Origin of the sequence: Hyphomonas sp. UBA3195, assembly GCF_002366485.1 — a bacterium.
Lineage (GTDB): Bacteria > Pseudomonadota > Alphaproteobacteria > Caulobacterales > Hyphomonadaceae > Hyphomonas.
In genome coordinates this window covers 65,287-119,641 of record NZ_DEXB01000003.1, presented here as the reverse complement: position 1 = coordinate 119,641, position 54,355 = coordinate 65,287, and the positions used below count along the sequence as shown (strand labels likewise).

The window sequence follows — 54,355 nt, the reverse complement described above, 5'->3', positions numbered from 1 at the left end:
GCCAAGCAATGTTTCTCCCACCAGCACAGAACGCCGGACATAGCCCGGCGTTGATGCGTTTGCGACGTTCGTGGCGACAATGTCGGCCCGAAGGCCAGATACCTTCAGGCCGGATTGTGCTGCGTTGATGGCGTGGGAAATACTCAAAGCAGAGCTCGCCTGTCAGAGTTGCGGATCAGCGCTTCAGATTGGTTGTCTCTTGTAGCATCTCGTCGACCGTCTGCACGATCTTCGCGCTGGAAGAGTAGGCGCGCTGTGTTTCAATCAGGTCTGTAAGCTCCGCAGCGATATCGGTTGTGGATTCCATCAGGGCGTAGCCCTCGATGCTGCCCACCGGCCCGGTCCCAGCGTCCCAGAGATACAAGTTTCCGCTTTCAGCAGAAACACGAAAGGCCTGACCGTCCAGTGCCTTCAATCCGTTCATGTTCGGAACATCACCAACCGGAATCTGGTAGAGGGTCCGGCGGAAGCCGGTATTGTAGATGGCTTGCAGATAGCCGTTCTCGTCAATCTCAACGGACTGAAGGTCCCCGATGGGGGCCCCGTCCTTGCTAACCGAAGTTGGTGAGAAATTGGCGGAGAGCTGAGTGATACCCGCGCTGTCATTCGGTCGGCCGATGAATACCTCGACGTCACCGTGGGGCAGATTCAGCGTGACGGTGCCGGTCGCATCATCATAGGTCGCACCGTTGGACGCGGTTACACCACCGGTGTCGATACGGCCGCCATTTACAGCGCTGTCGGAGAAGTTGACGGCCAGATCGCCAATCGAAACGGCCGGGTCGCCTGCGCTATCGAATATCTCCACCGACCAGGCATTGCTTGAGCCTGATGCGGGAACGTTCGGGCTGAATTCCAAAGACAATGTTTGGGCGCGGCCCAGATTGTCAAAGTACTCTATCGGCAGTGTGTAGCTCTCACCCGTCCCACCAGCTGTGGTGGCATCGGCCGGAAGGTTGATGCCGAGCTCGATGCGGGATGTTGGGGAGGCAGTGTATTGGGATGCCGCAATGTTGACTGGCTCGAGGTCGGTGCCGCTATTGCGGCTGACATTGCCGATTTCACCGTCGGAATTTGCAGGCCAACCAAGCAGGAAGAGCCCGCTCTGAGTCCGTAAGTTTCCGCTTTCGTCTGCGTAGAATGAGCCCGTTGGAAGCATCATCAGGCTGCGCTCCGACGAGAGCGAATTCACGCCCGTATTGTCCGTAACCGGAACTAAACCGCGGCCCGAGACCGCAAGGTCGGTTGCGTTGCCTGTAGAGATGAGCGATCCCGTTGCGGCAATGTCCTTGAAGGCCGTAACCCGGACGCCGCCTGCGGCGTAAGCAGAGGACTGCTGTTGCAGAACCATGCTTGAAAAATCAACTTGGCTTCGCTTGTAGCCGTATGTTGATGAGTTCGCGATATTGTCAGAAATGGCGGAAAGACGGCTTGAATTTGAGTTCAGCCCCATTACGCCCGCATTCAGGGATGAAGAAATGCTCATGGTCGACTCCTACGACAGATGTACTCTATCACTGGAGCGGATTTGTTAATAAGCAGATAACCCTGATTCATCTTTGGACTGGCCGTCCGTCAGGATGATGATCGATATCCTCCGGTTTTGGGAGGCCGAAGGATTCTCCGGAGCGAGTGGATCAGTATCGGCCCGGCCGGAGACCTCGCGTAACCGTGATGGCATCATACCCTTTTCGAGCAGAAGCTTGCGGATGACGTTGGCCCTGTCGGTGGACAGGTTCCAATTGTCGTAGTTCGCATCCAGACGGTATTGCAAGCTGTCGGTATGGCCAACAATCTTGATGTCATTACGAAATGCGTCAAGCGAACCGGAAATCGACGCCAGCAATTCCTTAAGGAGGGGAGTAGGGTTGCTGTTGCCAACGGCGAACAGGGGGGAACTATCCGAGTCGATCACTTCGAGCACCATGCCCTCCGGAGACATCTTGATCATCAAATGCTCGGAAAGCTGTTTGGACTTCTCGCCCAGTTCTTGTCTGAGGTTATGGAGATTCTCTGCGACTTCTTCCTTGCTGGCGCCGGACTGGGCTTCTTTTCTAGGTGAGTCGACAGTTTGTTGGCGCGTGCCGCCCGTGCCCATCTTGGCGTAAGTGTCTTCGGTGAACATGGAAGAACCGTTCAGTCCATCAGATCCACCGCCTGAGATCCGGCTGATCGGGATAGTCGGGTTGAAATAGTCGGCAATACCTTTTCGCTGATCTTCCGTGGTTGCGTTTAGCAGCCACATTAGCAGAAAGAACGCCATCATCGCGGTGACAAAGTCAGCATAGGCAACCTTCCAGGCGCCACCATGGTGACCGTCACCTTTGACCACCTTCTTGCGCTTGATGATGATAGGTTGCGTATTTGTCGATTTAGGATCGACCATTTGGTGTCCGCCCTGTGTTCAAGAATGTCCGTAGTAACAGGGCGAAATCAAATTACGGATAATCCCGGACGGCCGTTTGATGCGGTCTTGGTAACTATTCAGCAACCAAATTACTGAATTCCTACCAACGGAACTGGTATTCATATTTGCGGGTGTCTTGTGTCTTCTGTGCTGCAGAAAAAGATAGAAGCTGCGGGAGGCTTACCTCCCGCTGTCCGGCTGTGCGACGCGCTCTGGGCAACGTTATCTTCTGCGATCGGCCACTGGGCCAAGGATGTTTACGGCTTAACCATCATTCCATCCATTTCTAGTCAGAAAGTCCTAACGGGTAGCCAACCTGCCCAATCTTTTGAGGGGTCATATGCGTTTGTCTCTGTTTCGGAGGCTGTCGGTCCGGTTGTGGCCGTCGCAATCAACTCTATGGGTGCCCGCAAGTATGCGGCAACGCGGTTGCGTCAGGATGCAAGTACTCTGAAGAGCGCCCCGGACCTGTTTCTGCGGCTTATGTCCGAACATGCTGCGCGCGGATTATGGTCCCGAGTCGTCGCTTCGGCGACGCAGCAAGCGACCGCCAGCCCACCTCATCTCGCCGATTTCTCCGCCTCCGGTGACACATTCAGTCAAGACATCACGTACTTGAGCGTCGTCTATACGCTTGGCGGTGATGGTGGTGAAGACAGCTGGTTGATGGAAGGCGGTGACGATGCGCCAGAGATTCAGCTGGTCTTGAAGATGGATGACGTAAAAAAGCTTGTCCGCACACTTCAGGAACGTGTGGAGCCCAAGACCGCTCCTGATGAGACTGGTCGGGATGTTCTGCGGGAGCGGGTGCGGAGCACGACGGTCGTGCTCGATGCTGTGCTGGAATCCATGCCGATGACGATTGGCGAATGTTCACAACTGGAAGTGGGGCAGGTGATCACGCTACCAAATGCCAAGATGGACAAATTGGTTCTGAGCGCGGACACGGTCAGCGGCTCTTTGCCCATTAGTCAGGGCGAATTAGGTGCTTGGAAAGGTTTCAGAGCGCTCAAGTTGCGTTCGCCGGTTCCGGAAGACGTCATCAGAGAAATTGCGGAAATTTGAATCAGTCCCCGTGTCAGCGGAGGAATCGAAGGAGTTTGTAGGTGAACGCAATAGCAGGTCTGGTTGTCACGGTGGTGATGGTCTTCGGCGGGTATATGCTTGCTGGCGGACATCTGGATATCATCATGCATTCGCTTCCGTTCGAGATGATGATGATCGGTGGAGCAGCCACAGGTGCCTTTCTTGCCGGCAATGACATGACCACGATCAAGCATGCTGGTGGGGACATGGTCGCCGCATTTGCAGGACCCAAATGGAAGAAGTCGGACTATCAGGACCTGCTGTGTCTGATGCACGAACTTCTTAATGTCTTGAAGAAGAATCCAGTGGATATCGAGACGCATATCGAAGCTCCGCAGGACTCTGATATTTTTGCCAAATACCCCAAGATTCTGAAGGATAAGCGCGCGATCGAGATGATCTGCGACACCATCCGTTCCATGATCATGAACTTCGACAATGTACATCAGGTAGAAGAGCTTCTGGAGAAGCAGCTGGACAGCCTGATCGAAGAGAAATTGCACGGATCGCACGCCCTGCAGAACATGGCCGATGCCTTGCCTGCCCTGGGGATTGTTGCGGCAGTTCTCGGCGTTATCAAGACGATGGCATCCATCGACAAGCCACCGGAAGTTCTGGGCGGCATGATTGGCGGCGCGCTTGTTGGTACCTTCTTGGGCGTTTTTCTCGCCTATGGCATCGTCGGACCATTCGCGACACGTGTGAAACATATTCGGCTGGAAGAACATAATTTCTATTCAATGATTGGTGAGGTCCTTGTGTCGAACCTCCACAAAAACCCGGTCAATATCTGTGTCGAAGTGGCCCGTCGCCACGCACCGACGCGGGTACGCCCATCGTTCAATGAAGTGGAAGAAGCGATCCGGGGGTTAAAGCAGGCCGCGTGATGACGAGTCGCCTCTCCTTGCTAGCCGGGCTCGCCTTGATGGCGGGCTTTTCGGCGTTTGCTGAAGCGCCCGAAACAGCGGAAGATGCCGGGCGCGCGACCGAAGCAGATGAGCTTTCCGTGAATTTTCGAGAGTTCGTTGATGAGGCGATAGGGGAGGGATTGTTGACGCCGGCAGATCAGGCGCCGGTCTCCGCGTCCGCGCCCTCGGAGCCTACGCAATTGTTTCGCGGCCGGTTGTCGCCGACCGACGCTGCTGCGCCGGTAGAAGTCGATTCAGCCTGCATCAGCGACGCCGTCCTCGACCTTCAGGCTTTTGAGGAGTTCTCGACCTACGAACATTTCCTGAATTGGCGTGCTGAGCAGGTTGCCACGGGCATTAGCCTGACGCCAGCAGACGTGGCCATGGCGTATGTATCGATAGGTCTTTATGCTGAGGGGCGCCTTCAGGTGTCGGGGATGGAAGACACTGATAGTCGCTACATCCGCAATCTGTCTCGCCTGCTCGAGGACGGTTCGGTGCCTGACATCGAGCTGTTCGAGCAGGTCGCGGCCTGCAACATGTATGGTGACATCTGGTTGTCGCTTGCGCGCCTGTCGCTGCTCGACGAGAAAGGCGTGGATCTTCTGGACCTCAATCTCATGAGCTATCGGCGGTTGCCGTACCGGCTCAAGGTACGCACGGCCTCATTGGCAATCCCTTCTCTTGATCGCATGGGAAAAACCCTCCTTTCAGAGAAACTGATGGCGGATTTTTCGGCAGAAGAAATCAGACGGTCGCAGCGCCTGGCGTTTACCCGAGCGATGATTGACATGAACCAGGGCGGCATCGAGCGAGAGCGCCAGCTTCGAGAATTCCTCAATGTTCCAGAATTGCGCTCCGAGACAGCAGCCGTCCTCATGCGGCATGGCTTGCCGGTTGAGGCGAGCTTGCAGGACGAACTTGTTGGTGATCTCCTGAAGAATGTCCAGCAACTGCCGCGAGGATCAGATGTTCGCGCAAGTCTGGAGACGATGCTGAAAGGTCCTGGAGAAATTTCTGATTACGAAATGATCTCCGAACTTGCTGAGCTTCCTGCCATGCAGGACCCTGAAACACGCAAACTCTTGGGGAATCAGCTGGCCGCCCGTCTCCAGAAGGATTTTGAAGGTGCCGATCGTCTTGCCAGCCTGGCGGCGATGAGCGCCGTGGGGGAGAATGAAGACATACTTTCTGGCAATTCTGGTCACGATCAGATCGTCGAGTCTGCCGCCCGATTCGCAGGAAATATTGGCCTTTTGAGCGTCATGACAGCCTTGTCGGAAGACATTCCTGACAGCGAAGGCCTCACATCGGAACGGGCAGCCCTGGCCTTCCGCATGCAGGATTTCGCGAGTTTGCGAGATCTCACACAAACCCGATCTGACAATCCCGATGTTATGCGTCTTGCTGCCATGGCTGCTGTGCTGACCAACGACCGGGCCTGGCTCGCCAAAGTTGCCTCGAGAGTTGTGTTGGACACGCCAACCGTGGTCGACCTCATTGAAACAGATGCCGCTTCCGGCAATTGGATCCTACCGGCGGCAGTCTATTCAGCTGCAGAGCGGATTACTCAGGAAGACTATCGGCCGCGTATTGATGCCGTTCTCGCTTTGAAGTTTGGCAAGGCCGAACCGAGGCTCCAGCGTATCAAGTTGAGTGAGATTCCGGAACATCTCAGTCAAATCAGCGCGGCGCTAAACTCGAATTTTCAGGAGATGCCCTGATGTCCAATGCGATCTATGCGGCTCTGACCCGACAAGATGGTCTGCTTCGAGAGATGCAGGTAATTGCCAATAATATGGCGAACTCCAGCACAACTGGGTTCAAGTCCAACCATGCCATTTTTGCGGAGCACATTGCTGCCGTAGGCGACCAGTCTGAGAGCCTGTCCATGGGCAGCCTTGCCGGGCATAATTTCGACCTTTCCCAAGGCGGGATGAAGCATACGGGCGGTCAATTCGATCTCGCCATTCATGGAGACGGCTTCTTTGTTCTTGATACGCCGGCCGGCGAACGTCTCACCCGCTCCGGGGCTTTCCAACTGTCAGCAGAGGGCAACCTTGTTGACGCCTTTGGCCACCAGGTCCAGGGGGCCGGCGGCGGAGCGATCGCCATCCCGCAGGAAGTTACCAGAGTTTCAATTGCTCCCGATGGTACCATTTCGTCTGGCGAAGAAATATTGGGGCAGGTTGCGGTCGTCATGCCCGATGGCGAACTCAATCAAGAGGGCGGCACCATGTTTGCAGCTCCGAATGGTCATCAGCCAATCGAAGAGCCCTCAGTGATCCAGGGCACGCTGGAACAATCCAATGTATCCTCAATCCTCGAAGTATCTCGCTTGATTGAGGTGCAGCGCGCTTATGAGGCTGGTCAGACACTGATCGAGAAAGAAGACGATCGGATCAATCAATTGATCAAGACGATACGCCAGCTGTGAAGCTGGCTTAGAACCGTAGGGGAATGAAATGAAGTCATTGCAGATCGCCGCGACAGGAATGGCCGCTCAACAGATGCGCGTCGAAGTCATTTCGAACAATATCGCCAATATGAGTACGGCGGCCTATCGCCCGCGCACCGCCGAGTTCTCGGACCTCATGTACCAGCAACACCTGACGCCAGGCACGATCACCTCGCAGGTAGGTACCGTCGTTCCGGCCGGTATCCAGCTGGGTACCGGCGTAAAACCTTCATCGGTCTCCATGGAAATCACTCAGGGAAGCCTCCGCCAAACGGGCGCAGAGCTTGACCTTGCGATTGACGGAACGGGCTTTCTTGAGATCACGCTGCCGTCCGGAGAGTCTGCCTATACCCGGGACGGCAAGCTGAATCGAAGCGCCGAGGGTGAGATCGTCACAATGGATGGATTCCCGCTGGCAGATGGCTTGGTCATTCCGGAGAATGCGCGAAGCGTTGCCATCAGCCGAGATGGCGAGGTGGTAGCCTATTTCGACGATGGAACTGACGGGCAGGCCATTGGGAACATCTCGCTTGTCCGTTTCATCAACGAAAAAGGCCTCGAGGCCATGGGCGACAACATGTTCCGAGAAACCGAAGCCTCCGGTCCGGCTAACCAACTCGTGCCGGGGACTGAGGGAATGGGGCTTCTTCGCCAAGGCTTTCTCGAGGAATCCAGCGTCGACGTGGTTCAGGAAATTTCGGAATTGATCGAAGCCCAGCGAGGCTATGAGCTTAACTCAAAGGTTATTACCGCAGCTGACGAGATGTTGGCTGCCACAACACGAGTGAGGTAACAGAATGATACCAGCTATTGCTTTGGGATTAGGGCTGGCGGCGCAAATGCTTGGTGGCTCGTCGCTCGTGGTCAAGGAAGTTATTCGCGCCGGCGACACGGTTACGGCCGCCAACATATCGACGGAGACGGGTGCTTTGGTCGACACCGATAACCCTCTGCTCGGCCGAGAAGTTCGCCGCACGGTGTATGTCGGGCAAGAATTGTCGATGGATGATACGCGCCCCGCGCGCCTTGTGCGCCGCAACCAACTCGTGACGGTAAAATTCGTCAGCGGAGCATTGGAAATCACGACGACTGGCCGAGCGATGGGGGAGGCGACTGAAGATGAAGCAGTCGCGATCCTGAATTTGAATTCGAAGAAGATCGTAAACGGTATTGTTCAGAAAGACGGATGGGTGCTTGTGCAATGAAACATTATCTTACATTCACCGCAGCATTCCTTGGTCTCACAGCCTGCGGCTCTGTGCCTTCGGCAGATGCAACATTCGACATGACTGCACCTGCGACCACCATGCCGGCGGTGATGCAGCAGGCCTATGTTGAGCCCGAAGGTACAAGCGATGCGTCGCTTTGGACTACCGCTCCTAATGCTCTGCTCAGCATGCGCCGAGCAAAGGCTATCGGCGACCTGCTGACTGTCGTTGTTGAGATGGACGATCAGGCAAGCCTGCAGAGCTCTCTTTCCCGGAATCGCAATAGCAGTGCTGACGTGAATGTCGATGCGCTGTTCGGTTTGCCGGAGTGGGCAAACGGTGTGCTGCCTGGCGGGGCGTCATTGTCACCTGGCGTCGACTATAATCGTGGCTCGTCAATGGACGGAAGTGGTGCGATGAATCGGGCCGAGAAGATCGCCTTTACGCTTGCGGCACGCGTAGTTGCGATGGAGCCGAATGGCAACCTGGTCATTCAGGGCTACCAGCAAACGCGCGTAAGCAACGAGGTTCGCATGCTGACGGTAAGCGGCGTAATTCGATCACAAGATATCACCCGGACCAATACGGTAACCTATGAGAAGATCGCAGATGCGCAGATTTCATACCTCAATAGCGGTGATGCGACATCGGTTCCGCAACAGCGGATTGGCCAGAAAATTATCGACAAGGTCGTACCGTTCTAGGATCCTGAAATGAAGCAAATCGTTCCTTCTATTGTAGCCTTGCTCGCAATTTCTGCTGGCGGTGGCGGTGCCTATTTTCTGAAGTCCGGTTCCTCGCCTTCGCCGGTGCCAGCGGCTGAGCACGAGAGTGATGGCCAGGAGAGTGATGAACACGCGGCGCCCAAGAAGGAAAAAAAGGCCAAGAAGGAAAAAGACTCCCACGGAAAAAGTGACAAGCACGGCGCTGCTGACAGTGGCGAAGTGACATATTACAAGTTCACGCGGGAGTTCGTCGTCCCCATGATTGAGGATGATCGGGTGCAAAGCCTTGTGATCCTGAACCTCAACCTCGAAGTCGACACAAGTATTTCGCAAGAGTTGTTTTCCAAAGAGCCCGTCCTGCGCGACAACATCATGACCACTTTGGTGAAACTGAGTAGTGGGGGGCGGACGCTTAACTCTATCACCGATGTCGACAATTATGAGACGTTGCGCGCCATGATCCTTACGAACCTCCAGAACGAGATTCCGAACGGCATTCATAACGTGCTGATACTGGATATGGCCCGTCAGGATCTGTGATCTGCCATTTGCCTGACATAGCTAGGATCTGCGGGCTTTTTTAGTTAGCTCATAGCCCCGGAATATTTGTTCACGCTCGTCAGGTCGGCTGATAGATGAGATGAGGTTCCGAAGCGGAGCCCGCCATTCTCGGTTGAGACATCGGTGATGGTGGTAATGACCTGAGGCGCTCCCAATCCGATGTATTCTTCACCTCGGTAATAGTCGATGTTGAACTCGAAAATCTCATCGTTCGTAATGGTGTCACCGGAATTGGTCTGACCATTCCATGTGTGGACTCCGTCTTCCATGTCCAGCTTTTCAGACCAGACAAGCTCTCCCTCCGAGTCCCGCACGGTCAGGTATGCGTCGTCAGCGTCGGTAGGCGTGTTGGCCAGATAGCGGATTTCGGAGCCTGTGTATGGCACCCATGATGACTCAACCGTTACGGTCTCGCCCAGCCATTCACTGGCGAACATTGTGTGGAGTTCTCCGATCAATGACGAAATTCCACCCAGCGCAGAGTTTGTTTGAACCTGCTGTTCAAGCGAGGAAAACGTCGCGAGCTGGTCAACAAACTGTGTCGAATCCATTGGGGAGAGTGGGTCTTGATTCTGAACCTGCGCAGTGAGCAGTTTGATGAAGTTATTAAACTCCTCACCAAATTGTTGGGTAGCTGCCGAAGAGGCAATCGTCTGCGTTTGCGCGGCGGTGGTCGATTCGATCGTGCTCATGAATTCGAACTCCTATACCCGTATATCCAGGCCGTTGGTGACGGTGCTGGAGGGGGTGGCTTGTTGAAGGGTGGATGCAGCGACGGCCAAACTATCTGGGTCGCTGTCCAGGGCGTCGGCGTCAGTGTTCGACCAGCTTTGAGCCGGGTTCTGATCAGAGGGTTGCTCGCGAAAGGTCATATCCTGGCTAGACAAGCCGTGCTCGTCGAGGATCGAGACCAGCTCCGGGTGAAAGGCCCGTATTCGGCGAATCGCTTCGGCTGAATCTGCTGTGACCAGCACGTGCTGTAGGCCTTGCTGGTCAAACTTGAATTCAAGAGAGACCCGTCCGAGTTCTGGCGGATCGAGCTGAATTCGCACGCGGTTCGACTGCGTGTCTGATGACAATTCCCGAGAAATGATGCTCGGAATATCGGCGGGTACAGCAACATAATTCGCTTGAGGTTGCGCGGGGGCGACTACGGCTTGCATCGAGGGGGTGGAGATCGTCGGCGTCGTGCTCGTTACGGCTGACAGGCCCAATGTAGATGGTTGCCCGGTGTCAGATGCCGGGCTGGCAAACTCTGTTGCCATTCCGGTTGCAAATCCTTGGACCGGCTCCATAGACCCTGAGGTATTGAGTGATCCTGGCAGGGGGTCAGGTGATTTCCGGTCTTGCGGCGTGCCGTCCTGAGCGGTTTCGCCAGATGGAGCGGGCTGTGGAGTTCCAGCGGTGTTGAAGGCGGTCTTCTGGGGGGCGGGGGAGGGCTCCAACTCGGATTCGCCAGCCGCGTCAGCTAGCGCACCCATTTCAGTGGCTTTCGGAACAATAGCCGATTCGATCAGAGCATCCGATTCGATCACCGCATCCGGTTCGATCATCGCATCCGGTTCGATTTCAGAGGCCTCTCGAGGCTCGGCTGGGGGTGCCTGAAACTGAAGCGGGTCATCAACGGCGACCGTTGCTGGCAAGTCCTCAATGGACGCATCGGCGCGCTCAGGTTCGGCGTCTGCTAGACCCGGCACAGTAGTGGTTTTGGTGTCTGCAAGATCCGGATCAACCATGGTCTTGGCGTCGGGTGCGCGCGGCTCGGACGAAGCCGACGCCTCAATTATTTCCGCGGCATGCGGGACCGGAATAGTCACGTCAGAATCTGTGCCTTTGACAGTGTCCGGATCGACATTTGAGGTGACCAGTGGCGCCGAAACTTCCGGGGCTTCCTCAAGTTTTGCGAAGTCGGTTGCCTCAAGGTCGGCTGGATCAAGCTCTACATCTATGACGTTTTCAGATTCCAGATTCAGAAAGGCGATCGGCGACGCATTTGCGGTATCAGTGTTTACGCTCGCCATCATGACCTGATCTGGCGCTTCACCTTCAATAGTATCTTGTTCTGCTAAATGCTTCTGAAAAGCCTTGCCTAGTTCTCCATCCGCTAACGGAGATGCATTTGGCGCACCGCCAGATGAATCGACTGCGGACATTCCATCGAAGCTCAGAAAAGGCGTCATAGGTTAATCCAGATTAGGTTTCTCTTAACCCTGTTTGGCCCAACACTGGTAAAATAAGTTTTAAGCAAACGCGGTTCATTTCGCTGCCGCCAGACGTGAGGAGTGAGAGGTATGACAGATATTTCAGGCGCAGGCATGGGAACAGCGCCTCTGTCTGGCACCTCGCCCGCCGGAAACGGCGCAGGCAAGACTGCCATCGAAGAAATCGGTGTGAGGTTCGAACAACTGCTCTGGTCTGAAATGCTGAGTCACACTGGACTCGAAGAGGCCTTCACCCAGTCAGGAGGGGAGGCGGCTTCGGCGTTTTCGCGAATGATCATTGAGGCAATTGCCGAAGATCTCGCCGAAAAGCACCCCTTGGGGCTGAACGCGACCGGCATACCAGCCTCAAGCGAGGGCAACGAACAAATAGGAATTGTTACCGATGACTGACGCCGCGCGCGCCCAACACATCATGTCTCAGGTTGAAAGCGTCCTGTCAGCCGAGAAGCATCTTCTGCTCTCAGGTCAGGTTCACCGTGTCGTGGAATTGTCTGAAGAGAAGGTCCAGGCCATGGCGGCTTTCGAGTCTTTGCTTCAAGAAGCCGGTCAGATGCTGCGAGCGGAAACCCTTCAGGCTCGGCTCAGGGGTATTGTACAGGCAGCTAGTGAGAACTCCACTCACTTCCGCGCAGTTCAGAATGGCCTTCAGAACATGGTAACCAGGCTCGGCCGCGTGTCCCAGGACTCCTATGTGGGAGCCTACCAATCCAATGGATTGCAAACGCCATTTTCAAACGCCACCGGGAATTATCTTAAGAAGGCATGACGGTTAACTGATTGTACACGGGTCCTGTATACTCAGTGACGGCGAACCAAGATGGGTTGCGGGAATTCCCGACGTCAGGACGACGTGAGATCGAACCTAGGCAGCGACATAGCCGCTCGCCTGACGAACATGGGGTACATTCAAAATGTCCAGTATTCTGACTAACAATAGTGCGATGGTTGCGCTGCAGACCCTGCGCAACATCAACAGCAATCTCGAATCTGTCCAGTCGGAGATTTCGACCGGCAAAAAAGTTGCCAATGCGAAAGATAACGCCGCGATTTGGGCGATTTCGACAACCATGTCCACAGATGTTGAAAGCTTCAAGCAGATATCTGACTCTCTGAACCTTGGTTCGTCTACGGTCGGTGTGGCACGTCAGGCTGCCGAGCAGGTCACCAGCCTTGTTCAGGATGTCAAAAGTCTTGTTGTTTCCGCTCAGGAAGAAAACGTTGACCGGACGAAAATCCAGACCGACATTGATGCGAAGGTCGCTCAGATAACTACGATTGTCGGCGCAGCCCAATTCAACGGCCTGAACCTTATTAATGGTTCCAGCACCGCTGACGTGCAGATTCTTGCATCGCTTGACCGCTCGTCCGGCGGCACTGTCAGCGCATCATATATTGACGTTGAACGCCTGGACCTGTCGATTTCCAATACCGCTACGGCCGCAACGTTCGGTTCCACAGCTGTAGCCAACACTACGATCATCAATAACGACAGCGTGAACGCTGGGACGGCTGACACGCTGGCGGATGGGGCCAACCAGGACATCACGATTGCCAGTGTTGCCGATGGGTATTCCTACCGCATTGTGCTTGATGATTCTGCTACAGCCAACAGCATCGGCCAGCGCACCTTTGAATACGTTGCCAACGCCAATGACAGCACGGCATCTGTTGCTGCCAATCTCGCTAATCAGGTCTCTACGTTCCTGGATGCGACTGGCGATAGCAACTATACGGTTTCCCGCGATGGCGCCGTTATCAACCTTGCTAACGGGTCAGGCGGTACTCTGACTGTGACGGCAGCTTCTGCAACGGGCGGTACTGCAGGGACAACGACAGGCGGCCTTGGTAATCTTGCCACGATTGACGTGTCTACTTCTGCTGGCGCTACTTCTGCCTTGACTGCCGTTGAGTCCATGCTGAGCACGGCAATCGATGCCGCAGCTGCTTTCGGTTCGTCCCAGACCCGGATTGCTGACCAATCCGAGTTCGTTGCAACCCTGACCGACACCATGACCTCCGGTATCGGTGGTCTGACGGACTCCGACATCGAAGCTGCTTCGGCGAAACTGCAAGCCCTGCAGGTTCAGCAACAGCTCGGCGTCCAGGCGCTGTCCATCGCGAACTCTGCACCGCAGTCTCTGCTGTCGCTGTTCAGATAATTCTAACCGGCCCGGGCGCCTAGTGGCGCCCGGGTCACCCGTTTTGAATAAGAGTGAGAGCGTATGCAACAACTGGCTTACAAAGCGTATGGTGAAGTAACAAGCCGGACCGCGAACAGCGGACAGATTGAATACGCAATCTTTGAAGAAGTTACACAGGCCTTGAAGGCCGTCGATGCGCAGGAAATACCGCAGCCTACTGTATGGGCGGAGGCTATCGACCGGAACCTGAAGCTTTGGCAGATTTTGTCCATAGACCTGATGAGTGACGCGAACGAGCTCGAGCCCACTCTCAAGAAAAATCTGATCGCGCTTGCCGAATCTGTGCGCCGGATCAGCTATCATGTGTTCTCCCGCGAAGCGGAAATTTCCGAACTGGTCGAGATCAATGAAATCATTATGCAAGGCCTTGCAGGCCATGTTCCAAATCCAGCAATCATGGCAGCCAAATAGTGTCCGGACTAGTCCTCAAACTGGCCGCAGGCGAACGTTTTGTCGTAAACGGAGCAATGCTTGAAAATGGCGACAAACCGTCGACAGTGCGCGTTGTGGATGACAATGCCCGTATTCTCCGGTGCCGCGATGCCCTTAAGCCACAGGATGTCGATACGCCTACAAAGCGTGTCTACTACGCAATTCAGCTCATCATAACCGGCGATCTACAAGAAGATGACGTTCTTCCAGCCATTCTTGACGAGTGTGAGCGCCTGGAGGACGTATTTGAATCCATCGATCGCAAACTGCTGAGCGTTTTGCGCTCCATGCTAGATCGCGGAAACTTCTATTCGGCACTTTGCCACCTGCGCAACATCATTGCGATCGAAGCTGAACTCCTAAAAGTCGCTAGTTTGAAAACACAGTTTACTGAGCAGGCACAGGTCGCCTGACATGGTCTATCAGCCGGTCATCCCGATCACAGGATATGGCGGGTGGAAATTCCTGGAATCCACCTTTGACAAGCAGTTTGAAGGTTTCACAGATTCCGCCAGTGTTCGGAATGATCGTGAATATTTTCAGGAGAAGATGTCGTCTCCGGTCGCGATAGAAGACTTTCTTTCTGATCGGCGCCTGCTGCGTATCTCATTGACATCTTTTGATCTAGGCGGGGAAGAGTGGAAAGTCGGCTTCCTCCGTCACATGATGGAAGAGCAGGCCGATCCTGACAGTAGCTTTCTCAAGCGCCTTAACAGTCCGGCCTATACTGCATTTGCCACCACATTTACGGTCACCGATGGCAAAATCTCCCTGTCACAGGATACAATCGCGTCGCTTGCGGATGACTTTGAGCGCGCAGCCTTTCGTTCGGCTGTCGGCAATGTCGACAATAATATGAAGCTCAGCCTGAACTATGAGGCCAAGGTCGGGGATCTTGTCCGCGAGGGGTCCAGCGATGAGGCAAATCTCTACCGCCTTTTGGGAGACGTTCCGACCCGGACTGTCTTGGAAACGGCGCTGAACTTGCCCACTTCTTGGCAGCAGTTGGACGTCGACCAGCAGGCAGATATTCTGAAAGAGCGCGTATTGAGCGTGTTTTCTATCAGTAAGATTACGGACTTGGCCAATGAGGACGTCATGGACAAGGTACTCCAGCGCTTTCACACGATGGACTCGATCGCCAATGGTCAGTCCTCGCTTTCTTCCGGATCTGTGGCTTTGACGCTGCTCAACAACGCGGCGGGCTTCGGATCGACCGCCAGCCAGAACCTGTTTCTCAGCATCGTGTCGAGCTAGGATTTTTCGGCGGCCTCAACAGGGTCCAACAAGCCCTGAAGGTGCTGGAAGGCTTGTGGAATATGTCCGGTATTCGGCTCTGAAACGAAATTGTCCAGCTGCGGGAAGCGTTCGATGGATCGATCTCCGGCTGCGTCATGTCCTCGCTCATACAGATTGGCGCGCAGCATCGGCGCGATTTCTTCATAGAGTGCAATCGTCCGTCGGTAATCCTTGATGATTCTGTTTTCATCTGGTTTGGCCGCATCTGGTAGACATCTCGAGACACTGCGCAAAACATCAATAGCGGGATACCGTCCGCGTTCGGATATCTCCCGCGACAGGATGATATGACCATCCAGAACCCCACGGACCATGTCTGCTACGGGCTCTTCCATATCCGATCCAGCCACCAGGACGGAAAAGATTGCGGTAATATCGCCTTGGCCTTGCGCACCAGGGCCGGTCCGTTCCGCGACTTCGGCAATGGCGCGTACGGTTGACGGTGGAAAGGCGTTGAGGGCGGGAGTCTCTCCAGCTGAGAGAGATACTTCACGATGTGCTTCGGCAAAACGTGTGATGGAATCAAACAGGAAAAGGACCTGGTGCCCCTCATCCCGAAAATGTTCCGCAGTCGCGATCGCGCAGAGCGCGGCGCGTTTCTTGGCTCCAGGTGGGTCATTGGCAGTCGCAGCTACAATGACCGTTCGAGACAGGACGTCTTTGGGCAGAGTCTTGTGGACGAACTCATTCACTTCCCGGCTGCGTTCGCCGATCAAGGCAATGACGACGCGGTCCGCTTTCACGCCAGCAGCGAGCGAACCAAGGAAGGTAGATTTACCGACACCAGACCCGGCAAACAGGCCCATTCTCTGACCCTGACAGATCGGTAGGATCGTGTCAGTGATCATCCACCCGGTGGAAAGGCGCTGGCCTAGGCTTTTGCGGGTTGTGTTCGCCGGGGGAGATGCTCTCAGCGGGCGGCGAGTGGTGTTGGCGGCTGGTGCTATAGCGCTCTCGCCGGAAATCGTGCCTCGGTAGTCCACGATCTTGCCGAGCCAATGATCACCGGGCTCGACATAGGCTTCCTGTTCCAACACAGCTCGATCGCCAATTAGGATCGCATCAGATTCACCGTAAAGCATTGCTTTCACATGACCGCCGGAGACGGCGAGCACTTCTCCGAACACCTCACCCTGACGCGTGCGAACCCGAATTTCATTTCCCAGACGGGCGAACTGGCTGATCCCGCCAATCAGAATCAGTCCCGGTGATACCTCCGTGACGGTTCCCCAGATTCGGTACAGGCGATCAGGAAAATTGGGGGTCGGATGCAACAAGTAAACAGATCTCGCCTATTCGTTAACTCTTTCTTCAAATTACCCCGGCAATTCTTCCAAAGTATTAACTAGGAGCGATTCTGTGGCGATTCTCAATCTGGATGTCCTGAATGTTTACAGCGCCATGGCGCGCCATGCTGCTGAGAGTCAGAAGGTATCGGCGACAAATATCGCCCATGCCAACGATCCTGATTACAAGGCGCAACACGTCGAAGCCTTTCAGGACTTTCTCGCGCGAGCTGCATCAAGCGGAGCCGTCGATGCCGGCGACCCAGCTTTCAAGACGTTCGAGACGGATTTCGCAAACTCGCCGAACGGGAACTCTGTAAACCTCGAGCTCGAAATGTTCCGCGCAACCGACGCGCAGGGTCAGCACGAAATGGCGGTCTCAGTCTACACAAAGTCGCTTGACCTCCTTCGCACAGCCATTGGTCGGAAAGGGTAATTCATGGACTCACTCAAAGCCACGATGATGCAGGCTGTTTCCGGTATGCAGCTCCAGTCGAAACGAATCGATATCTCGTCCCAGAATGTTTCGAATGCCGACACGCCCGGTTACCGCCGCAAGATTCTGTCCGTCGAGCAGGCACCGACTGCTGCGGACGCCTTCATTGCGACACGCATCGAGCTCGATCAAACCGAAGGCGAGCGCAGTTATGATCCCGCCAGTCCGCTGGCGGATGCAGAAGGATATGTGACAGCGTCCAACGTGTCGCTGGTCACTGAAATGGCTGATATGCGCGAAGCGAATCGCGGATACGAGGCCAACCTGAACTCGTTCCGGCAGGCGCGAAGCATGTACCAGTCACTTCTCGATATTCTCAGGCGTTAAAGGGGGGCAGAATGTCCAATGTAAGCTTCAGTGCATACGCAGCGCTCGGTTCGATCAAGCCGGCCCAGGTTTCTGACAAACCAGCAACAAACCCGGCTGAAAAGTCGGGGGTGGCAGAGGGGTTCTCGACCTTCAAGGCTGCTCTGCAGGAGGCTGAGCAGACAGCCATGCAGACCGCTGTGTCCGGCGCGGATCCCCATGCCATGGTCGAAGCGCTAGCTCAGGCCGAGTTGGTCCTTGATGCCGCCGTGACTGTTCGGGACAAGGTCGTTGAAGCCTATCAGGAATTGCTTCGGATGCCGGTCTGATCAGGGCGGCCACACATGACCGAACTCGCCATCTTTGAAGTGTTGCGCGGTGCGCTCTGGGCGGCGGCCATGATGGCGCTGCCCATTCTTGCTGTCACGCTGGTGCTTGGGTTTGTAATAGGCTTGCTACAGGCGCTCACCTCCATTCAGGAAATGACGCTTACCTTCGTGCCAAAGATTTTGGCCGTCGTCGTCGTGTTCTTCCTGTCGCTTGGGTACATGACGCGCATTTGCCTTGATTTCTTTAATAATACCGTTCTCCCCATGATTTCGAATTAGGGCCGCCATGCCGACCTCACGCTTCTTCGATTTGTCAAAGCCGACCGCCATCCTCGCGATCGGCTTGATGGCGATTATTCTCATCATGGTATTGCCCGTCCCGGCTTGGGTTATGGACATCGGTCTCACGGCGTCCTTCGCGTTTGCCATTCTGATTTTCACGACCAGTATCTTCATCGAAAAGCCCCTGGACTTTTCGTCATTCCCGAGCGTGCTTCTGGCATCGCTGATGCTGCGCTTGGCGCTGAACGTATCCTCGACCAAACTGATCATCAGCCAGGGCCATACGGGTACCGACGCTGCCGGCAACGTCATCGAAGGCTTCGCCATGTTCATCATGGGCGGAAACCTGTTTGTGGGTCTGGTTGTGTTCGCGGTGCTGGTCATTGTGAACTTCATGGTCATCACCAAAGGCGCCGGCCGAATGGCGGAGGTTGGTGCGCGGTTTGCTTTGGACGCGATGCCGGGCAAACAGATGGCCATTGATGCCGATTTGGCTGTCGGCGCTATCAGTCATGAAGAGGCGCGCAACCGTCGTCAGAAGGAGCAGGAAGAAGCTTCCTTCCTGGGTTCCCTGGACGGTGCGTCAAAATTCGTGAAGGGCGATGCGATCGCTGGCTTGCTCATCACCGCCTTGAACCTCGTTGCGGGCGTCGGCTTTGGCCTTGCCGCACACGGGCTCAGCTTCACTCAGGCGCTGAACAATTACTCCATTTTGACCGTAGGGGACGGTCTCGTCTCCCAAATCCCTTCCGTTATCGTATCAGTGTCGGCGGCAATGCTTCTGGCGAAAGGCCGTGAGGACGGTGCAATCGATCTGGCGCTCGGCGCGCAACTGGGCGCGAATGCCACATCCCTGATGATCGTGTCGGGGATTCTCGCAATTTTCGCGCTGTTTCCGGGTCTGCCGTTTCTTCCTTTCATGCTGGCTGCAGCGGCGTTCGCGGCGGCATCTTTCTATATTCGCCGGCGGGAGCGCGACCTAGCCGCGAAAGCGGAAGCTGGCGAAATTGAAGAGCCGAAAACCAGCCTCGTCATTGGTGACTCTATTCACTCCGACGAGATCCACCTGGAGGTTGCCCCAGATCTGGTGGGCATGGTGCTGCAGGGGGCAGGTGGCTTTGAAAGTCGAATCGACAAGATTCGAAGGTATATTGCAGAAGAATATGGCTTCGTTCTGCCGTCCATCAGGATGACGGACAACCCAACGCTCGGGAAGAACGAATACCGCATTCGAATTCAAGGTGTGCGGGTAGATACAGGTCTTGTGCGCCCGGGCTCGCTGTTGGCGTTGATGGAAGATGGGCAACTGCCACACCTACAGGGTGAGAAGGTCAAAGAACCCGTTTACAAGGCAGCCGCCCGCTGGTTGCCAAGTACAAAGAAGCAAGAGCTGTCTGCTGCTGGTATCCCAGCGGTCGAGCCGACGGAAGTTCTCGCGACTCACATGCTTGAAGTCATTCAGGCAAACTTCACACTCGTCTTTACACGCATGGTTATGCTGGACACGCTGGATGCCTTGACTCATATCAGCGACAGCGAACGTGCTGCGTCCAACAGGCGGTTCCTTGATGAATACATTCCCGGGAAGGTTAGTCCTGAACTTCTGCTATCAGTGCTGCGCCTGCTGCTCGAGGAGCGCGTGTCGATTCGTAATCTGTTCCTGATTGTTGAAACAATTGCCGAGGTCAAAGCCCAGTCAAGCGCGCCGTCGCGCATTGTGGAACTCGTTCGCCAGCGGCTCGGATTCCAGATTGTCGATCGCCTTCAGGACGGTCAAGGCCGCCTTCCGCTGCTCCAGCTCTCCACCAATTGGGAACAAAAGTTCAACGAGCACGAAATCTCCCGCGAGGATGGCGGATCGGATATTGCCCTGCCTCCAGAAATGTTTGGAGAACTGACGACAGCGGTGCAGGCCAAGTTGAACGAAATGGCTCAGAAAGGTGTTGTTGCCTCCGTGGCAACCTCGTCCCGTCGGAGACGTTTCCTGCAAACTGTTCTGGCGAGCAAGGGCGTGCGCAACTCCGTTCTGGCGTATGAGGAAATCGGTTCCAAGAGCAAGCCGTACATCGTCGGCGTCGTCTGATGCTGGAAGGACTTCCAATCGGGCCACAACTTTCGGCCTGGATTATCCTTTTCATGCTGATCGTCGCCAGGTTGACCTTTGTCGTATTCCTGATGCCGGGGATTGGCGACCAGACCGTGCCGATGCGTGTGCGCATGTCGCTGTTACTGGGCGTGGCCACCCTGTTTGCCATGTCCGGCATCGTCACGGCACCTGTTGATATCTCAATTGCGAACTTTGTCGGTCTCCTGGGGGCGGAAACCATAATCGGGCTGGGCCTGGGTGTATTGCTGCGCACATCCATCTGGATTCTGAACATGGCCGGATCACTGATCGCCCAAACGATCGGGCTTTCGCAAATGCTCGGCATTGCGCTGGATGCTGAGGCGCAGACGGTGGTCTCGAACATGTTGGCCATGGCGGGTGCCGTCCTACTCTTGTCGGCAGACTACCATGTCAGCGTATTTGTTAGACTCGCTGAAATATACATCGAAATTCCGGTTGGGGGGCTCACGCAGTTCGATCAGTCCTTTGTCATTGAGGGCATGTTCAACGCCATAAAGTTTGCCGTGCTGATCGCTTGGCCCTTTGTGGCGATCAACCTGCTCTACAACATCTCGCTCGGCTTTATTAATAAGGCGCTGCCATCGCTGATGGTGGCATTTGTGGGCGCCCCCTTTATGATCGGAGCGGGGTTTGTGCTTCTGGCCATTTCGGTGTCAACTATTCTGATAGTCTGGATGGATCGGGTCTCCGGTTCGATCGGCTGGTGGTGAGGTAGGCAATGGCCGAGGATCAATCAGGTGGTGGCGAGAAGGAGTTCGAGGCCACCGAACAAAAGCGACGTGAGGCGCGTCGCGAAGGGAATGTCGCCCAGTCCAAGGAAGCCAATACGTTTGCCCTGTTCGCTGGCGTTATCATCGCTGCCATCATGTTCAGTGCCGTTGTGGCGGGGGCCATGTTCAGCGAATTTTCCGCATTGATGTATCACGCTGACAGCTATGCGGCGGACGTTTTCAACGACGGTGGCGGAGCAACGAAAGCTTGGCTGGCGCGCACATTGGTCAAGGTGATACCCTTGTTTGCGATCATGGCGGCCCTTGTACTCGCCACGCTGGTTATCCAGCAATCGATTGCCTTCTCGGCGAAGAAGATCAAACCCGAGTTCAACAAGATTTCGCCAACCGAAAACCTGAAGAAGAAGTACGGTACAAAGGGTCTGCTGGACTTCCTGAAGGATATGGCAAAAATGTTCTTTGCTGGCGGGCTCGCGGCTGTGTTCCTGTATGGGTTTGCACAGCATTACTATGCGAGTAGTGCGGTGGAGCTCAGCGATTTCTTCAATTTCACCTTTGGCCAGGTGCTGACGCTGTTCCTTATCTTCGGTGTGTTTCAGTTCGTCCTCGCTGCGATTGACCTGCCGCTGCAGCGGCAGCTGCATTCCAACAAGCTCAAGATGAGCAGAGAGGACATTAAAAAGGAGCAGAAGCAAAGCGAAGGCGATCCTCAGCTCAAGCAGAAGCGGCGCGAGAAGGCGTCCAGCATGAGTCGGAACCAGATGATGCAGAATGTCAAAACAGCGACCGTCGTCATGGTCAACCCGGAACACTATGCCGTGGCCTTGAAATGGGATCCGGAGGGGGGCCGTGCACCCGTCTGTGTCGCCAAGGGTGTCGACCATCTGGCTGCCAAGATTCGCGAAACTGCCACGGCCAATGATATCCCAATCTACCGGGATCCACCGTCGACTCGGTCCATCTACCGGTTGGTAGATATTGATGAGGAAATCCATCCTGACCATTTCGCAGCCGTTGCAGCTGCAATCAGTTTCGTCGATCGCATTCGCAAGCAGACCGGGGGCGCCCAATGACAGGTTCTCGCCCGAAATTGCTCAAGCTCGTCGCGCTGAAGCGACAGAAAGCGGAGCAATCCCTTGCAATTGTACAAACCGAGCTGCGCGATCTTGGGAAGCAACTGGATGCATTGCAGGAGGAGTTCGCCAGTGCTGACCAGGCGGGCGGAGATGTGCACGCAATGATGCTTTCAAGCCGATACGGTCATTCCAGACGGGTTCTGCATGATATGGATCGCAAGCGGTCGGAGATTGCGGATGCGCAACAAAGGTTCAATGCTGCGCGAGAAGAGCTCAAACGGATACTGAATTCCGAAGACCAGCTTATTCAGATGCGTGCGGGATCATGACGTCGATCATGCTGGCGTGCAAATCAAGCAGCGTTGGAGGCCAGATCGTCTGACTGAACACGATTACGGCCGTTGCTCTTGGCCAGGTACAATCGCTGGTCAGCCTGCTCGATCAGGCCGCTAACGGTCAAACCCGGCTGGTGCTGGGCAATGCCGAACGAGGCCGTGATGGCGCCGATGGGTGTCTTGGTTCCCTTCAGGACGAGCTTCCTTTCAGACATCTGCTCACGGATGCGATCAATCAACCGGGTGGCCTGTTGCAGGCCTGTTGCAGGTAAGATAATTGCGAACTCTTCGCCCCCATAGCGCGCTACGAGATCCTTGCCCTTGATGTTGTTGGTGACGATTGAAGCAAAAATCTTCAGAATTTCGTCTCCTACCCGGTGACCGAAATTGTCGTTCACGCGTTTGAAATGATCAAGGTCTGCCATTGCCAGACAGAGGCTCGAACCCTGTTTGTTTGCCGCCTCAACTTCTGCGGCGAGGCGTAGGTCGAAGGCGCGTCGATTGTAGATGGAGGTGAGCGGGTCGCGCATGCTTTCATTGCGAACCGCCTCGAGCTCATGTTGCAGGCGTTCGATCTGCTTCATTGAGGCCATTAGACCATCGCTGAGGCGACGACTCTGATCGGTCATCCGACGACTTTCCGACATCAGGCGCGCAACGGCAGAGGAGAGAGCAGCTGACGAGCTTGAATCAGACAGGCCGCGTTCAATCTGCGTCAACGCAACTTCGAACTGGTCGCTGTTTTCCATACTGGTACCCACAAGGTCCAGGATGCTTGAGAGTTGCTGTTCAACTTCCCGTCCGATGTTCTCGCGTTTGGCGTGATCGTCGGTAGGGCGCAAATGCATGTTGTAGACTTCGTCGATTTCATATTGGCAAAGCGCGCCCCGCTCCAGCATTTCGTCGACCGCAACCACAACCTTGTTGTCGGACTTTGCTGCATACGCATACATCAGCGCGAATGTGTTGGGGAATGGCGGCGTGCCATGTTCTGCAATCAACTGGCTGGCAGTATCAGCATGCTCATACACCTTGGCAAAGGCTTGCTGGTCCTCAGGACACACAAATACTGGCGTCTTGGATTCGCTCATCTGAACCCGTCCCCATCGGCAATTCATTTAACGTCGAGGTTTACCTTGCGTATGCGATCTTCAAATATCGTTAAATGTGAGCTTTTTATTCGCGTTTTTGCGCGGTCCATGCACCAGATTTATCTCCAGCTTTCGGCCGTTGTGTTGAGCTTGCAGTAGAAGTCGGATGCTTATTCACTTGAAAGCATGCTGGCATTGTTGCGACGGACTTCACCATCTTCTGAGATGGTACTTTGCGATGTTTCCGATCACATACCAAACTCCGTTTGGCGATCCCGGCGCGATTCGAACGCGCGACCTACAGATTAGGAATCTGTTGCTCTATCCTGCTGAGCTACGGGACCGCTTGAGTAGGGTCGGCTATACGGGAATAACCGGAAGGATTGAAGTCGCCAATTGTCGGTTCTGCGCTGCGACGCTGAGGATGGGCGATTGGTATGGCGCGATTGAAGATGGGCTGCATGACCCTTGTTGCGTGCGGTGCGCCGGGTCCGCTGGACAGTCTGGAGCCGGGAGAGCGCGGCCGGGTTGTGCGCGTTGTTGATGGCGACACGATCATTCTCGATACCGGGCAAAGCGTGCGGCTAGTCGGGATCGAGGCGCCTTCGGGAGGTTACCGGGATCACGCGCCGCAACCTTATCCTACCGAGTCCAAGCGCATGATGGAAGACATAGTGCTCGGCCGGGACGTCCAGCTCCACTATGGAGGCCTGACGCGTGACCGCTACGACCGGGCACTGTGGCCCATGCCCAGATTGTTGACGCGCTTGGGCCGACGCTCTGGCTTAACGCCGAGATGGTGAAGAGGGGCGGGGCCCGCGTGCGTGTTTACCCGGACACTGCGGCGGCAAATGCGCCCTTGCTGAAGTTTGAGCGTGATGCGCGTCGCGAGGAGATCGGCCTGTGGCGTGCTGTGGAATACCGCATTCCCTATGCCAGCGATTTACCGAAGGCCTATGAAGGCTTCCAGCTCGTGCGCGGACAGGTATCCGGTATGCGGGGAGCTGAAGGGTTTGGTGCAGTCTGTGACTTGTCGCTGCAGAACTCGGCACTCCGGCTGCAGATCCAGACGGCCGCGGCATCTTTGTGTCAGGAGGCGCTGGGGCTGGGTGTATTGGCGCGCGGCTATGTGCGAGGGGACGAGATGGAAATATCCCACCCGCTCAATTTTGAATTGGTGGAAGCTCCAACCAATTAGGTGCCGGGCAGCAGGCCGGATTCGTCCGGGTCTCCCACAATACGTTCGAGCGCGCGACGCAGTTTGCCGAGCGCCTGATGTTCGATCTGCCGTACACGTTCTTTGGAGATTCCAAGTTCGTGGCCTAGCGTTTCCAGCGTGACGGAGTCTTCGCACAGGCGTCGCTGCATGATGATGTGCGTCTCACGGGGGTTAAGTGCTTTCAGCGCATTGGCGATCCACTCCTTCCGGCGTGTCGAGTCGCGCGATTCCATCACCTGTTGCTCCGGAATGGGCGCGGCATCAGGCAGCAAGTCTTGCCATTCACCGTCGCCATCAACGGCCATGGGTGCGTTCAGGGATCGGTCAGACGCAGATAGGCGCGCCGCCATGTTTTCGACATCCCGTTCCGGCACGCCGAGATGTTCGGCGATCCAGGTCCGGTTTTCCTTGGTCATCACACCGTCGCCAGTATCATCGATTCGGGCGCGCAGGCGACGCAAATTGAAGAAAAGAGATTTCTGTGAAGAGGTCGTACCTGTTCGTACGATAGACCAGTTGCGAAGCACAAAATCCTGAATGGAAGAACGAATCCACCAGCTCGCATAGGTTGAGAAGCGCACCTTGCGATCGGGCTCAAAGCGGGCCGCGGCCATCATCAGGCCGACATTCCCTTCGGAGACGAGGTCCGGCATGGGAAGGCCGTAATGGCGGAATTTCGAGGCCATTGCGATGACAAGGCGGAGATAGGCGCGAGTTAACTCATGAAGTGCGCGTTCATCTTCTTCCTCGCGCCAGCGCCGGGCCAGTTCCAGTTCATGCTCGGCTTCCAGCATGGGGGTCTTCATGGCCTTCTTGACGTATGATCGATCCGCCGGGCCATTGGAGCTATAGGCGTTTGCCATGACGGGTCATCTCCTTCTGCGAGGTGGCTTGTTGCCAAACTAACACAGTCTCTACGGGCAAGAGCGCGCGCTGGATCAGATTCGTTCCCGATTTTAATCACTTTATGGAGAGCGCGATCACCGACGCAGCGTGGGCTTGACCTGTAGGTGGCATCGACCTTACGGTTTTCGGAACATTGGGCGAACAAAATTGAAGGACTCATGACGGATCTGGCAGATCTTGGTGTTCCGAACACGCGGGCGGGCGAAATCGTCCGAGGAACCCGGCGCTTGCTCGGCGGGCTCGGCTTTTTTGGCGTGACGGAAATGAGCCTAGCCAACAATCGCCGAGCGGACATCGCGGTGATTGGCCTGTCCGGTGAGATATGGATCGTAGAGGTGAAATCCTCAATTGCCGATTTCCGCGCGGATTCTAAATGGCCGGAATATTTGCCTTATTGCGACCAACTCTATTTCGCGGTCGCCAACGATTTTCCGCACGATCTGATCCCGGATGAAACCGGCTTGATCGTGGCCGACGCATTTGGCGGGGCGGTAGTTCGGGCGGCGCCAGAAGACAAATTGTCGGCAGCTCGGCGCAAGGCCGTCACCCTGCGACTGGCACGTCTGGCGGCCATGCGATTGACCCAGTCGGCAGATACTGGCTGGACGGCGGCACCGGGCTTGCTTACCTGACCCTCATGAGTCATGCCTTTCCCATTGCGACACGTGTAGAAGACGCCCTGAAGCCGGGCGTGAAAGTGGCGCGTACACGCGCAGAGGCCGAAGCCTTGGTGCCAGAGCACGAGATCGACTCGCTCGCGACCGATTGGATAGATGTCACCGAAGAAGAGGCCGAGGCCTACTTGTCATCGCATGCAGGTGAAAATGGCCCACACGGGCATCTCCAAAAATACGAAGACAATGAGGGCAACCCTGTCCTGGCTGTGACCTGGTGGAAGCTGGTCGATCAGGCGGGGATCATGCCTTTGCCGAAGGCACCCAAGAAAAAACCGGCGGCTGAACAGCCGCCGGTGGAAGATCATACCGATGATCTCTATTTCCGGTCTGGCCGGACCAAACCACGCCGTAAACGCTACATTGATCCTCGCCAGATGGACCTATTCAAGACCAGTTAGATCAGATTCTTTACTGCCTCGGCCACCTTGTCTGCGGTAATGCCGAAGTGTTCATACAGTTTCTGGTAAGGCGCGCTCGCTCCAAAACCGTCCATCCCGACAAAGGCACCTTTAGGTCCAAGCCAACGATCCCAGCCAAAGCGCACGCCGGCTTCGACCGCCACTTTTGGCAGGTCACCGCCGAGTGTGTCACGCTGGTACTTCTCGTCCTGCTCAGCGAACAATTCCATGCATGGCATCGACACAACGCGTACATGGATCTTCTCTTTGGCAAGGTCGGCCTGGGCCTGAAGGGCGATCTCCACTTCCGAACCGGTCGCGATCAACACGGCAGCTTCGCGCGACTTCACACCTGATGGAGAGATCACATAGCCACCGAGTGCGCTGAGGTTTTCGTCCGTATGCTCCTTGCGCGACGGGGCCAGTCCTTGGCGGGTCAGTGCCATCGTGGCGGGGCCTTCGGCATTGCTGAGCGCCACTTCCCAACACTCGGCCGTTTCAACGCCATCTGCAGGGCGAAAGACCCGCATATTCGGCATGGCGCGGAGCGAGGCAACTTGCTCAACCGGCTGGTGGGTCGGGCCGTCTTCGCCAAGACCAATGGAATCATGGGTCATGACATGTACCACGCGAGCGCCCATCAGGGCGCCAAGTCGGATTGCGGCGCGGCTATAGTCTGCAAAGACCAGGAATGTGCCGGAGTAGGGGATGATGCCGCCATGCAACGCCATACCGTTCATCGCCGCAGCCATGCCATGTTCGCGAACACCATAATGTACATAACGACCGGCCCAGTCAGACGGTGTCATTGCCGTGGTTGAAGAGGTTCGAGTATTATTGGACCCCGTCAGGTCAGCTGAACCACCAACCGTTTCGGGCACGAGATTGGTGATGACTTCCAGTGCCGCGCCGCTCCATTGACGGGTGGCTTTCTTCTCGCCGCCTTCAACCACAGCCTTCTTGTGTTTGATGATCGCCTTTGAGAGATTTTTCGGCAGGCGACCGGCCATGGCCGCATTGAACTCACCCTTGTGCGGGGAGGCCATCTGACGCTCTTTCCAGGCCTTGCGAGCCTCAACGCCACGCTCGCCGACTTTCTTCCAGGCTTTTTCGATGGCGTCTGGAATTTCGAATGGCGCGTGAGGCCAGCCGATGTTCTTACGGATACCGGCGATCTCGTCGGGGCCGTAAGGACCGCCATGAGCCTTGCCGGTACCGGCCAGCTTCGGCGCGCCATACCCGATGATGGTCTTGATCGCGAGGAAAACAGGCTGCTTCTGTTTCTGGGCCCATTTCAGGGCCGCCTCGACGTCTTTCTCGTCATGGCCGTCCACTTTGCGGGTGATCCAGCCGGAGGCTTCAAGCCGTGCGCACTGGTCGGTGGAATCTGCGACATCGATGTTGCCGTCGATGGTGACCGAATTGTCGTCCCAGAGGACGATCAGGCGGTCGAGCTTCATGTGGCCCGCGAGCGTGATCGCTTCCTGGCTGACGCCTTCCATCAGGCAGCCATCGCCAACAATCACATACGTCTTGTGGTCAACGAGGTCGTCGCCGAAGCGCGCATTCAGATGGCGCTCTGCCATCGCCATGCCGACGGCGGTGGCGATGCCCTGGCCAAGCGGGCCTGTGGTCGTCTCAACGCCTTTGGTGACGAAGTTTTCCGGGTGGCCCGGCGTATTGGCGCCCAGCTGACGGAAATTGCGGATGTCGTCCCGGCTGACAGATTTGTACCCAGTGAGGTGCAACAGCGAATAGATCAACATCGAGCCGTGGCCCGCCGACAGAATGAACCGGTCTCGGTCCGGCCAGTCAGGCTGGGTAGGGTCAAATTTCAGGAATTTCCGGAACAGTACGGTTGCAGCATCTGCCATGCCGAGCGGCAGGCCAACATGACCTGATTTGGCCGCCTCGACGGCGTCCATGGATAGGGCGCGGACGGCATTAGCCATGTCGCGGTTCGTGACAGCCATTCTGCTGGTCTCCTTTGGTTTGCGGAAGTCGTAGGCCAGACTAAGGCCGTTGCGTCAAGTCGCTTGGCGGATTGGGATAATACCGTTACTTCATTGTGTATATGAGTGAAATCGATCCTGCCATCCGCCAGCTCGACGAGGCGTTGTCACGACTGGAAGGCGCGCTCGACAGTCTGATGGCCCGCGCCGGCAATCCGGACGTGATCAAAGCTGAGCTTGCCGCTCTCGTTTCTGACCGTTCTGACCTTGCCCAGCAGCTTGATGCGTCGCTGGCGCGTGAGCAGCAATTGCAGGCGCTTGCCGACGAGGCGAGCGAAGCACTTGGCTCAGCCATTGAAGAAGTCCGCGCGGCGATCGGCCGGGAAGGGCAGCAGGATGGCTAAAGCGGATATCCAGTTGCGCGGCCGGTCCTATTCCATTGCCTGCGCGCCCGGACAGGAAAGCCGTATCGAGGCCCTGTCGAAACAACTCGACGCGCGAGTTACCCAGATCGCAGGCGCGGTGGGTGATATTGGCGATGAGCGCCTTCTGCTGATCACGGCGCTGGCCTTGCTGGACGAACTGGATTCAGCGCGCCGCTCAGCGCCCGGCAGCGCCACCAGCGAAGCCAGGGCCGCCGAAGCCCTGGTCAAGGCGGCAAGCCGGATTACGTCTCTGGCGGAACGCATGGAAAGCGGCAGCTGATCCCCGCGACGCTTTGCGCGTGGCAAACCGTCTGTCGCGCTCTATGCTCTCACCTTCATGCTGATTGAAAGGCTGCCTCATGCAAACCATTCTGATGACAGGCTTCTACATCGCGCTTGCGGCGCTGGTAATCGTGCTGGGGCTCGGCATCGCCAATCTGGCGCGGACCGATGACAATCAGGCAAGCCGTTCCAACAAGCTTATGCGCCTGCGGGTTCTGGTACAGGCTATCGTGATCGCGCTGCTCGTCGGTCTAGGCATGGTGGTTGGTGCCATCAAGATAGGATTCTGAGGGCAGCAACATGGTCAAGCTCGACAAGATTTACACGCGCTCCGGAGACAAGGGAAAGACACGCCTCTCGACGGGTGAGCCTGTTGATAAATGGCACCCGCGTGTTGTGGCCTATGGCACGGTGGACGAGACCAATGCCGCCCTCGGTGTGGCCGCGCTCAAGGCCGAGGGTGATATGCTTGCCGCCATCCGCCGTATCCAGAATGACCTCTTTGATCTCGGCGCCGACCTTGCCACGCCAGAGCGGGGCAAGCCGCTGGAATGGACTCCGTTGCGCATCATTGAAAGTCAGGTGCAACGGCTTGAAACCGAAATCGACGCGATGAACGAGCATCTCGCCCCATTGGACAGCTTCATCCTGCCGGGCGGCAGTGATCTCGCCGCGCACTTCCATGTCGCGCGGACGCTGTGCCGCAGGGCCGAGCGGGAAGTGGCGGAAGTATTTGCGATGGAAGACGAAATCGTCAGCCCTGAGGCGCTTGCCTATATCAATCGCTTGTCAGACTGGATTTTCGTCGCAGGCCGTGTCGCAAACAATAATGGCGCAGATGATGTGAAATGGGTGCCGGGCGCCAACCGCTAGGCGCGCTGTGTCTCTTGCACTTCAGCCATCAGGCCGAACAATTCGATCACGGGTGTAACCACGCCGTCCCCGCGATACTCCCGGTAGAGCGTATCGACATTGACGGCGATGCGTTCGGCGTCGCCCCAGCTTGAATAGTCCCCGAGGGCAATATCCAGCGCAGCGTCGCGCGCACTTAGACCAGCTTCAAATCGCTTGCGCGCTTCTGTGTCGACGAATTTCAGATATTCGGCAACGCGTCGCACACCCGCCTTGTCCGTCACCGGACCATGCCCAGGAACGATAACATCGACATCCATCTCGCAAATTCGGTTGCAAGCGCCGATCCAGTTGGAGACCGGGCCAGCCCACATCAGTGGAGTGCCTTCAATGAACAGGATGTCGCCGGTGAAGACCGTCTTGTCATCCGGCACATGCACCAGCACATCGCCAGCTGTATGAGCCGGGCCGACTTCAATCAACTCAATCGCCTTGTCACCGACTTTCAAGTCCATTTGGCCTGTAAATGTCTGAGTCGGCGCGCGCTCTTCCACACTATCGAAATCGAACGGCGCAAAGATGTCGGCAAAATAGCTGCCGGCAGGCCCGAGCTGTCCGCCGAGCTTTTTGAACTGGGCAAGCATGGCAGGCGGGACTTCGATCATTTCCCTGGCGCTGGCCTCTGACGTAATTATCTCCGCCTGCGGACAGCAGCCATTCCCATGGCAATGATCGCCATTTGCGTGCGTATTGACGATGACACCAATGTCCTCTGCCGCAAGACCGGTCGCATCCTGCATCGCACCCAGCATGGTGCGGGTAAGCGGCATGTCGAACAGCGTGTCCACGAGCAGAGACTGGTCACCGTCCCGGATCAGGCCAGCATTGGACCAACCCCATCCGCCATCCGGCTGCAGCCAGGCATAGAGCCCGTTTCCCAGATCCTTCAGGCCATGTGTGTAGGTCCAGCGTTCAGCCATCATGTTCTCCCGTCCTCGCCCGCATCAAGGCAGGGAATGGACGGGAGGGCAAGGTCAGAACCGGTCGAGCAGGCGGCGAAGGTATTCGCGCTCTTCCTCATCATCGGATTCATTGTAGCGTTGGCGCAATTCTTCCAGGATGTCCTTGGCGCGCTGGCGTTCGGTGGCGTCCGGAATATTGACCTCTTCACCGCTGTTTCCCGGCCCGCCCGATGGGCGCCCAAATGGGTCGCTTTGCTGGGCGTCCTGTCCGTTGCGTTCTCGCTCCAGCGTGTCGAGCCGTTCGGCAAGGTCACGCGAAATTTCAGACAAGGCATTTGTTGCCATTTCCTGATTACGTGCCGCCCTGCGCTCATTGCCACGCTCAAGCGCATCTTCAGCCTGTCTCTGGGCGCGCCGAATATCTTCCAACGCGTCCGGATCGACCCGGCCTTCCAGGGCGTTCTCGCCCTCGATTCCGGCGCCCAGACCCTGTTCGCGGGCGAACTCCTCAACCAGCCGTCCCAGCCGGGCTTGTCGCTCGGCAAGTGACTCCGATTGTCCCGGCCCTGTACCTTCGCCCTCATTGCCTTCGGCAAATTCGCCGCCGCCGCTACCGGGGCGTTCGCCGTTCTCCTCTCCGCCGCCTTGTGGGGCTTCAGTCTGACCGCTACCGGCTTCTCCGCCACCGGGTTGACCGGAATCCTGTCCCTGCTGCGTGCCAGACTGTTGCCCGGACTGCTGGCCTGGCTGTTGGCCGCCCTGTTCCTGTCCAGACTGGCCGGGACGCTCGCCACGTTCCTGGGCCAGCGTGTCATCATTCAGCTGGCGCTGTTCCCGCAGGATTTCCGACAGACGCCGCATGGCATCGGTCAGTTCCTGTTCTTCGGGCGGCAGGTCTTCCTGTTCGCCATCGGCTTGCTGACCGGGCATGCCCGGCATGCCACCCGAGCCGGACTGACCCTGCTGGAATTCGAGATTCTGCAGCATGTTCGTGATGTCGGAAAGCAGCTGCCGGGCCTGATCCGTTGCGCCGGTCTCCGTGAGGTCCTGCAGCGCATTCAGCATGTCTTCGAAATCCTGCCCGCCGAGATCGGGCCCACCGGACATCGCTTCCTGATCCATCTGCATTTGCGGCTGCTCGCCGCCATTCGCGATAGCCTCGGCCATCTTGGCAGCGAGGTATTCATTGGCCGCATCACGGAAGGCTTCCATCCGCTGCTTGATCTCGTCTTCAGAGGCCCCGTCCCGCAAGGCCTGCTCCAGTGCACGCCGCGCCGCTTCCAGCCGTCTCAGGGCATCTGCGGCGCTGCCATACTCCGCGCGCAGAGCTAGTGCCCAGAGCAGGGGATCAACCTGTTCGGCCTCATCCTTCGTGGCCGCTGCATCCAGAATACCCTTGGCTGTCCGGAAAGTGAGGTACACGCCCTGATCGCGAATGTAACGCTCGCCTTTATAGGTCATGGCATCGAGCATCAGGGCGGCCTTCTGGATATCAGGCGGCGCGGTCCCGAGGCGGTTTGACGCCGTGACATTCAGTGCATCCTGGCGCAATGCGTCTTCATTCTTTGCCAGCTCTGCATAGTCGCGAGGTTCGCGCAGCACAGTCAGACGCACTTCCTGAGCAACGCGCGCGATTGGATCGAGAAACAGTTTTTCCGGCAGCTTGAAGTCGACCGGTTCGCTCAGGCCGGTCTGTCCCGCCCCATCTGTGGCGACCAGGCGCAGCGTCACCGGCATACCAGCCCAGCGATGACGGGTCAGGTCCAGTTGGGTTATGTCCTCGGCCGATGTCGGCGCCGCACCAGATAACGGCACGGCGACATGGTCTGCGTCATCTGGCGCGGCTGGATTTGGGGTTTGCAGAGTGATCCGCAATTCCAGGGCCGAGACGCCATAGTCATCAGAAACCGACCAGGAAATTTCGGTCCGGTCTTGCCGGCCCATTTCAGGCGCTTTCACGAAGCGGGCCTCAGGGGCATCATCGGGCGAGGTCAGTAGGCGCCAGCTTGCGCGCTCGCCCCACCAGTTTACCGACAGGCGCGTGTCTTCCATGATCCGGGCGCGGGCTTCAAAGGCGCCATCGGGGGTCGGTTCGAATTTTTGCTTACGTGTCGCTTCGCCCTTCAGAACCAATTTCGGCGCGCTATGCGCTTCGGTGCGCAAGGTGACTTCCGAGCCCTCCGGTACGCGGACATTTAGCAGTTCTGGAGTGAGGAAAATGGGTGCGCGGCCCGTGTGTTCAGGGGGCGTGATCCACGCTTCGACCACCATGCGGTCTGCACCAACCAGGGCGCCATAATCTGGAAACAGGGCGCGATGCAGGCGCGCGCTCGCATCCGTACCCGCAAAAACGCCCATCAGGACCAGAAGTGCCGGAAGGACCGCGCGCATCCAGTATGGATCAAGGCGGCTCCACTCGCGCGACAGGGACGGCAGTTTCAGGCGCTGGGCTTCTTTCAACAGGCGCAGGCGATGCTTCTGCCACAGCTTCTGCGATCCTCGGCTCACGCTCGCCGGGCGGTCGGTTAGCGACGAGACAGGCCGCAGGTCTGACTGTCGGTCGAGCAGGCGAGCTGCATCCTCGCGGCTGACAGGCGTATAGCGCCGTCCGCCTTGCAGGATGAAGAGGATAGACCCGCCGAGAAACAGGATCGTCGCCACAGCGGCCATGGCCGAGCCCATGCGATCAATGACGCCCGCCAAGGCGATGGCGAGAAAGATCGCAACAAAGGTCAGGAAGGGCCAGAACGCCTTGAAGAAGGCGTAGACCATCAGCTTCCGCCGCGTGGCGGAAACCTTGGCGTTGAGCGCCTTCATGCCGTCTTTGTGAGCCAATCAGGAACCTTTTCGAGGGCGATCATTTCTTCAAAGTCCGGGCGGCGACGGATGATGTCAAATGACGACCCGTTTACCAGCACTTCCGGAACCAGCGGTCTTGCATTGTAAGAGGATGACAGCACAGCGCCATAGGCACCTGCAGACATGAACGCGATCCGCTGACCGGGGCGGACAGCAGTCATTTCGCGGCCCTTGGCAAACTTGTCGGTCGACTCGCAGATCGGGCCAACCACATCGTAGGTCTTGCGCTCTGCGCCTGCACCAGCCTGATTAAGCGGCAGAATGTCGTGGTGCGCATCATAAAGCGCCGGACGCATGAGGTCGTTCATGCCTGCATCAATGATCAGGAAATCCGTCTCCGGCGCGGCTTTCTCATAAAGAACCGTGCTGAGCATGACTCCTGCATTACCCGTGATCACGCGGCCGGGCTCTAGAATGACCTGAACGCCGAGATCCTGTGTCACCTCAGCGATCATCGACGCGTAATCAGATGGCGGGGCTGGCGCGTCGCTGTCCTTGTAGGGGATGCCCAACCCACCGCCGAGATCGATCCGGCCGATATCATGACCGGCCTCACGCAGGCGTTTGGTGAGGCCCACGACCTTTTCGAACGCGGCGCGCATCGGGACAAGATCGCCGATTTGGCTGCCGATATGTACATCAACGCCCACAATCCGGATGCCGGGCAGGGTGGCGGCTTCAGCATAGAGGTCTTCCGCATCGCTCCACGGCACGCCGAACTTGTCGCCTTTTTTGCCGGTAGAGATATTCGGATGACCGCCGGCCGCGACATCCGGATTGACCCGGATGGCCACAGGCGATTCTGCGCCGGTCATGCTGGCAACCTCTGACAAGCGCCGAAGCTCTGCGGCGCTTTCGACATTGAACTGGTGAATGCCTGCACGCAGGGCCAGCTGCATTTCCTCGGCGGTCTTGCCCACACCTGAGAACACTATCCGCTCGGCGGGGATGCCTGCCCTGAGGGCGCGCTGCAACTCGCCGCCGCTGACCACGTCTGCGCCGCAGCCTTCGCGGGCAAGTGTCGACAGGACGCCAATATTGCCATTCGACTTTACCGAAAAGGCGATCAGGCAATCCTGCCCCTCGAACGCCGCCGCGATGACGCGGGCATGTCGCACCAGGGTTGCGGATGAATACACATAACAGGGCGTGCCCACTTCATCTGCAATCTTGTTGAGATTCACACCTTCGCAATGAAGGCAGCCATCCTGATAAGTAAAGTGGTGCATGAATTACTCGATTTCGCCGAGCGCGCCATTGTCTATGGGCGTCGTCGGTTTGGCGTCTGGGATGACGCCGCCCCATTGATTGGTGATCGGGCCGTCTGGTTCGGTCGTGTCGAGTTCCGTCGCCACTGCGACCGGTTCAACCGTTTCGACGGGTGCAACCGCCTCGACAACCAGAGCCGTTGGCTGGCTTTGGCATGCGGCGCCGAGGCACAAGGCCGTAATGCCGGCGATCCATCGCGCGGCGGAGACTGGCTTGGGTGATTTCATGGAATGCTTCCTAAGCGCCGCCGAGCAATTCATCATCGGCTCCGGTATCGCTGCCTTCGTCTTCACGGTCCGGTAGGCTTGGCAGGTTGTTCTGATTCTGGTCCGGCAATTCAGCGGGTTCCAGACCATCGGTTGGCTCACCCCAAAGCGGGTCAGGGCGTTTCAAATCCCCGGTCAGGCCACACGCGGCCAGATTGGTAGATGCGAGCAGCGCCGCAGCGAGAAGAAGAGGGCGTTTCATCAATGACTACTCCAGTCGAAGTCTCTGTTTCCACTGTGCCACTTGTTCGGCAACGCGAACAGGGCTTGTAGCGCCATAAGATGTCCGAGATGAGGCAGACGCCTCAACTGTCAGCACATCGAATACCGCATCGGTAATTTCGGAGTTCACGCTCTGCATGTCGGCCAATGTCAGATCTGACAAATCGCAGGCCTTCTCCTCAGCCTTCGCGACCAGTTGGCCCGTGACATGGTGGGCATCCCGGAACGGAAGACCCAGCTCACGAACCAGCCAATCAGCAAGGTCGGTGGCGGTCGAAAATCCCTTCGCGGCTGCCGCGCGCATATTCTCGGGCTTGAAACGGATCGTTTCGATCATGCCGGTCATGGCGCGAACACAAAGATTATAGGTGTCGAAGGCTTCAAAGGTCAGGCGCTTGTCGTCCTGAAGGTCCTTGGCATAGGCCAGCGGTAGCGCTTTGACCGCGCCCTGCAGGGAGCTGTAGAGGCCTGTAATCAGGCTGGCCTTGGCACGGATCAGTTCGGCAGCATCCGGATTGCGCTTTTGCGGCATGATGGACGAGCCTGTCGACCAGGCGTCGGTGAGCTGCGCAAATCCGAACTGTGCACTGGTCCAGAGCACGATCTCTTCGGCAAGGCGAGACAAATGCGTCGCAGCGATGGACAGGGCCGCCAGTGCCTCCAGTGCAAAATCGCGCGCCGACACCGCATCCAGCGAATTGGCCATGGGGCGGGCAAAGCCCAAGGCTTCCGCGGTCATGTCTCGGTCGATGGGGAATCCGGTGCCAGCCAGCGCCGCAGAGCCCAGCGGGCACTCATTCAAACGCTCGGCACAATCGAGCAGGCGCGAGCGGTCGCGTTCCAGCATTTCGGCATAGGCCAGCAAATGATGGCCCAGTGTGACGGGCTGTGCGGTCTGGAGGTGCGTGAATCCCGGCATCACGGTTTCTGTATTCTCGCCGGCGCGACTGACCAGAGCGCTCTGCAGGCCAGCGACCAATTGCATGGCCTCGTCGAGTGCGCCGCGGGTCCAGAGGCGAAAATCGGTGACGACCTGGTCATTGCGCGATCGCGCCGTGTGCAGTCGGCCTGCGGGTTCGCCAATCAGCTCCTTCAGGCGCGCTTCGACATTCATATGAATGTCTTCGAGCTCCCGGCGGAAAGGGAACGATCCGTTCCTTAATTCCTCGGCAACCGTATCAAGGCCGCCCTGGATGGCTTCATTGTCGACCGTGGAAATGATGCCCATTTCAGCCAGCATGTCAGCATGAGCGCGGCTTCCAGCAATGTCTTCAGCGGCCATCCGGCGGTCAATATCGAGGGATGCGTTGATTTCTTCCATGATGTCTGTCGGGGTCGCGGCAAAGCGTCCGCCCCACATTGTCTGGCCTTTGCCTGTCGTCACTGCCATATCCCTTCAAACTCGTGTTGGAGACCGCGCCCCATGACCCGTCTGGCCTATATCGCCCTCTTCTTGATCGGCCTGATCGCAATTGTCTATGCGCTGATGAGCGCAGGGGGTGGAAAACCTTCAGAAAACAGGTTGGAAGCCTATGCGAGAGGCGAAATCGAGAAACTTGATTTCTCTCAGGCTGGAACATCCGCCTCAAACGCGCCCTTCTATCTGGAAGACGGCTCAGCCGTTTCGCTGGATGCGTTCATGGGGAAAGTCGTCCTGGTGAATTTCTGGGCCACATGGTGTGCGCCCTGTGAAAAGGAAATGCCGTCGCTCGGAGCGCTTCAGACAGCGCGGGGCGGGGACCGGTTTGAAGTGGTTGCGATCAGTGTTGATGCCCAAGAAGACCTTTCCTATGCCGCGCAGCGCCTCGGTGAACTGGGTGCGAGCAACATCACGTTCCACAGCGCAACGCCGGAACAGTATGAGATCGTCTACGATAGTGGCGTTCAGGGCTTTCCCACGACGATCCTGTACGATGCGAGTGGCGTGGAGATTGCGCGCCTGGCCGGGGATGCCGACTGGAGTTCTATCGAAGCGGTCGGATTTATCGACGCACTGCTAAAGAATTGAGGCTGCCAGTCGGGCCCGGGCGATCTGGGTTCCCATGGCCGGTTCAGGCGCAACCGCATCGACCATGACCGGACCGTCGCCGGGCCACATGCGGACCAGCAATTCCAGTTCCAGCACCAGGTCATCCGCGCCTTCCATATTACGGGCCACGTCGCGCGCGGTCGCCGCATAGCCATATGACGCTTGATAGGCCGGGGCGCGGTCGATCGCGGCATCAATAACGCCGACCCCATATTCGTCGCCGCAAAGTTCCAGCAGGAATAGAACAAGATCCAGCTGTTCGAGGCCTGTCGCCTCCAGCGTCTCGGCAAGGTTGGCCTTGGCGGCAATGAGCGCGTCTTCAACGTCCTCTGCGGGTGTTCCGGCTGTTGCGGCGGCGTGAACAGTCTCATAGACGCCGGTGTCGAAGCCAAATTCGCCAAATCCGTTGCGTTCCGATTGGGTTTCAAGCGACACCGCGTGATTGAGTTGCGCCGCTGCGAGGTCTGGCGCGCCCGCGCGGTAGAGTGCCAAGCCTGCCTCAATATGACCGGCGAGTACAGCGACGCGCTTGTCTGCCGTCAGGATGCGTACGCCGGCCGACGTGCTGACCTCATTGCCTGTCAGGGCGGGGTCCGTTTCGATTTGCAGTGAATTTTCTGGTGGCGCGGTTTCCGGTGCCGCCGTGCGGGCCGGGGACGGGTCATTGCACGCGGACAGGACTGCGTTACCAAGCAGGACTGATGCGGCAGCGGCCGTCTTCCGGGAAATCATTTTTGGCGTGGCTCCTGTCGTACGATCTGGGCAGAACCTAGAGACAAGAACGCTACGGGGCAATGCAGCGGCCTGGTTTGCAGAACTACGGGCTGACTTGGCCAGATGTTGTCAATCTACGGTGCGGGCTGCACCAGTCTGGCTTTGGAGCACCGCCATCATAGTCCCAGACTTGGTGGTTGCCTTCGGCCACAAGGCGCGTGGCGAGATCTTCACCATCGATGCTGATATCAACGACGAGCCGCTTGTATCGGTCGAGACCATAATCGCGTGTCACAGCTATTTCCTTGCCACGAGTCAGTTCGATCACCCTTTCCTTGGCGATATAACCTTGTTCGCGTTCGGCTTCGCAGTCGGCCCCGCCACGCTGTTTCAGACTGCGCGTCTCAGGCGCGTCGACACCATGCAGGCGGAATTTGGTGCCGCCTGGCAGGCGCCCGGAATCGCCGTCGGACCAATAGACGAGGCCGTCCTGTTCGATTGCGGCCTGAGCTGCCAGCGCGGCTGCGCCGCCGAGGCCGGCAAGAATCGCCACGGAATACAGGGCAGATTTGACTTGAATGCCGCGCAACATGTTCGTGCGTCCTGAAAGTGTGAGGCGCACGCTGGCGATGGCGGGTTAAGCGAGGGTAAACCGGTCAGATGTGGGGTCAATTTTGGAAATAGGGACCAAACGGAAAAACCCCGGCCAAAAGGCCGGGGCTTTCCACTATACGCATCATGCGAAGCGAAGAACGCTTACATGAAGCCTTTGAACTTGTCTTTGAAGCGCGAGACGCGGCCGCCACGGTCGAGCATCTTGCCGTCGCCGCCGGTCCAGGCCGGGTGCGATTTGGAATCGATGTCCAGAACAAGGCGGTCGCCTTCGCTGCCATAGGTGGAGCGCGTCTGATATTCGGTTCCGTCTGTCATCACTACGGTGACGAAGTGATAGTCGGGATGACCTTCTTTTTTCATGGCCTTCGCCTCTCTTGAACTCTAAGGACAACCGCGCTGCCATCGCTTGGGTGCGCGGGCTTGTCTCAGCCTGTTTTCGAAGTGGCGCGTGTAACTGAAAGACGCGACCTCTGCAAGAGGCTGCTGGCAGGGAATCTGAAAGGACTTATAGACGGGCATGACCGATACAGACAGCTCCTTCACAGAAGACCGCCGTGCAACAGAACCAGCAGGCGGCGAAGCGATCAACCGGCCCAAGGCAAAGTCGTTGAAACCACTGGCCTTGCTGATGCCCTATGTCGCCCGTCATTGGGTGACCGTGTCCATCGCACTCGTATTCCTGGTGGCGGCGGCGGCCGTTAGTCTCGCGATACCTTTGCTGCTCGGCAGCGCCGCGGATGCGGGCCAGGCCGCGCAGGGCAGCGCCGAGGAATTGTTGGCGCTGGTCGACCGCGCATTTCTCTGGGTTGCGCTGGCGGCCATTCTGTCAGGCGTGCTTGGCGCGATCCGGTTCTATTTCGTGTCACGCTTTGGCGAACGGATTGCGGCCGACCTGCGCAAGGATCTTTATGCGCACCTGCTGAAACTGTCGCCCCGCTATCATTCGCAGATGCGGTCTGGCGAGGCGGTGTCGCGCCTGACAGCAGACATCACGCTGATCGAAACCTTTCTTGGCTCGTCGGCGTCATTGGCTGCACGGACGCTGCTGACCACTACGGGCGCGCTGACCATGATGCTGGTCGTGAACTGGAAGCTCGGCCTCACCTTGCTGGCCATGTTGCCGGTGGCCGTTCTGCCCGTCATGGCGATTGGCCGGGTGATCCGGAAGATGTCGAACCGGGCGCAGTCACGATTGGCGGATGCGGGCGCGGAAGCTGCCGAGGCGCTAGACGCAATCGAACTGGTTCAGGCCTATAATCGGGAACAAAGCCGGCTGGGAGCATTTACCGAGGCGGTCGAGGCGACGTTTGATGCGGCGATGCGCCGGATCGGGGCGCGGTCGCTGATGATCGTTTTGGTCTCTGTGCTGCTGTTTGGCGGCTTTGTGGGTGTGCTCTGGATGGGCGCGCGGGCCGTCGCAACTGGGTCCATGAGCTTTGGCGATCTCGCCTCCATGGTGCTCTACGCGCTTTATGCAGGATCGGGCTTTGGCATGCTGGCGGAAGTCTATGGCGAAGTCATGCGTGCGGCCGGCGCGGCCGACCGTGCCGCTGAAGTGCTCAACGCTGAACCCGAAATCACCGCACCAGAAAACCCTGTCGCACTGCCGGGCAAGGTGACCGGCGCGCTTGCCTTTGAGGATGTTACTTTCCGCTATGGCGATGAAGCTGTCTCGGCGCTTGATCATTTCTCCCTGTCGGTAAAGCCGGGCGAGTTTGTGGCGCTTGTCGGGCCGAGCGGCGCAGGCAAGACGACGGTCTTTCGCCTGGCCTTGCGCCTGTTCGATGTGCCATCAGGCGCGGTCACACTTGACGGAGTTTCAGCCATGCAGGCTGATCCGCGTGACTGGCGTCAGCAATTTGCCTATGCGCCACAGGAATCGGCGTTGTTCACAGGCACTGCAGCGCAGAATATCGGCTTTGGTACCGACACGCCTGACGAGGCCTTGCTTGAGCAGGCTGCTCGCATGGCTGAAGCGTTCGACTTCCTTGCTGAAAAAGACGGGCTTGCGACGGATCTTGGCCAGAAGGGGAGGAGTCTGTCAGGCGGCCAGCGTCAGCGTATTGCGCTCGCCAGGGCGCTTGTGCGCGATGCGCCGGTGCTCTTGCTGGATGAAGCCACCTCAGCGCTCGATTCCGAAAGCGAAGCGGCTGTGCGCCGGGCCATTTCCAACGCCGCCGAGGGCCGCACCACACTGGTGATCGCACACAGGCTCTCCACGGTGCGTCGGGCTGACCGGATCATCGTGATGGAAAATGGACGCATCGTCGAGGAAGGCAGTCACGAGGAACTCGTGGCCAGGGGCGGCCTGTATGCCCGCCTCGCTGAATTGCAGTTTGCAGAAGGTTGACCCACCTATTTCTTGCGGAGTTTCTTGACCTTGCCATCAATCGTGAAGGCGAAGGCAAGTGACAGAACCAGCGGCACCCAGATGGGCAGTTCTCCCAACCCCGGCGCATCCAGCGCCGCTGCGAGATGATCGTCTACGCACCACCATAACAGCCATAGCCACATATCTTTGTTCCCTTCATCAAGACCCTGTATTTTCAATATAGGGAGCCCGAGAAAAGAAATATAGCAAAACGCTATTCTGCGGCTTGCAAGACGCGCGGCTTGCTGACGGCCTCTTCGGCCTTTGTGAAATCCATCACGCCATCGGCGATTGGCCCTCGGCGCAGGTTCTTGACGTCAGCGCTGTAGTTCTGGTGCAGCTTCCACGGTTTTTCCGTGTGCTGGCGGGGAAACTGGTCCATGACGCGTTGGAAATACCCAGATGAAAAGTCCACGAACGGTTCGGTCTGGTTTGGATATTGCTCAAGTTTCGGCATGGCCGACGTGTAACCATGCTGGTCCATGTAATTCAGAAGGCGACAGACATATTCAGATGTCAGGTCGGCCTTCAGGGTCCATGAGGCGTTGGTGTAGCCGAAGGTGACCGCCAGATTTGGCATGTTGGACAGCATCACGCCCTTATAGTTCAAGAGCCGTCCAGCATCTGTGCGGGTGCCATCAACGGACACGTCCACGCCATTCATGAACTGCAATTGCAGGCCGGTCGCGGTGACGACGATGTCGGCCCCGATCTCCTTGCCGGATTTCAGCTTTATCCCGTTGTGGGTGAACGTCTCGATGTGATCGGTCTCCACGCTCGCCTTGCCAGACTTCAGCGCATTGAAAAGATCGGAATCCGGCACGAGGCATAACCGCTGTTCCCACGGGTTATAGGACGGATTGAAATGGGTCTCGACTGGATAGTCCGGGCCGAGTTCTTCTTTCACCATGCCGATCAGCCGCTCGCGGGCCTTGTCGGGATTTGAACGGGTCTGTTTGAAGAAAAATTGCTGCAGCAGGACATTCCGCCAGCGGATGAAGGAGTAGGCCCAGCTGTCAGGCAGTATCTTGCGCAGGAAATTGGCGAACTTGTCTACCGCCGGGCGCGAAACAACATAGGTTGGCGAGCGCTGGAGCATGGTGACGTGCGCAGCCTTGTCGGTCATGGCAGGCACCAGTGTCATGGCGGTCGCGCCAGATCCGATGATGACGACTTTCTTGCCGGAATAGTCGAGGTCTTCCGGCCAATGCTGCGGATGAATGAATTGGCCCTTGAAGGCGTCTTCGCCCGGGAAGTCCGGCCGATAGCCCTCGTCATAGCGGTAGTAGCCGCCGCACATGAACAGGAAACGACACGTCGTGATTGAACGCGCACCAAATTCATCCTCGTGCGTCACATGCCAGGCTTGGTCGGGCGTGGACCAGTTGGCGGCGACGATGGCCGTGTTGAATTTGATGTGGGGTGTGACGCCATATTCGTTGGCGGTGTCCGCGACATATTTCCGGATCGAAGGCCCATCGGCAATGGCCTTCGCTTCGGTCCACGGTTTGAAGTTGTAACCGAGCGTATGCATGTCGCTGTCAGATCGAATGCCCGGATAGCGAAACAGGTCCCAAGTGCCGCCAATTGCGCCACGCTGCTCGAATATCTGATAGCCGAGGCCTGGACACTTCTTTTCGAGATGAACCGCGGCGCCGATGCCGGAAAGGCCCGCTCCGATGATGAGAACGTCGGTATCGGTATGTATCATGACTGCTTCCTGCCCATTTTTTCAGCCTATAAGGCCAAAAAATGACGCGGGTGTCACGATCTTTCTGGTGTCAGGAGGCCTTGCCGCTACGGAAGGGTTTAGTCCGCTTTCCGCGCGAAGGCCGCAGCATGGCGCAGCTGCTGTTCGATCAACGGATGGAGCTCTTCATTGGCAGCCAGAACCGAGCCGGTCTTCATGAAGTCGCCGCCATCGATTTCGGCAACGGTTCCGCCCGCTTCGCGCACCAGCACGATGCCTGCAGCAATGTCCCAGGGTTTCAGGTCGCGTTCCCAGAATCCGTCAAACCGTCCCGCGGCGACGTAAGCGAGATCCAGAGCTGCGGAGCCATAGCGGCGGATGCCAGCGCATGCCGGCGTCATCGCAAGCATTTCGCGGGCAAAATTCGCGTGCATTTCTTCGGCTTTGCCGTGCCAGGGCGTTCCGGTGGCCACCACAGCCTCATTGAGGCGGGTGCGAGCGGCAACACGCAGCTTGCGGTTCTCCAGCCATGCGCCGCGTCCGGTCTCAGCCCAGAAGATCTCGTTCTTCGCGACATCATAGACCACTCCGGTCAATAGCTTGCCTTCGCGCTCGAGCGCAATGGAGACTGCATAGTGCGGCTGGCCGTGCAGGAAGTTCAGCGTACCGTCGAGAGGATCCACGATGAATCTGTTCGACTTGTCTGTGCCTTCGACAATGCCCCGTTCTTCCATGACAAAGCCATAGCCGGGCCGCGCCTTCGCGAGCGCTGAGTAGATGATTTCTTCGGCGCGATGATCGGCGTTGGAGACAAAGTCTGCCGGGCCCTTCTTGGACACTTGCAGATTTTCGACTTCGCCGAAATCACGGGCAAGCGAACGGCCAGCTGCACGTGCAGCGGCGATCATGACGGTGCCAACGGGGGAGGGTTTGGACATGGGAGTTCCTAGTCGGAGCGACGGAGATAAGTGGAATCGGCTGTCTGGACGACAATGCGTTCGCCGGTGCCGACAAAGGGCGGAACCATGACCCGGACGCCGCCGTCACAGATTGCGGGTTTGAAGCTGTTGGCAGCCGTCTGGCCTTTCACAACCGGCTCGGTTTCCTGAACTTCGAGGATCACCTGTTCCGGCAGATCAACACCAATCGGCGTCTCGCCATAAAACTCAATGGAGACGGTCATGCCGTCCTGCAAGAAAGCGCCCTGGTCGCCGATAAAGTCTCGCTGGATCGCGATCTGTTCAAAGCTTTCCTGGTCCATGAAGGTGAAAGCGTCATCGTCCGCAAACAGGAATTGATGGTCTTTCTGCTCCAGACGGACCTTCTCAACGGTCTCGGAAGAACGGAAGCGCACGTTCGATTTCGATCCATTTAGCAGGTTGCGCAATTCGACCTGATTGAACGCGCCGCCCTTGCCGGGCTTGACCGACGCCGTCTTCAGGGCGCGCCAGACCGTGCCGTCATGCTCGATGACGTTGCCGGGCTTGATTTCATTACCATTGATCTTGACCATTGGGGCGTGTCCTTTTGAAGGTTTGGCGGGGGCGTAAGCCTTTGGCCCGAAACGGTCAAGCGGGCGGAGTGTTAATGCGGGACCGGTTCATGCAGGGTTTTACAGCGAGCTTGCAGCGTCAGGCCTTCGATGCATCGAGCCGGTCAAGAAGCGCATTGAAGTGGGCAATCGCTACCGGCGCGCCTTCAGGATGATCCCAGACCCCGGATGAGACCGCGAGAAAATCAGCGCCAGCTACAGCGAGCGGCTCGGCGTTTTCGACTGTGATGCCACCAATCGCGACACAGGGCACTTCCATGCTTTCCTGCCATATTTCCAGAAGGTCCGGATTCGCCTCGACCGTACCGGTCTTGGTGCGGGTCGGGAAGAACGCACCAAAGGCGACATAATCTGCGCCAGCCTCGCATGCCTGCATGGCAGCATGACGTGAGTTCTTGGCGGTTGCGCCGATAATCATGTCCGGGCCGACGATCTCCCGGGCTTTCTTGACCGGCATGTCATCCATCCCGACATGAACGCCATCTGCACCTATCTCGACGGCAAGTTCGGCGCTGTCATTGACCAGCACGGCAACGCCGTAGGCCTGGGCCATTTCTGTAACGGCTGCGCCAACGGCGCGGGTGGCGTCGACGTCGATCTCGCCGGTATCAGCCTTCAGGCGCAGTTGGAGACAGGCGACATCGCCCGCTGACAATGCCGTTTCCAATAGGGCTGCAAAGCTCTCCACATCTTCGATGCGGGGCGGAGTTATCAGGTAAAGCCGCGTGCGCGGGCGGACATAGTCTTCGGTCTTGCTCATGGCGCGCGCTATAGCGCAGGGCGTGCCTAGCCGGAAGTCTTCAAAACCCGCTGCGTGCTGGCGGGGTAGGCGTCGAGTGGCTTGCTGCGCCGCATCGGCCGGGGCTCGAGGTCGCCGCCGCAGTTCGGGCAGCGACCATCGAGAGGACCGTCCATGCAATCAGAGCAGAACGTGCATTCGAACGAGCAGATAAACGCTCCGGCTTCATCCGGCGGCAAATCGGTATCGCAGCGTTCACAGTTCGGACGCATCTCCAACATCACTGCTAGTCCTTTTCAGCTTCCACACTGGGTGCGGACGCCGCGGCGTCGATCAAGTGCTGCTCATACGCTCTAGGCGACCAATCGCGCCCAAGGAAATCATGCACGAGTTCGGCGGCCGGTTTTGATGATCCGGCGCTTAGGACCAGTTCCCGATAGCGTTCAGCGGTGACTTCGTCGCGCAAGCCGTTTGCTTCGAACTGCTTGAACATGTCTGTCGCGATCGCGAGTGACCATTGATAAGTGTAGTAGATCGCAGAATAGCCATCGAGGTGCCCAAAGCTGGCATACCGATGGAGGTCCGGCAGGGTCTCGAACGGGCTGAGGCCAGCTTCCTGTTCAAGCCAGATCTTCTCGAAATCGACCTCAGAGGGTGGGCGATTATAGTAATTCATCGAGACGCCGGCATAGGTCAGCTGACGGAGCGTGCCGAGGCCGGTGCCGAAGTCACGCGCGGCGTTCATCTTCTCGACCAGTTCGACGGGAATGATTTCGCCGTCGGAGTTTACGGCGAACTTTGCCAGCGTATCATAATCCCACACCCAGTTTTCCAGCATCTGTGACGGGGCTTCAATGAAATCCCATTCAAGGCTGCTCATGCTGAGATCGGCGTAGTCTGGTTGGCCAGAGAACATCGCATGGATGAGGTGGCCGAATTCATGGAGGAAGGTTTCGACCTGTCTATGCTCCATCAGACCGGTCGTATGATCGCCCGCAGGGAAGTTGCACATCAGTGAGGCAACTGGCACGCCTTCAGATGTTGGGCCGAACCGAATGGGGAAGGCGGCCGCGTGTTTGAACTTGCCCTCGCGGGGATGCATGTCGAGGAAGAAACGGCCGACCAGTTCGCCATCCTTGTAGATTTCGTGAGCGGTTACGGTTTCCTGCCAAATCGGAGCATCGGTCCAGTCACGTATCTCGACTTCGAACAGGTCCTGTACCAACGAAAATATGCCTGACCGAACGTCATTGTAGGCGAAGTACTGGCGCACTTCCTGGGCGTCGAGCGCATAGTCGGTTTGGCGAATCTGTTCTGAAAGATAGCCGCTGTGCCACTGGCTGACCTGCGTCGCGTCGGGATTACTGTTTTGTTGAAAAGCTAGCAGGCGTTCGTATTCGATTTCAGCGGCGTTTCGGGCGGCGGCTTCGACACCGTCGAGGAAGTCGATGGCTACCTCTGGCGAGCCCGTCATCTTGTCTTCGGTGATATAGGCTGCGTAATTTTCATAGCCCAGCAATTGTGCAAGTTCGTAGCGCTTCTCGAGCAGTTTCCGGAGTGGCTCTACATTCTCCGGATACGCACGGTTGGCCGAGGCAATGAAGAGGGATTTCTTCAAGTCTTCGTTCGGGGAGTAGTTGAAGACAGGCATCAAGTCCGGATAGTTGGTCGTGATGACGATCTTGCCATCCTCATTGGGCGTGTGGGCGTCGATATAATCCTGTGGCAGTCCCTCCAGCGCGTCGACTGAATCGACTTCGACCTGTCCGACAATTTCGCGGAGGTTTTTGCTGAACTCAGTGCTGATCTCCGCCAGTTCGGCGTTCAGTTCCTCTACGCGCGTTCGCGTCGCTTCGTCCTTGTCGACACCGCTGCGCCGATAGTCTCTCAGAATGCGGGACAACATGAGGGCGGAGCGATCATCGAGGGCGTCGGCATCAATCGCGACCATGCGTTCGTAGATGGGGCCGGACAGGGAGAGCGTCGAGATAATGCTGGCTGTGTCTTCCTGACATGCGCTGCCGACTTCCCTCAACGCTTCGTCCGGGTTTGCTTCGGCCACGATAGCCGCTTCTCCGTAGCCAACCGAAAAGGCGACATTTGTCAGCAAGTCAAAATCCTGAATGTCCTGAACACCGGGCGGCGTGTCGCGGGTTTCAAGATCGGTGATGAACTTTCCGGCGAGCAGCATCGCATTCTCGCAACGGGATTCGAACACTTCCGCAGAGGCCGGATTGACGACGAGCTCGGCCAGCATCGCGCTGGCTTCGTCCTGCAGACTTGGCGTGTTTGCCTCTGCCTGTTCCAACGCTGTCGGCTCGACGGTTGCCATGCAAGAAGCAGCCGCCAGGAGCGACAGCGCGGATACCGCGCCTGTTACGGTGTGTTTGATCATGCCTTTAAGTCCCCAATCGATTGGCGAACAAAAAATGCCGCCTCATGTTTAACATGGGCGGCACTTTGCTTTCGCGTCGGGCGCGAGTCTAGGACAAACCCGGCCTATCCGGCGCTGGATGCCGCACAAATGCAATCAATCGTGGCGGCAAGCGTGGAATTGAACTCTTCGTCGCTTTGCTGGGCCGAGAGGCCTTCGGTCAGGGCGCGGGAGAAGCTGGCAATCATGCCGGAATTATTGGCAAGCTTGGCGCAGGCATCTTCGCGAGAATATCCACCGGAAAGCGCGACAACGCGCATCACGCGCGGATGATCGACCAGCGACTTGTACTGGTTTGCTTTGGTCGGCAGGGACAGTTTCAGCATTACCTGCTTGTCCTCGCCCAGCGCGTCGAGCTGCTTGGCGATCTCGGCCAGGAGAATATCCTCGGCCTCGGCCTTGTCGGCAATCGTGATCGTGACCTCAGGCTCGATGATCGGCATCAGGCCGTGGCCCAAGATCTGGCGGCCAACGTCAAACTGCTGTGCAACGATGGCAGCAATGCCTTCCTGATTGGCGGCATTGATAACCGAGCGCATCTTGGTACCGAAGATACCCTTGCCGACCGCGCGTTCGAGCAGGTGATCGAGGTCCGGCATCGGCTTCATCATCTGGACGCCATTGGCTTCGTCTGCGAGGCCTTTGTCGACTTTCAGGAAGGGAACGACCTTATGGGCGTTCCAGAGGTATTCGGCGGTTGGCGTGCCATCGACTTCGCCATCCATGGTGCGTTCAAACAGGATCGCGCCAATGACCTTTTCGCCATTGAAGGCTGGTGCCTTGATGATGCGGGCACGCATCTCATGGATCAGGCCGAACATTTCTTCGTCATTGGAATAGGCGTCTTCGTTCACGCCGTAGAGGCGCAGAGCCTTGGGGGTGGAGCCACCCGACTGATCAAGCGCTGCGATGAAGCCATTCTTGTCGGCAATCTGCCGGGCCATTTGAGGATTGGTCATGATTTTAACGGGGCGTCCCTTGCATGCGTGGAATTTGCAAACTTTGCATTCAAGTACCGTGCCTGTCTTCTGGGTCAACAGGCTGACAGGGATTGATGTGAGCGCGCTCGCACCCGCCCGAATCTCAGGCAGTACGGGCAGTTTCGGGGGAAAGGACTGCCAGAGACGTGTGGGATTCAGGGCCTGAAATCGATTTCATCTGGAACATCAATTTTTTCTGACGCCGCGCAGCAAACCGATGAGAACGTTGTCATTTGCAGCCGCCTGCGCGATTTGCCGCAGGCTGTCTCAAAAGGGATCAGGCTTTGAGGGCTTCCACACCGGGCAGGGGCTTGCCTTCCATCCATTCAAGGAAGGCGCCGCCTGCGGTTGAGACGAAGGTGAACTCGTCGGCGGCCTCGGCATGATTGAGCGCGGCAACGGTATCGCCGCCTCCGGCGACGGCGATTAGCTTGCCGTCACTTGCGCGGATACCCGCGGCTTGCGCTGCTGCGACGGTGGCCTTGTCAAAAGGGGTCAGTTCGAACGCGCCGAGCGGCCCGTTCCAGACCAGTGTCTTTGAGTTGCCCATCGCGGCAACCAACTGTGCGACCGTCCTGACGCCAGCGTCGAGGATCATCTCATCGTCTGCGACCTCGTCCGTTGCGCAGGTGCGATTCTCGGCGTGAGCCTTGAAGTCCTTCGCGACAACAACATCGACCGGAAGCAGGATATTGCAATTGTTTTCTTTAGCGACCTGCATGATCTCGCGGGCGGTCTCAGCGAGATCATGCTCGCAGAGGGACTTGCCGACACTGATCCCCTGCGCGGCCAGGAATGTGTTGGCCATGCCGCCGCCAATCGCCAGCGAGTCGACCTGGGTGACAAGGTTTTTCAGAAGGTCGATCTTGGAAGAGACTTTCGCGCCGCCGACCACAGCCAGCACGGGACGTTCCGGCGTGCCGAGCGCCTTGTCGAGCGCGTCGAGTTCAGCTTCCATGTTCACGCCTGCATAGGCGGGCAGGAGGGTCGCGAGGACAGCCGTAGAGACATGCTTGCGGTGCGCGGCCGAGAAGGCATCATTGACGTAGATGTCGCCGAGCGCGGCGATTTCTTTCGCCAGTTCCGGGTCGCCTTTTTCCTCGCCTGCATAGAAGCGGGTGTTCTCCAGAAGGATCACGCCGGCAGGGTCGAGATCAGCAATGGCCTGCTTCACATGCTCGCCCTTGCAGTCGGCGATAAAGCTGACATTCGAGCCGAGCACTTTGGCGAAGGCGCCTGCAATCGGCGCAAGGCTCATGTCTGCAACGCGCTCACCCTTGGGGCGACCGAAATGTGCGAGCAGGGCGACCTTGGCGCCCTGGGTGCGCAGGGTCTGCACCGTATCAATGGCGGCCCGCAGGCGCGTGTCATCGGTGACGAGGCCATTTTCCATGGGCACATTGAAGTCGACTCGGACAAGCGCGGTCTTGCCGGTCAGATCGCCGGCATCGGCAAGGCGTTTGAAGCTGGACATGGTATTTCCTCCAGAATGCCCGGCCAACCGGGTGCGATGCGGCATGGAAAAAGAGCGCCTCCCGGTTGGGAAGCGCTCTGGAGAAGGGTTTTAGATGAGTTTGGACATGGCGAGGGCAGTATCGCTCATGCGGGTCGCGAAGCCCCACTCATTGTCGTACCAGGACAGTACCCGAACCATGGTGCCTTCGATGACCTGCGTTTGGTCGAGCGCAAAGGTGGACGAGTGCGGATCGTGGTTGAAGTCTGCGGAGACGAGCGGCTTGTCAGTATAGTCGAGCACGCCTTTCATTGAACCGTCAGCGGCGGCCTTGATGGCCGTGTTCACTTCTTCGACCGTGGTTGGCTTGCCGGCATCGAAGACGAGATCAATCATCGAGACGTTTGGCGTTGGGACGCGGATGGCGGAACCGTCGAGCTTGCCCTTCAGTTCCGGCAGGACCAGGCCAACGGCTTTTGCTGCGCCGGTCGAGGTCGGGATCATGGACATCGCAGCCGCGCGGCCGCGATAGAGGTCCTTGTGCATCCGGTCGAGGGTTGGCTGGTCACCCGTATAGGAGTGGACCGTCGTCATGTAGCCGCGCTTGATACCGACCGTGTCGTTCAGCACTTTGGCGACGGGCGACAGGCAGTTGGTGGTGCAGGATGCGTTGGAGACGACGAGATCATCTTTGGTAAGCGTGTCGTGGTTCACACCGAAGACGATGGTCTTGTCAGCATTTGTCGCCGGAGCAGAGACCAGCACGCGTTTGGCGCCCGCCTTGAGGTGAGCAGACGCTTTTTCCTTGTCGGCGAAGATGCCGGTACATTCCATTGCGATGTCGATATCCAGCTCGGCATGCGGCAGGTCAGCGGGGTCGCGTACGGCGGTGCAGAGGAATTTGCGGTCGCCGACGATGATCGTGTCACCGTCCACTTCGACCGTCTGGTTCAACCGGCCATGAACGGAATCATACTGGAGCAGGTGGGCATTGGTGGCCACCGGACCGAGGTCGTTGATCGAGACGACTTCGATGTCCTTGCGGTCATGCTCGATGATCGAACGAAGGACGAGACGGCCAATGCGGCCAAAACCATTGATTGCAACGCGAGCGGCCATGAAAAATCTCCTTTGGAGCGGCAGGCTATAAATCTGCTGGCCCTTTACGACGCCCGCGCAATTTCGTCCACCCGCTGCCCATGCGGCCTCGCGCCGCTTACTGCCTGTTTTCGCTAACAGAGATCAGTCGTGGACTTGGCTTCAGCGGCCTCTTATGGCCTGAAGTCACGAGGAGGCGGTTTCATGCGTCAGGTAGGGATCGGAACGAGCGGACTGCGCGCGGGTGCTTTGGGCTTCGGTTGCTGGCGCTTTTTGGGACATGAATTGTCCCATGCGGAGAATCTTGTTGAGACCGCGCTCGATCTGGGCATGACTCTTATCGACACGGCTGACATCTACGGATTTGGCGGGGATGGATTTGGCGCGGCCGAGGTCTTGCTGGGCAAGGTGTTGAAAGCCGATCCTGCGCGGCGCACGAGAATGGTATTGGCGACCAAGGGCGGAATTATTCCCCCCGCGCCCTACAATTCGAGTCGTAAATACCTGATCGAGGCCTGCGAAGCGTCGCTTGCGCGGCTTGGCGTTGAGCAGATCGACCTTTACCAAATTCACCGGCCGGACCTGTTGACCCCTTGGGAGGAAGTTGCCGATGCGCTGGAAACGCTTCTGGCAGACGGCAAGATCGGGGCAGCAGGAGTCTCCAATTTCTCCGTGGCGCAAACCCGCGCATTGCAGGCACATCTGGGGCCGAAGCTTGTCAGCACGCAGCCGGAATTTTCCGCCCTGCATCTGGCGCCCCTGGAAGACGGCACACTGGACTGGTGCCAGGAAGTCGGTGCGGCGGCGCTGGTTTGGTCGCCGCTGGCGGGCGGTCGGCTGGCCGATGGATATAGACCGCAGCCTGATGATCCTGAAAGGTTGGTGGATGTGCATCAGGCGCTCGACAGGATCGCGGCCGGGCATGGCGTGAGCCGCAGCGAAGTGGCGCTGGCTTTCGTTCTGATGCATCCGGCGCAGCCCATTGTTTTGCTGGGCACGCAGACTCCGGCGCGCCTGAAGGCGGCGACGCGCGCGCTGGAAATCCAGCTCAGCCGTGCGGACTGGTACAGTATGATCGAGGCGTCGCGCGGCGCGGCGATGCCATGAATGGGCCCCAGCTTCAAAGTCGCTCTGCCGCTGATTGGGGGCTGTTTGCTCTGTTGACCCTGTTCTGGGCCGGGGCCTATGCGCTGACCCGGGTGGCGGTGGACAAGGGCAATCCGGATATGGGCCTGCCGGTGGCCTGGGTGCTGCCGGGGCGGTTGACGATTGGCGCGGCGGTACTGTGGGTGCTGATGTTGGCACGGGGGCAGAAATTGCCGCCATTGAGAGACCGCAAGCGCTGGGTGGCGATCATCGGGATGGGGCTCGCAGGCTCCGTCTTTCCCTTCTTCCTGATCACGACCGCTCAGGAGACGGTCAATTCCAGCCTTGCCGCACTTTATACCGCCGCTGTACCGATCTTCGTGGTGAGTGGGGCAACCTTTCTGTTTGCGGATGAACGGATGAATCGCGGAACCGCGATTGGCGTGCTGACCGGTTTTGCGGGTGTGGCTGTGTTGTTCGGGCCGGATGCGATGAAGGGGCTTGGCGATGCGAGTGTTGTGGCGCAGCTGCTGCTGATCCTCGCGACGATGAATTACGCCCTTGCAAGCCTGATGGCGCGCGGCGCGCCCCGGATCGAGGCCATTCCGTTCGCGACCGGTTTCGTCACGCTGGCGGCGGTGGTTTCGTGGCCGCTGGCCTTCACGGTGCACCCGTCCGAGGTCAATGCCGACTGGACGCATTGGGCCGCCGTGGTGGGGCTTGGCGTGATCCCGACGGCAATTGCACAGGCGCTGTACATGTACCTGATCGCGCGGACGAGCGCGACATTCTTGTCCCTGACGGGCTATGCGATTCCAGTGGTCAGCGCCGTGCTGGGCTGGGTCTTCTTCCGAGAGACACAGAGCTGGCAGGCGCTGATCGCGTTCGCCCTGATCCTGGGTGGTGTCTGGCTCGCCCGGCGCGGTGGGGGCGTGAAGGAAGGTTAGACCGCCTGTTCCTGCGCATGCGACGCCCGTGAAGGCGCTTGGAAGACAGTTGGGTTTTCATCGGGACACTTCGCGTCAGGTGTCGGGACGCGGCAGGCGGGTGCCGATCGCACAGGGCCGACGTGGCATTGTGACGGCAGGGGCTGACTGAAGCCGCTCGCCCCTTGGCACAGCCAAATCCAACTCCCCCATCGCCAGGCGGAAGCCCTTCGATAGCTCAAAGGCCAGCGGATCAGGTTTGATCGTTTCCGGCCCGTCCCCGACAGCGACAATATCGACCTCTCCGCGGGGTGATATGCGCACCATCATGGCGCGCATATCCCGCTGGATATGGCGCACGTGAAAGGTGAGGATCACGACCTGTAGCCAGATCCAGAACCGGTACGGCCGCAGGTGCGGCGGCAGGTTTCGCAAAGTGGCGAAGGCGTCATCCATGCTCTGATTATACCTCCGCCTGCGGAGGGGGAGGACAAGTCTTTTTGTTAACCCTGTTTTTATTGCATTTTTGTGACGAAAATAGGGGGTAAACTGTCATAAAACTCATACCGAACGCACTTAAGGGCGGGCATCATGACCCGTGCCAATCCTCGCCCTGATTATCGTTCGATCTTCATCTCCGATGTGCATCTCGGCAGTGCCGGATGCCAGGCCGATGCGCTGTGCGCCTTCATGAAGACGCATACATCCGAGCAGCTCTATCTGGTGGGCGACATCATTGATGGCTGGCGGATGCGCAAGAAATGGTACTGGCCGCAATCACACACGAACGTCATCCGCCGTATCCTGACGGC

The 54,355-nt window shown here is 57.7% G+C and carries 63 protein-coding genes, 1 tRNA gene and 1 pseudogene (1 of these 65 cut by a window edge); 35 read left to right on the top strand and 30 right to left on the bottom strand.

Translation table 11 applies throughout. The features are described from left to right. The 3 genes in view from flgK to B2344_RS01730 are tightly spaced (at most 45 nt apart) and all read right to left on the bottom strand, a layout consistent with a single transcriptional unit that may run on beyond the window. On the bottom strand, positions 1-147 hold the start of the coding sequence (gene flgK, locus B2344_RS01740) for a flagellar hook-associated protein FlgK (protein WP_290484544.1). It extends 1,302 nt beyond the left edge of the window; the window shows 147 of its 1,449 coding nt (coding positions 1-147); it begins with the start codon at positions 145-147; the stop codon falls past the left edge of the window. Between the two features lie 28 nt (positions 148-175). Continuing rightward, positions 176-1,486, bottom strand: coding sequence for a flagellar hook protein FlgE (locus B2344_RS01735; RefSeq protein ID WP_290483216.1), 1,311 nt, complete (start codon positions 1,484-1,486; stop codon positions 176-178). Between the two features lie 45 nt (positions 1,487-1,531). After that, positions 1,532-2,386 (bottom strand): flagellar motor protein MotB, encoded by an 855-nt coding sequence (locus B2344_RS01730; protein WP_290484543.1) that lies wholly within the window; start codon positions 2,384-2,386, stop codon positions 1,532-1,534. Between the two features lie 168 nt (positions 2,387-2,554). On the opposite strand from B2344_RS01730, the gene B2344_RS01725 reads away from it, so the two are divergent. From B2344_RS01725 to B2344_RS01690, 8 genes are read left to right on the top strand one after another with little or no spacing between them, the layout of a single operon-like run. Next, complete coding sequence (locus B2344_RS01725) at positions 2,555-3,472, top strand: FliM/FliN family flagellar motor switch protein (RefSeq protein ID WP_290480182.1); 918 nt, start codon at positions 2,555-2,557, stop codon at positions 3,470-3,472. A 41-nt stretch (positions 3,473-3,513) separates the two neighbouring features. Next, complete coding sequence (gene motA, locus B2344_RS01720; RefSeq protein WP_206991607.1) at positions 3,514-4,380, top strand: flagellar motor stator protein MotA; 867 nt, start codon at positions 3,514-3,516, stop codon at positions 4,378-4,380. After that, positions 4,380-6,125 (top strand): hypothetical protein, encoded by a 1,746-nt coding sequence (locus B2344_RS01715; protein WP_290483214.1) that lies wholly within the window; start codon positions 4,380-4,382, stop codon positions 6,123-6,125. The genes motA and B2344_RS01715 overlap by 1 nt, the downstream gene beginning before the upstream one ends. Beyond that, entirely contained in the window at positions 6,125-6,838 is a 714-nt protein-coding gene (locus B2344_RS01710; protein WP_290480181.1) for a flagellar hook-basal body complex protein, read from the top strand. Before B2344_RS01715 ends, B2344_RS01710 begins: the two co-directional genes overlap by 1 nt. 28 nt (positions 6,839-6,866) lie before the next feature. Next, positions 6,867-7,652, top strand: coding sequence for a flagellar basal-body rod protein FlgG (gene flgG / locus B2344_RS01705; protein ID WP_290484542.1), 786 nt, complete (start codon positions 6,867-6,869; stop codon positions 7,650-7,652). A 4-nt stretch (positions 7,653-7,656) separates the two neighbouring features. Beyond that, positions 7,657-8,064, top strand: a complete 408-nt coding sequence (gene flgA, locus B2344_RS01700) for a flagellar basal body P-ring formation chaperone FlgA (protein WP_051607784.1) — start codon at positions 7,657-7,659, stop codon at positions 8,062-8,064. Further along, on the top strand, positions 8,061-8,771 hold the full coding sequence (locus tag B2344_RS01695) for a flagellar basal body L-ring protein FlgH (RefSeq protein WP_034814660.1): 711 nt from the start codon (positions 8,061-8,063) through the stop codon (positions 8,769-8,771). The genes flgA and B2344_RS01695 overlap by 4 nt, the downstream gene beginning before the upstream one ends. 9 nt (positions 8,772-8,780) lie before the next feature. After that, positions 8,781-9,332, top strand: coding sequence for a flagellar basal body-associated FliL family protein (locus tag B2344_RS01690; protein ID WP_290480180.1), 552 nt, complete (start codon positions 8,781-8,783; stop codon positions 9,330-9,332). Between the two features lie 44 nt (positions 9,333-9,376). Here B2344_RS01690 and B2344_RS01685 read toward each other — a convergent pair whose 3' ends face one another. Beyond that, positions 9,377-10,045, bottom strand: a complete 669-nt coding sequence (locus B2344_RS01685) for a flagellar hook assembly protein FlgD (RefSeq protein WP_290484541.1) — start codon at positions 10,043-10,045, stop codon at positions 9,377-9,379. A 12-nt stretch (positions 10,046-10,057) separates the two neighbouring features. Next, positions 10,058-11,377: a flagellar hook-length control protein FliK gene (locus B2344_RS01680; RefSeq protein ID WP_290484540.1), complete on the bottom strand. Its 1,320-nt coding sequence runs from the start codon at positions 11,375-11,377 to the stop codon at positions 10,058-10,060. A 267-nt stretch (positions 11,378-11,644) separates the two neighbouring features. On the opposite strand from B2344_RS01680, the gene B2344_RS01675 reads away from it, so the two are divergent. From B2344_RS01675 to B2344_RS01650, 6 genes are all read left to right on the top strand, one after another. Continuing rightward, positions 11,645-11,965: a hypothetical protein gene (locus B2344_RS01675; protein ID WP_290484539.1), complete on the top strand. Its 321-nt coding sequence runs from the start codon at positions 11,645-11,647 to the stop codon at positions 11,963-11,965. Then, a complete protein-coding gene (locus B2344_RS01670; protein WP_290484538.1) occupies positions 11,958-12,341 on the top strand; it encodes a hypothetical protein in 384 nt (127 codons plus the stop codon). The genes B2344_RS01675 and B2344_RS01670 overlap by 8 nt, the downstream gene beginning before the upstream one ends. A 145-nt stretch (positions 12,342-12,486) precedes the next feature. After that, on the top strand, positions 12,487-13,734 hold the full coding sequence (locus B2344_RS01665; RefSeq protein WP_290480175.1) for a flagellin: 1,248 nt from the start codon (positions 12,487-12,489) through the stop codon (positions 13,732-13,734). A gap of 63 nt (positions 13,735-13,797) precedes the next feature. Further along, positions 13,798-14,187 (top strand): flagellar biosynthesis regulator FlaF, encoded by a 390-nt coding sequence (locus B2344_RS01660; RefSeq protein WP_290480174.1) that lies wholly within the window; start codon positions 13,798-13,800, stop codon positions 14,185-14,187. Next, complete coding sequence (locus B2344_RS01655; RefSeq protein WP_290480173.1) at positions 14,187-14,621, top strand: flagellar biosynthesis repressor FlbT; 435 nt, start codon at positions 14,187-14,189, stop codon at positions 14,619-14,621. Before B2344_RS01660 ends, B2344_RS01655 begins: the two co-directional genes overlap by 1 nt. Position 14,622: 1 nt before the next feature. Next, the gene (locus B2344_RS01650) at positions 14,623-15,465 is read left to right on the top strand and encodes a DUF1217 domain-containing protein (protein ID WP_290480172.1); all 843 of its coding nucleotides are present in this window, start codon (positions 14,623-14,625) and stop codon (positions 15,463-15,465) included. Here the strand turns inward: B2344_RS01650 and B2344_RS01645 are convergent. After that, on the bottom strand, positions 15,462-16,784 hold the full coding sequence (locus B2344_RS01645; protein ID WP_290480171.1) for a FliI/YscN family ATPase: 1,323 nt from the start codon (positions 16,782-16,784) through the stop codon (positions 15,462-15,464). The two genes, B2344_RS01650 and B2344_RS01645, sit on opposite strands and share 4 nt — an antisense overlap. An 82-nt stretch (positions 16,785-16,866) precedes the next feature. On the opposite strand from B2344_RS01645, the gene B2344_RS01640 reads away from it, so the two are divergent. The 8 genes from B2344_RS01640 to B2344_RS01605 are packed head-to-tail and all read left to right on the top strand — an operon-like array spanning position 16,867 to position 22,470. Then, positions 16,867-17,229, top strand: a complete 363-nt coding sequence (locus B2344_RS01640) for a flagellar biosynthesis protein FlgB (RefSeq protein WP_242517420.1) — start codon at positions 16,867-16,869, stop codon at positions 17,227-17,229. A gap of 3 nt (positions 17,230-17,232) precedes the next feature. Further along, positions 17,233-17,616, top strand: a complete 384-nt coding sequence (locus B2344_RS01635; protein WP_206991596.1) for a flagellar basal body rod C-terminal domain-containing protein — start codon at positions 17,233-17,235, stop codon at positions 17,614-17,616. 11 nt (positions 17,617-17,627) lie between these two features. Then, a complete protein-coding gene (locus tag B2344_RS01630; RefSeq protein ID WP_206991595.1) occupies positions 17,628-17,924 on the top strand; it encodes a flagellar hook-basal body complex protein FliE in 297 nt (98 codons plus the stop codon). Positions 17,925-17,939: 15 nt separating this feature from the next. Continuing rightward, complete coding sequence (locus B2344_RS01625; protein WP_034814684.1) at positions 17,940-18,203, top strand: flagellar biosynthetic protein FliQ; 264 nt, start codon at positions 17,940-17,942, stop codon at positions 18,201-18,203. 7 nt (positions 18,204-18,210) lie between these two features. Then, positions 18,211-20,289 carry a flagellar biosynthesis protein FlhA gene (locus tag B2344_RS01620; RefSeq protein WP_290480170.1) on the top strand — a complete coding sequence of 693 codons (2,079 nt, stop codon included), beginning with the start codon at positions 18,211-18,213 and terminating at the stop codon, positions 20,287-20,289. Further along, positions 20,289-21,044 carry a flagellar biosynthetic protein FliR gene (locus B2344_RS01615; RefSeq protein WP_051607787.1) on the top strand — a complete coding sequence of 252 codons (756 nt, stop codon included), beginning with the start codon at positions 20,289-20,291 and terminating at the stop codon, positions 21,042-21,044. The genes B2344_RS01620 and B2344_RS01615 overlap by 1 nt, the downstream gene beginning before the upstream one ends. A gap of 8 nt (positions 21,045-21,052) precedes the next feature. Then, on the top strand, positions 21,053-22,138 hold the full coding sequence (locus B2344_RS01610) for an EscU/YscU/HrcU family type III secretion system export apparatus switch protein (protein ID WP_206991593.1): 1,086 nt from the start codon (positions 21,053-21,055) through the stop codon (positions 22,136-22,138). Next, positions 22,135-22,470: a hypothetical protein gene (locus tag B2344_RS01605; protein WP_290484537.1), complete on the top strand. Its 336-nt coding sequence runs from the start codon at positions 22,135-22,137 to the stop codon at positions 22,468-22,470. Before B2344_RS01610 ends, B2344_RS01605 begins: the two co-directional genes overlap by 4 nt. A gap of 23 nt (positions 22,471-22,493) precedes the next feature. On the opposite strand, the gene B2344_RS01600 is transcribed toward B2344_RS01605, so the two are convergent. Continuing rightward, entirely contained in the window at positions 22,494-23,567 is a 1,074-nt protein-coding gene (locus B2344_RS01600) for a GGDEF domain-containing protein (protein ID WP_206991591.1), read from the bottom strand. Between the two features lie 267 nt (positions 23,568-23,834). Beyond that, a tRNA-Arg gene (locus B2344_RS01595) sits at positions 23,835-23,911 on the bottom strand. A gap of 93 nt (positions 23,912-24,004) precedes the next feature. Here B2344_RS01595 and B2344_RS01590 point away from each other — a divergent pair. Further along, the gene (locus B2344_RS01590; protein ID WP_290484536.1) at positions 24,005-24,370 is read left to right on the top strand and encodes a thermonuclease family protein; all 366 of its coding nucleotides are present in this window, start codon (positions 24,005-24,007) and stop codon (positions 24,368-24,370) included. Next, entirely contained in the window at positions 24,364-24,765 is a 402-nt protein-coding gene (locus B2344_RS01585; protein ID WP_290484535.1) for a hypothetical protein, read from the top strand. Before B2344_RS01590 ends, B2344_RS01585 begins: the two co-directional genes overlap by 7 nt. On the opposite strand, the gene B2344_RS01580 is transcribed toward B2344_RS01585, so the two are convergent. Next, entirely contained in the window at positions 24,762-25,649 is an 888-nt protein-coding gene (locus tag B2344_RS01580; protein WP_290483086.1) for an RNA polymerase factor sigma-32, read from the bottom strand. The two genes, B2344_RS01585 and B2344_RS01580, sit on opposite strands and share 4 nt — an antisense overlap. Positions 25,650-25,850: 201 nt before the next feature. On the opposite strand from B2344_RS01580, the gene B2344_RS01575 reads away from it, so the two are divergent. Both B2344_RS01575 and B2344_RS01570 read left to right on the top strand, forming a co-directional pair. After that, the gene (locus B2344_RS01575; RefSeq protein WP_290480167.1) at positions 25,851-26,324 is read left to right on the top strand and encodes an MmcB family DNA repair protein; all 474 of its coding nucleotides are present in this window, start codon (positions 25,851-25,853) and stop codon (positions 26,322-26,324) included. A gap of 5 nt (positions 26,325-26,329) precedes the next feature. Continuing rightward, positions 26,330-26,767: a hypothetical protein gene (locus B2344_RS01570; protein WP_290483085.1), complete on the top strand. Its 438-nt coding sequence runs from the start codon at positions 26,330-26,332 to the stop codon at positions 26,765-26,767. Here the strand turns inward: B2344_RS01570 and tkt are convergent. Beyond that, on the bottom strand, positions 26,764-28,740 hold the full coding sequence (gene tkt / locus B2344_RS01565; RefSeq protein ID WP_290484534.1) for a transketolase: 1,977 nt from the start codon (positions 28,738-28,740) through the stop codon (positions 26,764-26,766). The two genes, B2344_RS01570 and tkt, sit on opposite strands and share 4 nt — an antisense overlap. 101 nt (positions 28,741-28,841) lie before the next feature. Here tkt and B2344_RS01560 point away from each other — a divergent pair, with 101 nt between their 5' ends. From B2344_RS01560 to B2344_RS01545, 4 genes are all read left to right on the top strand, one after another. Further along, entirely contained in the window at positions 28,842-29,123 is a 282-nt protein-coding gene (locus B2344_RS01560; protein ID WP_034814705.1) for a DUF4164 family protein, read from the top strand. Then, the gene (locus tag B2344_RS01555) at positions 29,116-29,424 is read left to right on the top strand and encodes a cell division protein ZapA (protein ID WP_034814708.1); all 309 of its coding nucleotides are present in this window, start codon (positions 29,116-29,118) and stop codon (positions 29,422-29,424) included. The genes B2344_RS01560 and B2344_RS01555 overlap by 8 nt, the downstream gene beginning before the upstream one ends. A 79-nt stretch (positions 29,425-29,503) precedes the next feature. Next, entirely contained in the window at positions 29,504-29,716 is a 213-nt protein-coding gene (locus tag B2344_RS01550; protein ID WP_034814710.1) for a twin transmembrane helix small protein, read from the top strand. Between the two features lie 10 nt (positions 29,717-29,726). After that, on the top strand, positions 29,727-30,299 hold the full coding sequence (locus B2344_RS01545; RefSeq protein ID WP_206991574.1) for a cob(I)yrinic acid a,c-diamide adenosyltransferase: 573 nt from the start codon (positions 29,727-29,729) through the stop codon (positions 30,297-30,299). Here B2344_RS01545 and B2344_RS01540 read toward each other — a convergent pair. From B2344_RS01540 to argH, 6 genes are read right to left on the bottom strand one after another with little or no spacing between them, the layout of a single operon-like run. Further along, positions 30,296-31,258, bottom strand: a complete 963-nt coding sequence (locus B2344_RS01540) for an MBL fold metallo-hydrolase (protein ID WP_290481401.1) — start codon at positions 31,256-31,258, stop codon at positions 30,296-30,298. The two genes, B2344_RS01545 and B2344_RS01540, sit on opposite strands and share 4 nt — an antisense overlap. 54 nt (positions 31,259-31,312) lie before the next feature. Further along, entirely contained in the window at positions 31,313-34,075 is a 2,763-nt protein-coding gene (locus B2344_RS01535; RefSeq protein WP_290484533.1) for a DUF4175 domain-containing protein, read from the bottom strand. Further along, the gene (gene lysA, locus B2344_RS01530) at positions 34,054-35,328 is read right to left on the bottom strand and encodes a diaminopimelate decarboxylase (RefSeq protein WP_290484532.1); all 1,275 of its coding nucleotides are present in this window, start codon (positions 35,326-35,328) and stop codon (positions 34,054-34,056) included. The genes B2344_RS01535 and lysA overlap by 22 nt, the downstream gene beginning before the upstream one ends. A gap of 3 nt (positions 35,329-35,331) precedes the next feature. Continuing rightward, positions 35,332-35,595 carry a hypothetical protein gene (locus tag B2344_RS01525; RefSeq protein WP_290484531.1) on the bottom strand — a complete coding sequence of 88 codons (264 nt, stop codon included), beginning with the start codon at positions 35,593-35,595 and terminating at the stop codon, positions 35,332-35,334. 10 nt (positions 35,596-35,605) lie between these two features. Next, a complete protein-coding gene (lptM, locus tag B2344_RS01520) occupies positions 35,606-35,836 on the bottom strand; it encodes an LPS translocon maturation chaperone LptM (RefSeq protein ID WP_290484530.1) in 231 nt (76 codons plus the stop codon). Positions 35,837-35,842: 6 nt separating this feature from the next. Continuing rightward, entirely contained in the window at positions 35,843-37,246 is a 1,404-nt protein-coding gene (gene argH, locus B2344_RS01515; protein WP_290484529.1) for an argininosuccinate lyase, read from the bottom strand. A 33-nt stretch (positions 37,247-37,279) separates the two neighbouring features. Between argH and B2344_RS01510 the strand changes: the two genes are divergently transcribed. Continuing rightward, positions 37,280-37,864 (top strand): TlpA family protein disulfide reductase, encoded by a 585-nt coding sequence (locus B2344_RS01510; RefSeq protein ID WP_206991570.1) that lies wholly within the window; start codon positions 37,280-37,282, stop codon positions 37,862-37,864. Here the strand turns inward: B2344_RS01510 and B2344_RS01505 are convergent. The 3 genes from B2344_RS01505 to rpmE all read right to left on the bottom strand — a co-directional run bounded on the left by B2344_RS01505 (position 37,853) and on the right by rpmE (position 39,574). After that, on the bottom strand, positions 37,853-38,617 hold the full coding sequence (locus tag B2344_RS01505) for a hypothetical protein (RefSeq protein ID WP_290484528.1): 765 nt from the start codon (positions 38,615-38,617) through the stop codon (positions 37,853-37,855). The two genes, B2344_RS01510 and B2344_RS01505, sit on opposite strands and share 12 nt — an antisense overlap. 85 nt (positions 38,618-38,702) lie before the next feature. Beyond that, a complete protein-coding gene (locus B2344_RS01500; RefSeq protein ID WP_290484527.1) occupies positions 38,703-39,191 on the bottom strand; it encodes a thermonuclease family protein in 489 nt (162 codons plus the stop codon). Between the two features lie 164 nt (positions 39,192-39,355). After that, entirely contained in the window at positions 39,356-39,574 is a 219-nt protein-coding gene (gene rpmE, locus B2344_RS01495) for a 50S ribosomal protein L31 (RefSeq protein WP_034814727.1), read from the bottom strand. A gap of 157 nt (positions 39,575-39,731) precedes the next feature. Between rpmE and B2344_RS01490 the strand changes: the two genes are divergently transcribed. Next, a complete protein-coding gene (locus B2344_RS01490) occupies positions 39,732-41,564 on the top strand; it encodes an ABC transporter transmembrane domain-containing protein (RefSeq protein ID WP_290484526.1) in 1,833 nt (610 codons plus the stop codon). 5 nt (positions 41,565-41,569) lie between these two features. Here B2344_RS01490 and B2344_RS01485 read toward each other — a convergent pair whose 3' ends face one another. The 10 genes from B2344_RS01485 to gap form a co-directional block, all read right to left on the bottom strand. Continuing rightward, complete coding sequence (locus B2344_RS01485) at positions 41,570-41,728, bottom strand: hypothetical protein (RefSeq protein ID WP_198019785.1); 159 nt, start codon at positions 41,726-41,728, stop codon at positions 41,570-41,572. A gap of 71 nt (positions 41,729-41,799) precedes the next feature. Next, positions 41,800-43,296: a flavin-containing monooxygenase gene (locus B2344_RS01480; RefSeq protein WP_290484525.1), complete on the bottom strand. Its 1,497-nt coding sequence runs from the start codon at positions 43,294-43,296 to the stop codon at positions 41,800-41,802. A gap of 98 nt (positions 43,297-43,394) precedes the next feature. Further along, positions 43,395-44,213, bottom strand: a complete 819-nt coding sequence (locus B2344_RS01475) for an inositol monophosphatase family protein (protein WP_034814734.1) — start codon at positions 44,211-44,213, stop codon at positions 43,395-43,397. Positions 44,214-44,221: 8 nt separating this feature from the next. Beyond that, positions 44,222-44,788 (bottom strand): elongation factor P, encoded by a 567-nt coding sequence (gene efp / locus B2344_RS01470; RefSeq protein WP_034814737.1) that lies wholly within the window; start codon positions 44,786-44,788, stop codon positions 44,222-44,224. A 118-nt stretch (positions 44,789-44,906) separates the two neighbouring features. Then, positions 44,907-45,587, bottom strand: coding sequence for a thiamine phosphate synthase (gene thiE / locus B2344_RS01465; RefSeq protein WP_290484524.1), 681 nt, complete (start codon positions 45,585-45,587; stop codon positions 44,907-44,909). Positions 45,588-45,613: 26 nt separating this feature from the next. Then, entirely contained in the window at positions 45,614-45,847 is a 234-nt protein-coding gene (locus tag B2344_RS01460) for a DUF1272 domain-containing protein (protein ID WP_290484523.1), read from the bottom strand. Positions 45,848-45,852: 5 nt separating this feature from the next. Then, positions 45,853-47,961, bottom strand: a complete 2,109-nt coding sequence (locus tag B2344_RS01455) for a M3 family metallopeptidase (protein ID WP_290484522.1) — start codon at positions 47,959-47,961, stop codon at positions 45,853-45,855. A gap of 104 nt (positions 47,962-48,065) precedes the next feature. Then, complete coding sequence (locus B2344_RS01450) at positions 48,066-48,959, bottom strand: fructose bisphosphate aldolase (RefSeq protein WP_290483071.1); 894 nt, start codon at positions 48,957-48,959, stop codon at positions 48,066-48,068. Positions 48,960-49,257: 298 nt separating this feature from the next. Continuing rightward, complete coding sequence (locus tag B2344_RS01445; RefSeq protein WP_290484521.1) at positions 49,258-50,454, bottom strand: phosphoglycerate kinase; 1,197 nt, start codon at positions 50,452-50,454, stop codon at positions 49,258-49,260. A 90-nt stretch (positions 50,455-50,544) separates the two neighbouring features. After that, positions 50,545-51,552 (bottom strand): type I glyceraldehyde-3-phosphate dehydrogenase, encoded by a 1,008-nt coding sequence (gene gap / locus B2344_RS01440; protein WP_290483070.1) that lies wholly within the window; start codon positions 51,550-51,552, stop codon positions 50,545-50,547. Positions 51,553-51,735: 183 nt separating this feature from the next. Here gap and B2344_RS01435 point away from each other — a divergent pair, with 183 nt between their 5' ends. Together B2344_RS01435 and B2344_RS01430 are read left to right on the top strand one after the other, a co-directional pair. Beyond that, on the top strand, positions 51,736-52,638 hold the full coding sequence (locus B2344_RS01435; protein ID WP_206991560.1) for an aldo/keto reductase: 903 nt from the start codon (positions 51,736-51,738) through the stop codon (positions 52,636-52,638). After that, positions 52,635-53,564 carry a DMT family transporter gene (locus B2344_RS01430; protein WP_290484520.1) on the top strand — a complete coding sequence of 310 codons (930 nt, stop codon included), beginning with the start codon at positions 52,635-52,637 and terminating at the stop codon, positions 53,562-53,564. The genes B2344_RS01435 and B2344_RS01430 overlap by 4 nt, the downstream gene beginning before the upstream one ends. A gap of 75 nt (positions 53,565-53,639) precedes the next feature. Here B2344_RS01430 and B2344_RS01425 read toward each other — a convergent pair whose 3' ends face one another. Then, complete coding sequence (locus tag B2344_RS01425; RefSeq protein WP_206991558.1) at positions 53,640-53,999, bottom strand: hypothetical protein; 360 nt, start codon at positions 53,997-53,999, stop codon at positions 53,640-53,642. Between the two features lie 135 nt (positions 54,000-54,134). On the opposite strand from B2344_RS01425, the pseudogene B2344_RS01420 reads away from it, so the two are divergent. Further along, positions 54,135-54,355 (top strand): annotated as a pseudogene (locus tag B2344_RS01420) (UDP-2,3-diacylglucosamine diphosphatase); the annotation flags it as partial.

What these genes read in the sequence shown, in the direction of transcription:
- B2344_RS01735 (WP_290483216.1), bottom strand. Translation starts at nt 1,486, where the DNA reads ATGAGCATTTCTTCATCCCTGAATGCGGGCGTAATGGGGCTGAACTCA.
- B2344_RS01730 (WP_290484543.1), bottom strand. Translation starts at nt 2,386, where the DNA reads ATGGTCGATCCTAAATCGACAAATACGCAACCTATCATCATCAAGCGC.
- B2344_RS01715 (WP_290483214.1), top strand. Translation starts at nt 4,380, where the DNA reads ATGACGAGTCGCCTCTCCTTGCTAGCCGGGCTCGCCTTGATGGCGGGC.
- B2344_RS01710 (WP_290480181.1), top strand. Translation starts at nt 6,125, where the DNA reads ATGTCCAATGCGATCTATGCGGCTCTGACCCGACAAGATGGTCTGCTT.
- flgG (WP_290484542.1), top strand. Translation starts at nt 6,867, where the DNA reads ATGAAGTCATTGCAGATCGCCGCGACAGGAATGGCCGCTCAACAGATG.
- flgA (WP_051607784.1), top strand. Translation starts at nt 7,657, where the DNA reads ATGATACCAGCTATTGCTTTGGGATTAGGGCTGGCGGCGCAAATGCTT.
- B2344_RS01695 (WP_034814660.1), top strand. Translation starts at nt 8,061, where the DNA reads ATGAAACATTATCTTACATTCACCGCAGCATTCCTTGGTCTCACAGCC.
- B2344_RS01690 (WP_290480180.1), top strand. Translation starts at nt 8,781, where the DNA reads ATGAAGCAAATCGTTCCTTCTATTGTAGCCTTGCTCGCAATTTCTGCT.
- B2344_RS01685 (WP_290484541.1), bottom strand. Translation starts at nt 10,045, where the DNA reads ATGAGCACGATCGAATCGACCACCGCCGCGCAAACGCAGACGATTGCC.
- B2344_RS01680 (WP_290484540.1), bottom strand. Translation starts at nt 11,377, where the DNA reads ATGATGGCGAGCGTAAACACTGATACCGCAAATGCGTCGCCGATCGCC.
- B2344_RS01675 (WP_290484539.1), top strand. Translation starts at nt 11,645, where the DNA reads ATGACAGATATTTCAGGCGCAGGCATGGGAACAGCGCCTCTGTCTGGC.
- B2344_RS01670 (WP_290484538.1), top strand. Translation starts at nt 11,958, where the DNA reads ATGACTGACGCCGCGCGCGCCCAACACATCATGTCTCAGGTTGAAAGC.
- B2344_RS01665 (WP_290480175.1), top strand. Translation starts at nt 12,487, where the DNA reads ATGTCCAGTATTCTGACTAACAATAGTGCGATGGTTGCGCTGCAGACC.
- B2344_RS01660 (WP_290480174.1), top strand. Translation starts at nt 13,798, where the DNA reads ATGCAACAACTGGCTTACAAAGCGTATGGTGAAGTAACAAGCCGGACC.
- B2344_RS01650 (WP_290480172.1), top strand. Translation starts at nt 14,623, where the DNA reads ATGGTCTATCAGCCGGTCATCCCGATCACAGGATATGGCGGGTGGAAA.
- B2344_RS01635 (WP_206991596.1), top strand. Translation starts at nt 17,233, where the DNA reads ATGGACTCACTCAAAGCCACGATGATGCAGGCTGTTTCCGGTATGCAG.
- B2344_RS01630 (WP_206991595.1), top strand. Translation starts at nt 17,628, where the DNA reads ATGTCCAATGTAAGCTTCAGTGCATACGCAGCGCTCGGTTCGATCAAG.
- B2344_RS01625 (WP_034814684.1), top strand. Translation starts at nt 17,940, where the DNA reads ATGACCGAACTCGCCATCTTTGAAGTGTTGCGCGGTGCGCTCTGGGCG.
- B2344_RS01620 (WP_290480170.1), top strand. Translation starts at nt 18,211, where the DNA reads ATGCCGACCTCACGCTTCTTCGATTTGTCAAAGCCGACCGCCATCCTC.
- B2344_RS01615 (WP_051607787.1), top strand. Translation starts at nt 20,289, where the DNA reads ATGCTGGAAGGACTTCCAATCGGGCCACAACTTTCGGCCTGGATTATC.
- B2344_RS01610 (WP_206991593.1), top strand. Translation starts at nt 21,053, where the DNA reads ATGGCCGAGGATCAATCAGGTGGTGGCGAGAAGGAGTTCGAGGCCACC.
- B2344_RS01605 (WP_290484537.1), top strand. Translation starts at nt 22,135, where the DNA reads ATGACAGGTTCTCGCCCGAAATTGCTCAAGCTCGTCGCGCTGAAGCGA.
- B2344_RS01600 (WP_206991591.1), bottom strand. Translation starts at nt 23,567, where the DNA reads ATGAGCGAATCCAAGACGCCAGTATTTGTGTGTCCTGAGGACCAGCAA.
- B2344_RS01590 (WP_290484536.1), top strand. Translation starts at nt 24,005, where the DNA reads ATGGCGCGATTGAAGATGGGCTGCATGACCCTTGTTGCGTGCGGTGCG.
- B2344_RS01585 (WP_290484535.1), top strand. Translation starts at nt 24,364, where the DNA reads ATGGTGAAGAGGGGCGGGGCCCGCGTGCGTGTTTACCCGGACACTGCG.
- B2344_RS01580 (WP_290483086.1), bottom strand. Translation starts at nt 25,649, where the DNA reads ATGGCAAACGCCTATAGCTCCAATGGCCCGGCGGATCGATCATACGTC.
- B2344_RS01575 (WP_290480167.1), top strand. Translation starts at nt 25,851, where the DNA reads ATGACGGATCTGGCAGATCTTGGTGTTCCGAACACGCGGGCGGGCGAA.
- B2344_RS01570 (WP_290483085.1), top strand. Translation starts at nt 26,330, where the DNA reads ATGAGTCATGCCTTTCCCATTGCGACACGTGTAGAAGACGCCCTGAAG.
- tkt (WP_290484534.1), bottom strand. Translation starts at nt 28,740, where the DNA reads ATGGCTGTCACGAACCGCGACATGGCTAATGCCGTCCGCGCCCTATCC.
- B2344_RS01560 (WP_034814705.1), top strand. Translation starts at nt 28,842, where the DNA reads ATGAGTGAAATCGATCCTGCCATCCGCCAGCTCGACGAGGCGTTGTCA.
- B2344_RS01555 (WP_034814708.1), top strand. Translation starts at nt 29,116, where the DNA reads ATGGCTAAAGCGGATATCCAGTTGCGCGGCCGGTCCTATTCCATTGCC.
- B2344_RS01550 (WP_034814710.1), top strand. Translation starts at nt 29,504, where the DNA reads ATGCAAACCATTCTGATGACAGGCTTCTACATCGCGCTTGCGGCGCTG.
- B2344_RS01545 (WP_206991574.1), top strand. Translation starts at nt 29,727, where the DNA reads ATGGTCAAGCTCGACAAGATTTACACGCGCTCCGGAGACAAGGGAAAG.
- B2344_RS01540 (WP_290481401.1), bottom strand. Translation starts at nt 31,258, where the DNA reads ATGGCTGAACGCTGGACCTACACACATGGCCTGAAGGATCTGGGAAAC.
- lysA (WP_290484532.1), bottom strand. Translation starts at nt 35,328, where the DNA reads ATGCACCACTTTACTTATCAGGATGGCTGCCTTCATTGCGAAGGTGTG.
- B2344_RS01525 (WP_290484531.1), bottom strand. Translation starts at nt 35,595, where the DNA reads ATGAAATCACCCAAGCCAGTCTCCGCCGCGCGATGGATCGCCGGCATT.
- lptM (WP_290484530.1), bottom strand. Translation starts at nt 35,836, where the DNA reads ATGAAACGCCCTCTTCTTCTCGCTGCGGCGCTGCTCGCATCTACCAAT.
- argH (WP_290484529.1), bottom strand. Translation starts at nt 37,246, where the DNA reads ATGGCAGTGACGACAGGCAAAGGCCAGACAATGTGGGGCGGACGCTTT.
- B2344_RS01510 (WP_206991570.1), top strand. Translation starts at nt 37,280, where the DNA reads ATGACCCGTCTGGCCTATATCGCCCTCTTCTTGATCGGCCTGATCGCA.
- B2344_RS01505 (WP_290484528.1), bottom strand. Translation starts at nt 38,617, where the DNA reads ATGATTTCCCGGAAGACGGCCGCTGCCGCATCAGTCCTGCTTGGTAAC.
- B2344_RS01500 (WP_290484527.1), bottom strand. Translation starts at nt 39,191, where the DNA reads ATGTTGCGCGGCATTCAAGTCAAATCTGCCCTGTATTCCGTGGCGATT.
- rpmE (WP_034814727.1), bottom strand. Translation starts at nt 39,574, where the DNA reads ATGAAAAAAGAAGGTCATCCCGACTATCACTTCGTCACCGTAGTGATG.
- B2344_RS01490 (WP_290484526.1), top strand. Translation starts at nt 39,732, where the DNA reads ATGACCGATACAGACAGCTCCTTCACAGAAGACCGCCGTGCAACAGAA.
- B2344_RS01485 (WP_198019785.1), bottom strand. Translation starts at nt 41,728, where the DNA reads ATGTGGCTATGGCTGTTATGGTGGTGCGTAGACGATCATCTCGCAGCG.
- B2344_RS01480 (WP_290484525.1), bottom strand. Translation starts at nt 43,296, where the DNA reads ATGATACATACCGATACCGACGTTCTCATCATCGGAGCGGGCCTTTCC.
- B2344_RS01475 (WP_034814734.1), bottom strand. Translation starts at nt 44,213, where the DNA reads ATGTCCAAACCCTCCCCCGTTGGCACCGTCATGATCGCCGCTGCACGT.
- efp (WP_034814737.1), bottom strand. Translation starts at nt 44,788, where the DNA reads ATGGTCAAGATCAATGGTAATGAAATCAAGCCCGGCAACGTCATCGAG.
- thiE (WP_290484524.1), bottom strand. Translation starts at nt 45,587, where the DNA reads ATGAGCAAGACCGAAGACTATGTCCGCCCGCGCACGCGGCTTTACCTG.
- B2344_RS01460 (WP_290484523.1), bottom strand. Translation starts at nt 45,847, where the DNA reads ATGTTGGAGATGCGTCCGAACTGTGAACGCTGCGATACCGATTTGCCG.
- B2344_RS01455 (WP_290484522.1), bottom strand. Translation starts at nt 47,961, where the DNA reads ATGATCAAACACACCGTAACAGGCGCGGTATCCGCGCTGTCGCTCCTG.
- B2344_RS01450 (WP_290483071.1), bottom strand. Translation starts at nt 48,959, where the DNA reads ATGACCAATCCTCAAATGGCCCGGCAGATTGCCGACAAGAATGGCTTC.
- B2344_RS01445 (WP_290484521.1), bottom strand. Translation starts at nt 50,454, where the DNA reads ATGTCCAGCTTCAAACGCCTTGCCGATGCCGGCGATCTGACCGGCAAG.
- gap (WP_290483070.1), bottom strand. Translation starts at nt 51,552, where the DNA reads ATGGCCGCTCGCGTTGCAATCAATGGTTTTGGCCGCATTGGCCGTCTC.
- B2344_RS01435 (WP_206991560.1), top strand. Translation starts at nt 51,736, where the DNA reads ATGCGTCAGGTAGGGATCGGAACGAGCGGACTGCGCGCGGGTGCTTTG.
- B2344_RS01430 (WP_290484520.1), top strand. Translation starts at nt 52,635, where the DNA reads ATGAATGGGCCCCAGCTTCAAAGTCGCTCTGCCGCTGATTGGGGGCTG.
- B2344_RS01425 (WP_206991558.1), bottom strand. Translation starts at nt 53,999, where the DNA reads ATGGATGACGCCTTCGCCACTTTGCGAAACCTGCCGCCGCACCTGCGG.